This window comes from Sedimentitalea todarodis (assembly GCF_032595355.1).
In the GTDB taxonomy this organism is placed as follows: domain Bacteria; phylum Pseudomonadota; class Alphaproteobacteria; order Rhodobacterales; family Rhodobacteraceae; genus Sedimentitalea; species Sedimentitalea todarodis.
Genome location: NZ_JASMWN010000017.1, coordinates 56,049 through 111,897, shown reverse-complemented (window position 1 = coordinate 111,897; position 55,849 = coordinate 56,049). Strand labels below are relative to the sequence as shown.

At 59.5% G+C, this 55,849-nt stretch carries 62 protein-coding genes (2 of these 62 only partly in view); 19 read left to right on the top strand and 43 right to left on the bottom strand.

Annotated elements, in window-relative coordinates; genetic code table 11:
• The 7 genes from QO231_RS18890 to crcB form a co-directional block, all read right to left on the bottom strand.
• Positions 1 to 1,163: the 5' portion of an amino acid ABC transporter permease gene (locus tag QO231_RS18890; RefSeq protein ID WP_316780016.1), read on the bottom strand. The gene continues 139 nt to the left of window position 1, outside the view; 1,163 of the gene's 1,302 nt are visible here — the first part of the coding sequence; the start codon lies at positions 1,161 to 1,163; its stop codon lies off the left edge, out of view.
• Between the two features lie 3 nt (positions 1,164 to 1,166).
• Entirely contained in the window at positions 1,167 to 2,381 is a 1,215-nt protein-coding gene (locus QO231_RS18885) for an amino acid ABC transporter permease (RefSeq protein ID WP_316780013.1), read from the bottom strand.
• Positions 2,382 to 2,508: 127 nt separating this feature from the next.
• The gene (locus QO231_RS18880) at positions 2,509 to 3,525 is read right to left on the bottom strand and encodes an amino acid ABC transporter substrate-binding protein (RefSeq protein WP_316780011.1); all 1,017 of its coding nucleotides are present in this window, start codon (positions 3,523 to 3,525) and stop codon (positions 2,509 to 2,511) included.
• 197 nt (positions 3,526 to 3,722) lie between these two features.
• Complete coding sequence (locus QO231_RS18875) at positions 3,723 to 4,442, bottom strand: ATP12 family chaperone protein (RefSeq protein ID WP_316780008.1); 720 nt, start codon at positions 4,440 to 4,442, stop codon at positions 3,723 to 3,725.
• Positions 4,439 to 5,122: an HAD-IA family hydrolase gene (locus QO231_RS18870; RefSeq protein ID WP_316780006.1), complete on the bottom strand. Its 684-nt coding sequence runs from the start codon at positions 5,120 to 5,122 to the stop codon at positions 4,439 to 4,441. Before QO231_RS18870 ends, QO231_RS18875 begins: the two co-directional genes overlap by 4 nt.
• Positions 5,119 to 6,162 carry an RluA family pseudouridine synthase gene (locus QO231_RS18865; protein WP_316780003.1) on the bottom strand — a complete coding sequence of 348 codons (1,044 nt, stop codon included), beginning with the start codon at positions 6,160 to 6,162 and terminating at the stop codon, positions 5,119 to 5,121. Before QO231_RS18865 ends, QO231_RS18870 begins: the two co-directional genes overlap by 4 nt.
• A complete protein-coding gene (gene crcB, locus QO231_RS18860; protein WP_316780088.1) occupies positions 6,159 to 6,539 on the bottom strand; it encodes a fluoride efflux transporter CrcB in 381 nt (126 codons plus the stop codon). The genes QO231_RS18865 and crcB overlap by 4 nt, the downstream gene beginning before the upstream one ends.
• Positions 6,540 to 6,716: 177 nt before the next feature.
• On the opposite strand from crcB, the gene QO231_RS18855 reads away from it, so the two are divergent.
• From QO231_RS18855 to QO231_RS18845, 3 genes are all read left to right on the top strand, one after another.
• Positions 6,717 to 7,763, top strand: a complete 1,047-nt coding sequence (locus QO231_RS18855) for a serine hydrolase domain-containing protein (RefSeq protein ID WP_316780000.1) — start codon at positions 6,717 to 6,719, stop codon at positions 7,761 to 7,763.
• Positions 7,764 to 7,930: 167 nt separating this feature from the next.
• Complete coding sequence (locus QO231_RS18850) at positions 7,931 to 9,262, top strand: replication-associated recombination protein A (RefSeq protein WP_316779998.1); 1,332 nt, start codon at positions 7,931 to 7,933, stop codon at positions 9,260 to 9,262.
• Between the two features lie 197 nt (positions 9,263 to 9,459).
• The gene (locus QO231_RS18845) at positions 9,460 to 10,011 is read left to right on the top strand and encodes a GNAT family N-acetyltransferase (protein WP_316779995.1); all 552 of its coding nucleotides are present in this window, start codon (positions 9,460 to 9,462) and stop codon (positions 10,009 to 10,011) included.
• Positions 10,012 to 10,130: 119 nt separating this feature from the next.
• On the opposite strand, the gene QO231_RS18840 is transcribed toward QO231_RS18845, so the two are convergent.
• The 4 genes from QO231_RS18840 to QO231_RS18825 form a co-directional block, all read right to left on the bottom strand.
• Complete coding sequence (locus tag QO231_RS18840; protein WP_316779992.1) at positions 10,131 to 10,547, bottom strand: DUF1284 domain-containing protein; 417 nt, start codon at positions 10,545 to 10,547, stop codon at positions 10,131 to 10,133.
• Positions 10,544 to 10,996: a biotin transporter BioY gene (locus QO231_RS18835; RefSeq protein WP_316779990.1), complete on the bottom strand. Its 453-nt coding sequence runs from the start codon at positions 10,994 to 10,996 to the stop codon at positions 10,544 to 10,546. Before QO231_RS18835 ends, QO231_RS18840 begins: the two co-directional genes overlap by 4 nt.
• Positions 10,997 to 11,221: 225 nt before the next feature.
• The gene (locus QO231_RS18830) at positions 11,222 to 11,824 is read right to left on the bottom strand and encodes a GntR family transcriptional regulator (RefSeq protein ID WP_316779986.1); all 603 of its coding nucleotides are present in this window, start codon (positions 11,822 to 11,824) and stop codon (positions 11,222 to 11,224) included.
• 165 nt (positions 11,825 to 11,989) lie between these two features.
• Positions 11,990 to 13,153: an MFS transporter gene (locus tag QO231_RS18825; protein ID WP_316779982.1), complete on the bottom strand. Its 1,164-nt coding sequence runs from the start codon at positions 13,151 to 13,153 to the stop codon at positions 11,990 to 11,992.
• Between the two features lie 88 nt (positions 13,154 to 13,241).
• Here QO231_RS18825 and QO231_RS18820 point away from each other — a divergent pair, with 88 nt between their 5' ends.
• The gene (locus QO231_RS18820; protein WP_316779979.1) at positions 13,242 to 14,594 is read left to right on the top strand and encodes an aminotransferase-like domain-containing protein; all 1,353 of its coding nucleotides are present in this window, start codon (positions 13,242 to 13,244) and stop codon (positions 14,592 to 14,594) included.
• Positions 14,595 to 14,764: 170 nt separating this feature from the next.
• Here QO231_RS18820 and QO231_RS18815 read toward each other — a convergent pair whose 3' ends face one another.
• From QO231_RS18815 to QO231_RS18765, 11 genes are all read right to left on the bottom strand, one after another.
• Complete coding sequence (locus QO231_RS18815) at positions 14,765 to 16,147, bottom strand: trypsin-like peptidase domain-containing protein (protein ID WP_316779976.1); 1,383 nt, start codon at positions 16,145 to 16,147, stop codon at positions 14,765 to 14,767.
• A gap of 62 nt (positions 16,148 to 16,209) precedes the next feature.
• Positions 16,210 to 16,623, bottom strand: coding sequence for a hypothetical protein (locus QO231_RS18810; RefSeq protein WP_316779974.1), 414 nt, complete (start codon positions 16,621 to 16,623; stop codon positions 16,210 to 16,212).
• A gap of 84 nt (positions 16,624 to 16,707) precedes the next feature.
• Complete coding sequence (rplQ, locus tag QO231_RS18805; RefSeq protein ID WP_316779972.1) at positions 16,708 to 17,127, bottom strand: 50S ribosomal protein L17; 420 nt, start codon at positions 17,125 to 17,127, stop codon at positions 16,708 to 16,710.
• Between the two features lie 118 nt (positions 17,128 to 17,245).
• The gene (locus tag QO231_RS18800) at positions 17,246 to 18,262 is read right to left on the bottom strand and encodes a DNA-directed RNA polymerase subunit alpha (RefSeq protein ID WP_316779969.1); all 1,017 of its coding nucleotides are present in this window, start codon (positions 18,260 to 18,262) and stop codon (positions 17,246 to 17,248) included.
• Positions 18,263 to 18,377: 115 nt separating this feature from the next.
• A complete protein-coding gene (gene rpsK / locus QO231_RS18795) occupies positions 18,378 to 18,767 on the bottom strand; it encodes a 30S ribosomal protein S11 (protein ID WP_316779966.1) in 390 nt (129 codons plus the stop codon).
• A gap of 12 nt (positions 18,768 to 18,779) precedes the next feature.
• Positions 18,780 to 19,148 carry a 30S ribosomal protein S13 gene (gene rpsM, locus QO231_RS18790; protein ID WP_316779963.1) on the bottom strand — a complete coding sequence of 123 codons (369 nt, stop codon included), beginning with the start codon at positions 19,146 to 19,148 and terminating at the stop codon, positions 18,780 to 18,782.
• 292 nt (positions 19,149 to 19,440) lie between these two features.
• Positions 19,441 to 20,094 (bottom strand): adenylate kinase, encoded by a 654-nt coding sequence (locus QO231_RS18785; RefSeq protein WP_316779961.1) that lies wholly within the window; start codon positions 20,092 to 20,094, stop codon positions 19,441 to 19,443.
• On the bottom strand, positions 20,091 to 21,461 hold the full coding sequence (secY, locus tag QO231_RS18780; RefSeq protein ID WP_316779957.1) for a preprotein translocase subunit SecY: 1,371 nt from the start codon (positions 21,459 to 21,461) through the stop codon (positions 20,091 to 20,093). Before secY ends, QO231_RS18785 begins: the two co-directional genes overlap by 4 nt.
• A 108-nt stretch (positions 21,462 to 21,569) precedes the next feature.
• Positions 21,570 to 22,043 (bottom strand): 50S ribosomal protein L15, encoded by a 474-nt coding sequence (rplO, locus tag QO231_RS18775; protein ID WP_316779954.1) that lies wholly within the window; start codon positions 22,041 to 22,043, stop codon positions 21,570 to 21,572.
• A 237-nt stretch (positions 22,044 to 22,280) separates the two neighbouring features.
• Entirely contained in the window at positions 22,281 to 22,505 is a 225-nt protein-coding gene (locus QO231_RS18770) for a DUF1127 domain-containing protein (protein ID WP_316779951.1), read from the bottom strand.
• A gap of 215 nt (positions 22,506 to 22,720) precedes the next feature.
• Positions 22,721 to 23,158, bottom strand: a complete 438-nt coding sequence (locus QO231_RS18765) for a GFA family protein (protein WP_316779948.1) — start codon at positions 23,156 to 23,158, stop codon at positions 22,721 to 22,723.
• Between the two features lie 216 nt (positions 23,159 to 23,374).
• Here QO231_RS18765 and QO231_RS18760 point away from each other — a divergent pair, with 216 nt between their 5' ends.
• The 11 genes from QO231_RS18760 to QO231_RS18710 all read left to right on the top strand — a co-directional run bounded on the left by QO231_RS18760 (position 23,375) and on the right by QO231_RS18710 (position 33,005).
• Positions 23,375 to 24,244, top strand: coding sequence for a branched-chain amino acid aminotransferase (locus tag QO231_RS18760; RefSeq protein WP_316779946.1), 870 nt, complete (start codon positions 23,375 to 23,377; stop codon positions 24,242 to 24,244).
• A gap of 56 nt (positions 24,245 to 24,300) precedes the next feature.
• Complete coding sequence (locus QO231_RS18755; protein WP_316779943.1) at positions 24,301 to 24,756, top strand: universal stress protein; 456 nt, start codon at positions 24,301 to 24,303, stop codon at positions 24,754 to 24,756.
• 115 nt (positions 24,757 to 24,871) lie between these two features.
• Positions 24,872 to 25,435: a NifU family protein gene (locus tag QO231_RS18750; protein ID WP_316779941.1), complete on the top strand. Its 564-nt coding sequence runs from the start codon at positions 24,872 to 24,874 to the stop codon at positions 25,433 to 25,435.
• Positions 25,425 to 26,024: a tRNA (adenosine(37)-N6)-threonylcarbamoyltransferase complex dimerization subunit type 1 TsaB gene (gene tsaB / locus QO231_RS18745; protein ID WP_316779939.1), complete on the top strand. Its 600-nt coding sequence runs from the start codon at positions 25,425 to 25,427 to the stop codon at positions 26,022 to 26,024. The genes QO231_RS18750 and tsaB overlap by 11 nt, the downstream gene beginning before the upstream one ends.
• Complete coding sequence (locus tag QO231_RS18740) at positions 26,021 to 26,443, top strand: GNAT family N-acetyltransferase (protein ID WP_316779936.1); 423 nt, start codon at positions 26,021 to 26,023, stop codon at positions 26,441 to 26,443. The genes tsaB and QO231_RS18740 overlap by 4 nt, the downstream gene beginning before the upstream one ends.
• A 150-nt stretch (positions 26,444 to 26,593) precedes the next feature.
• Positions 26,594 to 27,592, top strand: a complete 999-nt coding sequence (locus QO231_RS18735) for a BMP family lipoprotein (protein WP_316779933.1) — start codon at positions 26,594 to 26,596, stop codon at positions 27,590 to 27,592.
• Between the two features lie 2 nt (positions 27,593 to 27,594).
• Positions 27,595 to 29,163 carry an ABC transporter ATP-binding protein gene (locus tag QO231_RS18730; protein ID WP_316779931.1) on the top strand — a complete coding sequence of 523 codons (1,569 nt, stop codon included), beginning with the start codon at positions 27,595 to 27,597 and terminating at the stop codon, positions 29,161 to 29,163.
• A 1-nt stretch (position 29,164) separates the two neighbouring features.
• Positions 29,165 to 30,259 carry an ABC transporter permease gene (locus QO231_RS18725; protein ID WP_316779927.1) on the top strand — a complete coding sequence of 365 codons (1,095 nt, stop codon included), beginning with the start codon at positions 29,165 to 29,167 and terminating at the stop codon, positions 30,257 to 30,259.
• Positions 30,259 to 31,224 carry an ABC transporter permease gene (locus QO231_RS18720; RefSeq protein WP_316780085.1) on the top strand — a complete coding sequence of 322 codons (966 nt, stop codon included), beginning with the start codon at positions 30,259 to 30,261 and terminating at the stop codon, positions 31,222 to 31,224. Before QO231_RS18725 ends, QO231_RS18720 begins: the two co-directional genes overlap by 1 nt.
• 96 nt (positions 31,225 to 31,320) lie before the next feature.
• Positions 31,321 to 32,244, top strand: a complete 924-nt coding sequence (locus QO231_RS18715) for a sulfite exporter TauE/SafE family protein (protein WP_316779924.1) — start codon at positions 31,321 to 31,323, stop codon at positions 32,242 to 32,244.
• A gap of 2 nt (positions 32,245 to 32,246) precedes the next feature.
• Positions 32,247 to 33,005, top strand: coding sequence for a TIGR02186 family protein (locus QO231_RS18710; protein WP_316779920.1), 759 nt, complete (start codon positions 32,247 to 32,249; stop codon positions 33,003 to 33,005).
• 106 nt (positions 33,006 to 33,111) lie between these two features.
• Here the strand turns inward: QO231_RS18710 and QO231_RS18705 are convergent, their stop codons facing one another.
• The 7 genes from QO231_RS18705 to QO231_RS18675 form a co-directional block, all read right to left on the bottom strand.
• Positions 33,112 to 33,846: an SDR family oxidoreductase gene (locus QO231_RS18705; protein ID WP_316779918.1), complete on the bottom strand. Its 735-nt coding sequence runs from the start codon at positions 33,844 to 33,846 to the stop codon at positions 33,112 to 33,114.
• The gene (locus QO231_RS18700; RefSeq protein ID WP_316779915.1) at positions 33,843 to 35,372 is read right to left on the bottom strand and encodes an ATP-dependent DNA helicase; all 1,530 of its coding nucleotides are present in this window, start codon (positions 35,370 to 35,372) and stop codon (positions 33,843 to 33,845) included. The genes QO231_RS18705 and QO231_RS18700 overlap by 4 nt, the downstream gene beginning before the upstream one ends.
• A gap of 56 nt (positions 35,373 to 35,428) precedes the next feature.
• Positions 35,429 to 36,067, bottom strand: a complete 639-nt coding sequence (locus QO231_RS18695; RefSeq protein ID WP_316779913.1) for an acyl-homoserine-lactone synthase — start codon at positions 36,065 to 36,067, stop codon at positions 35,429 to 35,431.
• An 83-nt stretch (positions 36,068 to 36,150) separates the two neighbouring features.
• Positions 36,151 to 36,870: a helix-turn-helix transcriptional regulator gene (locus QO231_RS18690; RefSeq protein WP_316779912.1), complete on the bottom strand. Its 720-nt coding sequence runs from the start codon at positions 36,868 to 36,870 to the stop codon at positions 36,151 to 36,153.
• Entirely contained in the window at positions 36,809 to 37,027 is a 219-nt protein-coding gene (locus tag QO231_RS18685) for a hypothetical protein (RefSeq protein WP_316779910.1), read from the bottom strand. The genes QO231_RS18690 and QO231_RS18685 overlap by 62 nt, the downstream gene beginning before the upstream one ends.
• 212 nt (positions 37,028 to 37,239) lie before the next feature.
• Positions 37,240 to 38,526: a crotonyl-CoA carboxylase/reductase gene (gene ccrA, locus QO231_RS18680; RefSeq protein WP_316779907.1), complete on the bottom strand. Its 1,287-nt coding sequence runs from the start codon at positions 38,524 to 38,526 to the stop codon at positions 37,240 to 37,242.
• A 108-nt stretch (positions 38,527 to 38,634) separates the two neighbouring features.
• A complete protein-coding gene (locus QO231_RS18675; RefSeq protein ID WP_316779904.1) occupies positions 38,635 to 40,047 on the bottom strand; it encodes a 1-acyl-sn-glycerol-3-phosphate acyltransferase in 1,413 nt (470 codons plus the stop codon).
• Between the two features lie 44 nt (positions 40,048 to 40,091).
• On the opposite strand from QO231_RS18675, the gene QO231_RS18670 reads away from it, so the two are divergent.
• The 4 genes from QO231_RS18670 (at position 40,092) to deoD (ending at position 43,919) form a co-directional block, all read left to right on the top strand.
• Complete coding sequence (locus QO231_RS18670; RefSeq protein WP_316779901.1) at positions 40,092 to 40,703, top strand: GNAT family N-acetyltransferase; 612 nt, start codon at positions 40,092 to 40,094, stop codon at positions 40,701 to 40,703.
• Positions 40,704 to 40,802: 99 nt separating this feature from the next.
• Positions 40,803 to 42,764 carry a protein meaA gene (locus tag QO231_RS18665; protein ID WP_316779897.1) on the top strand — a complete coding sequence of 654 codons (1,962 nt, stop codon included), beginning with the start codon at positions 40,803 to 40,805 and terminating at the stop codon, positions 42,762 to 42,764.
• 109 nt (positions 42,765 to 42,873) lie between these two features.
• Entirely contained in the window at positions 42,874 to 43,197 is a 324-nt protein-coding gene (locus tag QO231_RS18660) for an H-NS histone family protein (protein ID WP_316780082.1), read from the top strand.
• Positions 43,198 to 43,214: 17 nt separating this feature from the next.
• On the top strand, positions 43,215 to 43,919 hold the full coding sequence (gene deoD, locus QO231_RS18655) for a purine-nucleoside phosphorylase (protein ID WP_316779895.1): 705 nt from the start codon (positions 43,215 to 43,217) through the stop codon (positions 43,917 to 43,919).
• A 27-nt stretch (positions 43,920 to 43,946) separates the two neighbouring features.
• Here deoD and QO231_RS18650 read toward each other — a convergent pair whose 3' ends face one another.
• The 14 genes from QO231_RS18650 to QO231_RS18585 form a co-directional block, all read right to left on the bottom strand.
• Positions 43,947 to 44,795: an urea carboxylase-associated family protein gene (locus QO231_RS18650; protein WP_316779894.1), complete on the bottom strand. Its 849-nt coding sequence runs from the start codon at positions 44,793 to 44,795 to the stop codon at positions 43,947 to 43,949.
• Positions 44,796 to 44,882: 87 nt separating this feature from the next.
• Positions 44,883 to 46,067, bottom strand: coding sequence for a type III PLP-dependent enzyme (locus QO231_RS18645; RefSeq protein WP_316779892.1), 1,185 nt, complete (start codon positions 46,065 to 46,067; stop codon positions 44,883 to 44,885).
• A gap of 426 nt (positions 46,068 to 46,493) precedes the next feature.
• Positions 46,494 to 47,651, bottom strand: a complete 1,158-nt coding sequence (locus QO231_RS18640) for a WD40/YVTN/BNR-like repeat-containing protein (protein ID WP_316779890.1) — start codon at positions 47,649 to 47,651, stop codon at positions 46,494 to 46,496.
• A gap of 69 nt (positions 47,652 to 47,720) precedes the next feature.
• Complete coding sequence (locus QO231_RS18635; protein WP_316779888.1) at positions 47,721 to 48,500, bottom strand: succinate dehydrogenase iron-sulfur subunit; 780 nt, start codon at positions 48,498 to 48,500, stop codon at positions 47,721 to 47,723.
• A gap of 73 nt (positions 48,501 to 48,573) precedes the next feature.
• Entirely contained in the window at positions 48,574 to 49,287 is a 714-nt protein-coding gene (locus QO231_RS18630; protein WP_316779886.1) for an FkbM family methyltransferase, read from the bottom strand.
• On the bottom strand, positions 49,284 to 50,102 hold the full coding sequence (locus QO231_RS18625; RefSeq protein ID WP_316779884.1) for a hypothetical protein: 819 nt from the start codon (positions 50,100 to 50,102) through the stop codon (positions 49,284 to 49,286). The genes QO231_RS18630 and QO231_RS18625 overlap by 4 nt, the downstream gene beginning before the upstream one ends.
• 15 nt (positions 50,103 to 50,117) lie before the next feature.
• Positions 50,118 to 51,926 carry a succinate dehydrogenase flavoprotein subunit gene (gene sdhA / locus QO231_RS18620; RefSeq protein ID WP_316779881.1) on the bottom strand — a complete coding sequence of 603 codons (1,809 nt, stop codon included), beginning with the start codon at positions 51,924 to 51,926 and terminating at the stop codon, positions 50,118 to 50,120.
• A gap of 22 nt (positions 51,927 to 51,948) precedes the next feature.
• On the bottom strand, positions 51,949 to 52,320 hold the full coding sequence (gene sdhD / locus QO231_RS18615; RefSeq protein ID WP_316779878.1) for a succinate dehydrogenase, hydrophobic membrane anchor protein: 372 nt from the start codon (positions 52,318 to 52,320) through the stop codon (positions 51,949 to 51,951).
• A gap of 11 nt (positions 52,321 to 52,331) precedes the next feature.
• Positions 52,332 to 52,721, bottom strand: a complete 390-nt coding sequence (gene sdhC / locus QO231_RS18610; RefSeq protein WP_316779877.1) for a succinate dehydrogenase, cytochrome b556 subunit — start codon at positions 52,719 to 52,721, stop codon at positions 52,332 to 52,334.
• A 211-nt stretch (positions 52,722 to 52,932) separates the two neighbouring features.
• Positions 52,933 to 53,610 (bottom strand): DUF1194 domain-containing protein, encoded by a 678-nt coding sequence (locus tag QO231_RS18605; protein ID WP_316779875.1) that lies wholly within the window; start codon positions 53,608 to 53,610, stop codon positions 52,933 to 52,935.
• 86 nt (positions 53,611 to 53,696) lie between these two features.
• Positions 53,697 to 54,143, bottom strand: a complete 447-nt coding sequence (locus QO231_RS18600; protein ID WP_316779872.1) for a DoxX family protein — start codon at positions 54,141 to 54,143, stop codon at positions 53,697 to 53,699.
• A gap of 115 nt (positions 54,144 to 54,258) precedes the next feature.
• Entirely contained in the window at positions 54,259 to 55,293 is a 1,035-nt protein-coding gene (locus tag QO231_RS18595; protein WP_316779870.1) for a MaoC family dehydratase, read from the bottom strand.
• Positions 55,294 to 55,500 carry a DUF1737 domain-containing protein gene (locus QO231_RS18590; protein ID WP_316779867.1) on the bottom strand — a complete coding sequence of 69 codons (207 nt, stop codon included), beginning with the start codon at positions 55,498 to 55,500 and terminating at the stop codon, positions 55,294 to 55,296.
• Positions 55,501 to 55,511: 11 nt separating this feature from the next.
• A protein-coding gene (locus tag QO231_RS18585; protein ID WP_316779863.1) for an NnrU family protein crosses the window boundary here: on the bottom strand, positions 55,512 to 55,849 show its 3' portion. The gene runs 217 nt beyond the window's last position; 338 of the gene's 555 nt are visible here — the last part of the coding sequence; its start codon lies beyond the right edge, outside the window; the stop codon is at positions 55,512 to 55,514.

The following is a 55,849-nucleotide window of genomic DNA, read 5'->3' as shown; positions in this document are numbered from 1 at the left end:
GGGCCCCTGATCATTCCGACGACGTCGAACATCGAGATCACCGAAACCAGAGTCGTGTCCTTGAACAGCCCCACGGCCACGTTGACGATGCCGGGGATCGAAATCTTGAGCGCCTGCGGCAGGATGATCAGCCGGATGGCCTGAGCATAGTCCAGCCCGAGGCTGTCGGCGGCTTCCTTCTGGCCCTTTGGCAACGCGGCAAGCCCACCCCGGATCACTTCCGCGATATAGGCCGCGGAGAACATGGTGATCATGATGACGACGCGCAGGAACAGGTCGACCGTCGCGTCGGGCGGGAACAGGTAGGCCAACATCACGCTCGCAACGAACAGCAGCGTAATCAGCGGTACGCCGCGAATGAACTCGATGAAGATCACGCAGATCCCCTTGACTACTGGCAAGTCCGATTGCCGCCCCAGGGCGAGCGCAATGCCAAGCGGGACAGACAGTGAAACACACGTCACGCCCAGCATCATGTTCAGCATGAAGCCACCCAGATCCCGGCTTGCCACGGCCGGCAGCATCGCGTTTTCCGATGCGTTTTCGGGGATGAGCAATCCGCCGATCCACCAGACCAGAGTCGCCACGGCGATCCCGCCGAAGAACCCGGCTGCGAAGGTTCGGGTGACCAGCTTGCTGTACGCCATATAGCCCAGCAAACAGCCCACCAGCGCCAGAAGCGGCGACAGGATCGTCCCGCCCCAGATCAGCCAGAACGCGATGAATGGAAACAGACCGGTGAAGATCAACATCTTGCGAGGCAGATCAAAGAACAGCACCGGTGCGGCGGCAATCAGCATCAGAAAGAAGGCCAGGGTCGGCCGCCAATAGAACTCGGACGGGTAGATGAAACCGAACATCAATTGGTTCCAACGTTCGGACAGCACCGAAAAACATGCCGCCGAACGGCCATTCAGCACGTCGCGGCACTCCGCGAGTGAGCTGGTGTTCCAAACCCCGCCAAGCATCCATGGCAGAACCGAGCTGAGCACAACATAGACTACATAAAGCGAAACGATCGTCAGAAATGCATTTCCCCAAGACGAGAACAGGTTGTCCTGCACCCATCTGATTGGCCCGGCGGCGTTGCTGGGCGGAGCGGAGGCGGGAATGGGTGTATCCCTGACGAACGCGACGGCGGGTTTATTGTTGTTTTCTGACATCCCTCACCGCTCCTGCAATTTGGTTGCATTGTTGTAGATGTTCATCACAAGCGAGATGCACAGCGAAATGACCAGGTAAAACAGCATCAGCAGCAAAACGCATTCAATGGCGCGCCCGGTCTGGTTCATCGTGATACCACCCAATGTCGCGGTGATATCGGCATAACCGACCAGGATCGCGAGGGACGAGTTCTTGGTGATGTTGAGATACTGAGAGATCAATGGGGGAATAATCACCCGGAGCGCCTGCGGCAGCACCACCAGATTCATGATTCGACCGGGGCGCAATCCAAGAGCTCCGGCAGCTTCGGTCTGGCCCTTGCTGACCGCCTGAATGCCAGCACGCACATTTTCGGCAATAAAGGCACCGGTGTAGACGGAAAGCGCAAACCAGAGCGCGATCAACGGCGCGCCGATCTTCAGTCCGCCCTGAAAGTTGAACCCCTTGAGGGCCGGGTATTCCAACCCGATCGGAGAGCCCATGATAAAGAAGGCAAGCACCGACGGCACAAAGAAAATTGCCACGCTCGGCCAGAGCATCGGCAACAGGCGTCCGGTGTCATACAAGAGCTTGGTCGCGTACCGCCGATAGGCAAACATGCCAAAGACAGACAGCACAAAGACCGCGGCCACCACCATCGAACCTGGACCCCAGACGGGCGCCGGTATATAGACACCGCGATTGGTGAAGGCCACCGCATCCAGAATCATCGACGAGGTCGCGTCATCGCCTCTGAAGGCCCGTGGGCCCGGCATCGAAACAGTCATGATCCCGTAAATGACGAGGATCCAGATCAGCAGCGGGATGTTGCGGAAAATCTCGACATAGACTGCCATCAACTTGCGAACGATCCAGTTTTGGGACAGTCGCAGGACACCTGCGAACACGCCCAGGATCGTTGCCGTGATACAGGCCAGGAATGAAACAAGCAGTGTGTTCAGGATACCGACAAACGCAGCACGCAAGTTGGAATCCTGATTGTTGTAGGAAATCAGGGTCTGGTTGATGTCATATCCGGCCGGTGTACTGAGAAAATTGAAAGAAATGTTCAGTCCGGCTTCTCGCAGGTTCTTGGCAAGGTTCGAGCCAAGATATGCAATGGACGCGACGAGCAAGATCACAGCGATTGCCTGAAATGTTGCCGAGCGGTACCGAGTATCGTTAACCAGCATCGATAGGCGAAACTGCTCTGTCGGTGGATCCGTAATAGTCGTCATGTATTGTATCCCTGTTTCCTCCGATCTCTTCTTTCGGCAGGGTTTGTCCCCGCTCGTCGAAGATCGAACTCTTTAGTCTGGATAAGAAACGGGGCGCAAGATAACTTGCGCCCCTTGGTCTGGCTTCTTACCGGAACGGCGGCGAATACAGAAGACCACCGTCGGTCCACTGCGCGTTCAGACCGCGCGCCAAGCCGATTGGAGTGGTTTCACCGATGTTCTTGGCAAAGATCTCGCCATAGTTGCCACCGGCCAGGATCGCTTTCTGGGCCCAGTCGGCATTCAATCCGAGCATCTCGCCGAGGGTCCCTTCGGTCCCCAGAAGGCGGTTGATTTCGGGATTGTCGGTGCCTGCGTTCAGCTCACCGATATTGGCCGATGTCACGTTCAGTTCTTCGGCCGCGATCAGCGCGTTGAGCGTCCAGCGGACCACGTCACCCCATTCGTTGTCCCCGTGACGGACAAGCGGGCCAAGAGGCTCTTTGGAGATGATTTCCGGCAGGATCACATGTGCGGTCGGATCTTCAAAGGTCGCACGTGTCGAAGCAAGGCCCGAAGCATCGGTCGTATAGGCATCGCATGCCCCTGCAACATATTGCTGCTGGCCTTCGGCGTTGGTTTCCACCGGAACCGGCTCATAGCTGATGTTGTTGGTGCGGAAGAAATCCGCGAGGTTCAGCTCGGTCGTGGTGCCGGTCTGAATGCAGACGGTGGCTCCGTCGAGTTCCTTGGCCGAACTTACGCCCAGTTCCTTGGGAACCAGGAAGCCCTGGCCGTCATAGTAGTTGATGCCGATAAAATCAAACTTGAGATCAACGTCCCGCGAGAATGTCCAGGTTGTATTCCGGGCCAGCATGTCGATTTCACCCGAAGCCAGCGCAGTAAATCTGGTTTTGGCGGTTGTCGGCACAAATTCGACCGCAGTCCCGTCGCCCAAAACCGCCGCAGCGACCGCGCGGCAGATATCGACGTCAAAGCCTTTCCATTCGCCATTTGCATCTGGCGCGCCAAAGCCGGCCAGACCTGTTACGACGCCGCAGTTCAGCTTGCCACGTGCCTTGACGTCATCCAACGTGCCAGCTGCAGCGGCCCCCGCTGCGACGCCGGCGACCGTAAGTGCGCCAAAAAGTACGGATTTTTTCATGATTACCTCTTCCTGATTTTCCGCCCTGGTTCTGGGCGGTTTGCCCGGTACCTGAGATACCGATAGATACACCGAAGAAAGGGCTGCCCCCTTCAGTGGGGCCGAGTTTGGGCGCATTCATCCACAAACGTCAAGCCTTTGAACCAACAAATCAATGTGCAAACGCAGAGTTGCCCCTGGGTCAGCCGCATGCAGGCTCACTGCATCGTTGATTGGCAAAGGTCCATGAACCGCTTTGCGTGTAGGAAGGCGCGGCGTTTGATCTCGACCTGCTGCTGCGCCTCTTCGTCCGCGCCCCACTGGTCTTCCTGCCATATCTCATCCAGCCGGGACAGGTGCCATATGTCGTCGGCATCCCGCCAGTTTCTGGCCGCAGCAAAACCCAGGACCAATGAACCGGACAGGCTGACGAGATCGTGAAACGCGGCCAGTTCGAATTCCGTCATGCGATGGACCGGCGCGGCGAGGTTTGCGAGCGCCGCCTCGGACTGCGGCTGATGGATCACGCCGCAATGCGGGATCAGCCGCGCGCCGAGGGTCTCATGTGCCCAGTCAAGCGCCGGATCCCATTGATCGGATTGGCGCGCAACCAGTTCCGCCGGCGATTCTGCGCGATAGCACAATAGATCGGTGTCGCCATAGGCGGCCAGCATCTCGGCAACCTCGGCATGCTGGTGTCGCACCTTGTCGATTGCCGCGTTGGCCGAACGCGTGACCGGCATGCTCAGGGGGTTGATCTTTTCCTCCTGTGCGTCCCATTCCGCAGCCACGGCCTCGGCCATGACGCGCGTTGGCAGCAGCAACGCCGCCTTTGCGGGCGTCTTGATCCGACGATGGTCCAGCGCCACGGCAAACCCTTCGCCCTCCTCGGCCACTGTCGTGGTTTTCCAGAATCGCTTTTGCTTACGCTCGCTCATGCCGAAACCTTCCAGATACTGTCCAATGCGCCCGGCAGCTCGTCAAATGCGTCTACGACCAGATCGGCAAGCTGCAATTGTGGCACCCCGTGATAGCCCCAGCTGACAGCAATCCCCGGCACTTTTGCCGCACGGGCCATCTCCATATCATAGCTGGTATCGCCGATCATGACCGTCTGCGCAGGGCCGACCCCGGCTTTGGCCATCGCGGTCGTGATCATCGACGGATGCGGTTTGGACGGGTGAAAATCCGCGTTCTGCCTTGTCACGAACACCCGCAACAGATCATGCGCGTCAAGCAAGGCCGTCAGGCCCCGTTGGGATTTTCCGGTTGCGATCCCCAGCAAGAGATCCGGGCGTTTGGACAATTGGGCAATCATCTCCCGTGCTCCCGGGTAGAGCGGCGATTCCTCTGCCGCGCCATTGGCGAGGCGATGCGCGTGATAGGCCTCCTTATAGCCGTTCACGAGGCGGGCCTGCGTCTGGGCCGTCTGCTCCGGTGCCAGCCGCGCAATCGCATGATCCAGCGAGAGACCCACGATCGAGAGGGTTTCGCTTCGCTCCGGCACACCTAGCCCGATGGCCTCAAAGGATGCGGTCATCGCGGCCACGATGGCCCCCTGACTGTCTACCAGCGTTCCATCGACGTCAAAGATCACCAGCCGCATCGGATCGGTCATACCAGGTCCTCGAACGGGTCCTCCGAGGCCATGTCATCGGTCCAGCCGAAGGTGTCCCAGCTGTCCTTCATGTGATCTGGCAACGGCGCGGTAAAGGTCACAGCCTTGCGGCTGACCGGATGCTCGAATGACAGGCGCCGGGCGTGCAGGTGCAGCTTCTTGCTGATGATGCCGCCCAATTGCGCGCCCCATCCATCGCCCATGTTGTCCTGTCCGGAGCCACCATATTTGCCATCCCCGATGATCGGATGGCCGATCTCTGACATATGCGCGCGCAACTGATGGGTGCGGCCGGTGATCGGCTCCATCGCCACCCAGGACGCGCGCCCGGCCACACGATAAAGCGTGGCATAGAGCGTATGCGAGCGTTTGGCGCCGGGCGTCGCGTTGATCTCGTCAGGGTGAACGGCGATCATCTTTTCACCCTCGCCCCCCTGCCCGTGCCCCGGTGCCTTGACCAGACCGGTCTTGATTTCGCCCAGGTAGGGCGTCGGCACGCCAGCCACGAGCGCCCAGTAGATCTTGCGCGTGTTACGATGCCGGAACGCTGCGGTCAGCCCCTTGGCCGCCTGTCGCGTCCGCGCCAACAGAAGAACGCCGGAGGTATCCTTGTCGAGCCGGTGGACGAGACGCGGGTTTTCTTCTGCGTCAAACCGCAACGCGCCCGCCATGCCATCGACATGACGCGCCTGCCCGCTGCCCCCCTGGACCGGAAGACCCGCTGGTTTGTTCAGCGCCAGTACATCGTCATCACGATAGATTACGCAAGATTGGATCATGCGGACATCGGCATCGGAAATCCGCGTTTGCATGGGCGCTGGCCGATGTTGGCTGTCAGCCAGCGGCGGAATGCGCACCTGTTGGCCGGCCATCACGCGGCTCGACGCCTTTACACGGCCTCCATCCACCCGCAGCTCGCCCTTGCGGCACATCTTTTCGATGCGCCCCTGGCTGACATGGGGGAACATCCGGCGCAGCCATCTGTCAATGCGCTGATCGTCGTCGTCTTCCTTGACTATGATCATCTGAACGCCGCTCATGCAAATACCCCGCGCGTGAGTATCAGGCCGAGGGCCAGCGCCCCCACGGAAAGCCCGACAGATAGAAGTACATAGAACGCCGCCTGCCCGTGATCGCCGCGCTCGATCAAGGTCATGGTCTCCAGGGAAAACGCCGAAAACGTGGTGAAGCCGCCCAGAATACCGGTCATCACCAGTGGGCTGAGATGCGTCAGCCCCTTGTGCGCCGCCGCGACTACGAACACTCCCATCAGGAACGAGCCGACGACATTCACGATCAGGATGGCGATCGGAAAATCGTTGTGACCGAACATGCGCAGAATGCCCAACCCCGACAGATAGCGCAGCGACGCGCCGATCGCGCCTCCGAAGGCGACAAGAGAAACGGATGAAATCATGGCCGGGATGTCGCGCGGCGCGCGTCCAGAGTCAAGCAATCCCACACACCATTCATTATCCAGTTTTGGCCAATGGATATGTCTGCGCAGGGTTGGACGCCCGTGCGCCTTGTCTCTTGCCATCTCCGCGACCAGCGACAATCCTCAAAGTCGATGTCCAACACGGAGACACCCTATATGCTGAAATGCCTCGCCTTCATGTCCGCGACCCTCGCAGCCGGCATCGCGCAGGCCGATCCGGCAGCGCTGAGCGGCGAACTTCAGCATGCATTCGATCAGGGCAAGCTCGATGGGTTGCATGCGGTGCTGGTGCGTCAGAATGGCGAAACCCTGGCCGAGGTCTATTTCGAAGGTCGGGATGAAAGATGGGGACAACCGCTTGGCCCCCGCAGCCATGGCCCCGATACGCTGCATGATCTGAGGTCGGTATCAAAATCCGTGACCGGTCTGCTTTATGGAATAGCGCTGGACAAGGGGTTGGTTGCCGGGACGGACAGCGCGTTGCTGGCGCAGTTCCCTGAATATGCCGACCTTGCGACCACCGAGCGCAACAGGATCACCATCGGCGACACGCTCTCCATGCAGATGGGGACGCAATGGGACGAAACCCTGCCCTACACCGATCCGCGCAACAGCGAAATCGCGATGGAACTTGCAGAGGACCGCTATCGCTATGTTCTGGAGCAGCCGGTCGTTGCAGACCCCGGCACGGCATGGACCTATTCCGGAGGCACGACGGCCCTTCTTGGCGCGATCATAGCGCGGGGGGCCGGCATGCCGCTGGACCAGTTCGCCAGACTGCACCTTTTTGATCCTCTCGGCATCGACGAATTTGAGTGGATTGCCGGCGACGATGGCATCCCCTCCGCAGCGTCCGGCCTGCGCCTTTCGGCCCGCGATCTGGCCAGGATCGGAGAAATGGTCGCCGCAAGGGGCATCTATGAGGGTCAGCAAATCGTATCAGCCGACTGGTTGCAGCAATCCGCCACGCCCCGCGCCCAACTCGACCCGCTGCGCTATGGCTATCACTGGTGGCTGTCGCCAATTGGCGATCCGCCCAGTTGGATTGCCGGGTTCGGCAACGGTGGTCAGCGCCTGTCGATCAGCCCGCGCCTCGGCCTTGTCGTGGTGGTCTATGCCGGGCGCTACAACGATAGGCTGGCTTGGGAGCTGCCGCTTGCGGTGGTCAACGACTATGTCGTCCCGGCACTGGGCCTGCGCTAGCCGCAGCACTGTATGCGCGGCTTGGCGAGGTAATCCTGCCGCTGTTCTCATCGGTGTTCGGCACAACCGTCCCTGTTTCATATCAAAGCATTGTGGATGCGCGTTTCCATGGGCAATTCTCATCATCGCAATTTCCAAGGATGGAACTGTAAGCTACACACCTCAGTATGACTGATCTTTTCGGCGACGCGCCAAACACACCCCCACCAGAGACATCCCAATCACGCGATCGACCATTGGCGGATCGCCTGCGACCGACGCGATTGAGTGATGTGATCGGACAGGATCACCTTTTGTCACCAGATGCGCCATTGGGTGCAATGCTGGCGTCACACACACTGTCCTCGCTCATTTTTTGGGGGCCACCCGGTGTCGGCAAGACGACAATAGCGAGATTGCTCGCCGACGCTTCGGATCGGGCTTTCGTGCAAATCAGCGCCATTTTTTCCGGTGTCGCCGAATTGCGAAAGGTGTTTGAGGCTGCAAAAACACGGGCGCGCATCGGACAGGGCACACTGCTGTTCGTAGACGAGATTCATCGCTTCAACAAAGCACAGCAGGACGGCTTTCTGCCGCATATGGAAGATGGGACCATAGTGCTCGTCGGGGCAACAACGGAAAACCCTTCCTTCGAGTTGAATTCCGCTTTGCTTTCCAGATCGCAGGTCCTGGTTCTTCGTCGCCTTGATGCATCCGCGCTCGCGGAACTGATGAAAAGAGCAGAACAAATGCTCGGCAGGGAACTGCCCCTCGCAGCCGACGCCCGCGCAACACTCCTGGACATGGCCGATGGCGACGGGCGCGCACTCCTGAATCTGATAGAGCAAGTCTCAACAATCGCATCTGACACGCCACTTGGCGCAAAAGTCCTGGCGGCAAGGTTACAGCGACGTGCCGCCCAGTATGACAAATCTGGTGATGGCCACTACAATTTGATTTCGGCCTTGCACAAGTCGGTCCGCGGATCCGATCCGGATGCCGCAATGTACTGGCTGGCACGGATGCTCACTGCTGGCGAAGACCCCCGTTTTCTCGCACGCCGGATGACACGCATGGCGACGGAAGACATCGGATTGGCAGATCCGCAGGCGATTCGTCTTTGTCTGGATGCCTGGGAAACATACGAGCGCCTTGGTTCACCGGAAGGCGAGCTGGCCCTTGGGCAGGCCGTTATCTACCTCGCGTTGGCGCCGAAATCCAATGCGGCCTATGTTGCGTTCAAGCAAGCCATGAGTTTGGCGAAACGGACCGGCTCCGAGCCACCGCCAAAACACATCCTGAACGCACCGACGGCGCTCATGAAAGATCAGGGGTACGGCGATGGCTATGCCTACGATCACGACGCCAAGGACAGCTTTTCAGGACAACACTATTTTCCCGATGACATGGAGCGCACCGCCTTTTACGCGCCGCCAGAGCGCGGCTACGAACGCGAGATGAAGAAACGGTTGGAGTATTTTGCGAGGCTGCGGGAGAAGCGGAAAGGAAATTCAGTTTAGAAGAAAATATAATAATTCCAGTATTTTATGTTCCGTTCCTACATATGTTCGGGCGGGGCACAGGAAGCAACATCTGCAATCGGACAGGCAATCAGTGTTTCGTGCTACTGGACAATGCTGCATTGCAGCATTATATACCTTGAGGGAGGCCACACAAGTTGCCAGCATAGCTGGTTCAGCATCGAAGGTCGGCATTCATGAATACTGATACAGACCATACCCAACCCAACATACGGCGATTGTGGCAGTCTGACCAAGCAACATTGGTCGACTTTTTTCAAAGGATGGACCTGCAAACTCGCCGCCTCAGGTTCTTTGCACCGGTGGATGATGACTATCTGAAGAGCTACGCCGAAGGCATTCTGTCCAAGGACACAGTGGCTTATGGCGCGTTCCCCGATCAAACGTTGCGCGGGATCACCGAGCTGCGCGTCCTTCAGGACAAATGGCCCCGAGCGGCGGAAATCGCTCTCTTGGTCGAACCTGAATGGCAGGAGAAGGGACTCGGCGATGCGTTGTTCGACCGTGGCATCACCGCCGCACAAAACCGTAACATCAAGTCGCTTCACATGCTTTGCCTGAAAGAAAACAAGCGCATGCAGTACCTGGCAAAAAAACATGATGCCGTTTTGAAGTTCGAGACGGGCGAAACCGAAGCGGCGCTGACCCCGCCCTGGCCGACTCCGATGTCGCTTTTCTATGAGATGTTCGCCGATACTCGCGGCTATCTGCAATTGATGTGCCACTAAGCTGTGTCCGGATACAGGTGACAAAGCCGGTGTCTGAGGCGGTCTTGCAAAATTGCGGCATCACGCTGCAGGCTTGAGCGCTGGCGGGCGGCCAATCATGCGCCGCAAACGAAATTGCGTCAGACAAATGTCCCGTCATAGTCGTTTTCGGCAATGGCAGTGCACAGTTCGCCCCACTGACAATTGCTGCAGGCCGATCTTACCTGACCTTGCGCGAAGGCCACCCGAAGCCGCCTCAACGAGTGCGTGTCCAGAGAGAGCTTTGCTCCGGGGTGCACGAATGTATGCAGTATCCGGCTCACATCCCGGGCCGCCTGCAGGTCTCGATTGTAAACACCGTTGTCGAAGCAATGCATGTCAGCTTCATCCAGACGCGGGGCGCAGATATCATCGGGGCCCGCTACGATCTCGATACTCTCCCCGGCAGCAATGCGCCCCGCGATCACGTTCATGTTCTCCGTGAACGCGGGGCTGTACCCCCTTCCGACGTAGGTAAGGATACAAAGAAGATGGTGCGCGCGCAGGCGTACCGTCATTCGCCGCTTCGCTTGGTGTGGCGCGTCAACAGTTTGAGAGTCATCGCGCCAAGGCCCGACTTGAGGACCGCGCCGATCAGGAACGGAAGCACACCGGCCACAATCGCCTTTTCAACACCGATCAGGACAGCAAGCCATGTGGCACCCAAGACGAGGCAGAGCGCGTTGCCGACAAGCATAGAAAGAAACGCCATCCAAACGCGGTGGCCATTCCATCCGCGCTCGGCCAACCACCCGACAACCATCCCCGCGACCGGGAACGCAAAGAGATAGCCGCCAGTTGGTCCCATGAAATGGAGCGCCCCAGCCGCGCCCCCCGCCAGGACCGGCAATCCAAGGGCACCCTCCATCAACCAGGCTGCGATTGTGATACCACCCAAACGCCAGCCATAGAGTGCGCCGACGAGCATAACAGCAAATGTTTGCATCGTGACCGGAACAGGTACCATTGGAACTTCAATATAAGACGACACTGCGAGAAAAACCGTGCCGAAAAAGACGGCAGCAACTTTCCACAATACAGGTCGGCTCTGCAAGTTCAACACATTGAGGTTTTGATAGACAGTTGCAGTCGTAGGTGAAGGCATTGGGGACTTCCTTACGTTATCTATTAAATCGGGTTGAAATTCCAATTTGTATGTAAACTATAGATTATCTGCAAGGCCGTCATTGAATCATCTGCGCGAGAGATGCCTCTCTAAGATTCTTGTCGCCATTTTCCCGTCGCGCAGCGCCATAGCGTGCAGGATAGCGACGTGATCCTTGTCCGAAGTGTTCCGCCATGCTTCACGCCATCTGGCATGAAATCGTCGCGCCGAAAGACGTTGAAGTTGTTCGATGCGGTCCAGCAGGAGAGGCCGCGCACAGGGTCGCAGGATTGCCAGGTGAAACTGCCGATTCGCCTTTTCCCAGGAAATCGCGTCACTGGCGTTGTCGCATGCCAGCCGAAAGGCTTCCATTTCCTCCAGGGCCTCTGGCGTGATGTTGGCAATGGCTTTCGCCAAAGCGAGCGGCTCCAGTGCAAGCCTCATTTCCACGATGTCGTCCAGATCTTCGTCACTCAAGGAAAACGCTCTCACACCACGTTTGGGGATAAACGTCGCGAGTTCCATCTGTACCAGACGTTGAAGCGCCTCCCGGGCCGGGACATGACTGCACTTGAAGCGTTCAGCTATGTGATCCTGCGCAAGCCGGGCACCCTCAGCAATATCACCCCTGATGATCTCCTCTGCGAGGAGAGCGGCAATCTCCGCCGGTTTCATAGATAGTTCAGACATGATCTTCATCTACCCTGAAGCCAGTCAATGGAACAGTCCCCTGTTTCCAAAAGTGTCGTTGATGTCTACGGATTTGCGAGACACCTCCAGAAAAACGTCAGATTTGGGGCGGAGGTAGATGCAATGACGCGCCACCAGGTTGAACGCAGCCTGAGTACGCTTTCATCATGCCGAGAAGTTCGTCGAATGGAATGTCGGCCGTCGTTTCCACAGGATGACGATCAATGCCGTGACCGTGATCTGAGCGACCGCGAACACGATCATCGCAGTCAGCAGGCCCAGCATATCGGCCAAAGCGCCGCTCGCGATCACTGGAAGTGAAAAGCCAAAGTACGCATAGACGAACAATCCGGCCGTCGCCCGCGCCCGGTCGTTCGGAGCACGTAGAGAGACCCCTGCCAGCGACGCGAGGTAGCTGAACCCGTAACTCGCCGCACTGGTGATGCAGGTTCCGATCAACACCAGAGCAAGAAGGTGCAGCCAAACGCCGACAACGAGGACGAGAAAGCCGAGCGGGATCAGGACAAAGCCTAGAGTGAGGGATTGGTCGTTGGTCATGCGCCGTGCGATTGGCTGGCAGAGAAAGCCCACAAAGATCGCCAGAAAGACCACCAATCCGATCCAGCCCCCGAGGCCGTTTGCTGCCAACTCCAGCGGCACCACCGCGATTGTCATGCCTGTGGTGGACCATGCCAAGGCCATCGACGCCCCAAACACCCAAGTGCCTTGCGGAAACACCGGCAACCGCAGGGGCGACACGCGCTTGGGGTGATCGACTCGAGGCAACCCCAAGGCAATTAGCGCAAGGAGCGGTGCCGCGACGAACAAGGCAACGTAACTGGCCGGAAGCAGCGTCGGACCTTGAAGGCCAAGGCTGATACCGGTCGCCAATGCGCCTCCCCCGAAGCCAAGCGATGTCGCCGATGTGACGACAAGTGCGGCATTCCGCGTCCGATCTTCGCCAAGAATTTCTGTCATGTAGGCCGTTCCGGCGGTCGTGGCGAGGCCGGTTCCGACCCCAAGCAGCAGCCGCGCGACAACGAGGCTTTTCCAGCTTGGATCCTGCACCAGAAGCGCTGTCGCCCCTGCCCCGAGCAGCAAAGCCAGAGCAATGGGACTACGCCTTCCAATCCGGTCCGACAGCCCACCAAGCAGCAACAATGTCGGCATGAGGCCACCGACATATGCCGCGAATGCGATTGTGACAGCTGTTGCCCCGACATCACTTTCGGCCGTGTACACCTCATAAAGCGGAGCCTGAAGGTTCACCGCCGATGTCACTGTGAAAAGGCAGAAGGCCAGCAAGGAGGCAGGGATGCGCTTTGTCATGGAAACACCTTGGGAATTGACTTGAAATCCAAATGCCGGGAAGACAGAAACATGACAATTTTTTAATTGTACTAAATACAGTGGGGACATGCCGAAAGCCAGATACCTCCAACTTGCCGATGTTCTGGCGCGTGCGATCCAGACGGGAGAAGTTGCTCCGGGAACGAGATTGCCAACGCATCGGGCCTTTGCCGAACAGTTTGATATCGCCCTGGCGACAGCCACCCGTGTCTATCGAGAGCTCGAGCGTCGGGGCATTGTTGTCGGCGAGGCGGGACGTGGCACCTTCGTGCGGGATCTTGGCCTGCCCGTGACGTTGGGCGTTCACCAAACACCAACTGATGGCCTTGTCGATCTTGTGTTCAACATGCCGGGCGACGACGGTGACGCTGACTCTTTGCGTTCCGGGCTTCGCAAAATGGCGACGGCAGGCGATCTGGAAGCGATGCTACGCTACCAGCCGCATGGCGGGCGCATCCATGAACGCCGGATCATCGCTGAAAGCCTTGATCCGACCCTTGGCCCGGTTGATCCAGAGCGCCTCTTGGTGACGTCCGGCGGTCAGCATGGTCTGGCGATCACCGCGTTTGGACTGCTGCGGGCCGGTGATACCGTGGCGGCCGATACCCTGACCTATCCCGGCTTCAAGTCGGTTGCGGCGGTACAGGGCTTGGATCTTGTTCCGGTCAAAGGGCAGCAGGGTATAATGAACCCTGATGATCTGGATCGTCAATGTCGCATCAGGCAGATCAAGGCGGTCTATCTGATGCCAACCGTCCATAATCCACTGGGATCAGTGATGGACGAGCCAACGCGCGTTCGCATGATCAAGGTTGCGCAAGTGCATGATCTGATCATCATAGAAGACGCCGCCTATGCGTTTCTGGAACCCGATCCACCACCCGCCTTTCTGGCGCTTGCCCCTGAACGGACCGTGCATGTCAGCGGGTTTTCCAAGAGCATCGCCACGGGGTTGCGTCTGGGATATGTAATCGCTCCGGCGCCCAGTATCGACCCATTGCTTGAAGCGATAAGGGCAACCACCTGGAACGCCCCGGCGCTGATCTCGGGATTGGTGACAAGCTGGATCGAGGACGGCACGCTGAGGGCATCCGAAGAAATCCGACGGCGCGACGGGGCCGAACGGCAAAGGATTTGCCGGTCCGCCCTGGGAGATTTACCTATCGTATCGCATCGCAATGCCGGCTTCGCCTGGTTGCCCTTGGACAAGACGGTACGTGCTGAGCCGATCGTCAGCCGTTTGAAGGCAGAAGGGATTTCGGTATCGGGCGCTGAACCGTTCGCGACCAGCGGCGCGGTTCCGCAGGCCTTGCGGCTGGCCTTTGGCGGGGTTCCGAAACGTGAACTGGCCGCCGTTTTGGCCGCCGTCCGAAAATCTGTGGAATTGGCGCAGTCAGATCGCGGTTCATCTCGGGCATGACCCCCGGGCCGAAACTGGCGCAAGTCGCGGCAAATGTTGGTTAGGGCTCCGCGCTGACCTGAAGTAACGCTCTGAATTGGCCCCTGATAAAGCGATCACCTCGGCCAATGAGACCGGGTTCTGGCCGCAGGTCGCGCCGGTTCGTCGGGGTCCATCTGATTGGCCCGGGGCTAGAGCCGGAAGCGTAAACTAAGCCTCTGGCCGCGCCGCATCAGGTCGAGCTGCACGCTGCGTCCGGGGCGGGTCAGCGCGTCCTCGACATCAACGCTGCTCTCGATCTCGTCCCGATTGATGGAGCGGATCACATCGCCGGTCTGAAGTCCAACCCGCGCGCCTAGTGGGCCAGGATCGGTCACGATCACCCCTTCGGTGTTCAAGGGAAGGCCAAACCGCGCGATGACCGCTGGATTGGCCAGCGCCACGGTCAGGTCCGGCAACACAGTCGCTTCGCTCAGCTTGCGCTCTTTCGCAGCAGGCTCGTCAGGGGCCTGCGACATTGCCACAACGCTCTGTCGTTCCTCGGCGTCGTGCATCCACGTGATGCGCGCGTCCTGACCGATGCCCGCGACCGTCATCCGGAACAGCATTTCCGCAGGAGAGTTCACCGGTTGATCATCCACATGGGTGATCACATCTCCGACACCCAGTCCCGCCTGTGCAAAGGGGCTGGCCTCGTGCAGTTCGGTGATGACGATGCCATCGGGCACCGACAGACCAAGTGACTCGGCCAGATCGGAATTGACCTGCTGCCCGGACATGCCCGCCCAGGGCCGTTCAAAGCGTTCCGCGCCCAGACGCGCCTGATGCACGAATTCCGCCACCAGGTTGGCAGGAATCGCGAATCCGATCCCGTTGGACCCACCCGAACGGCTGAGGATCGAGGTATTGATGCCAATCAGGTTTGCGTTCACATCGATCAGCGCGCCACCGGAGTTGCCGGGATTGACGGCGGCATCGGTCTGAATGAAGTACCCCCGCGCCTGCCCGGTGGCGGCACCGGAGCGCGCCAGCCCCGAAACAATGCCGCTGGTCACCGTCTGACCGATGCCAAACGGGTTGCCGATGGCCATGGCCAGTTCGCCGACTTCGACATGATCGGAATCGCGCAAGGTGAGGAATGGCAAGTCGTCCGCCTCTTCAAGCTGCAGGATCGCTACATCGGCCTCTTCATCTCCCAACAGAACCCGCGCTTTGTATTCGCGACGGTCCGCCAACACTACGCGGATGTCGGTGGCCATGCCGACCACGTGAAAATTGGACACGACGATCCCGTCCTCTGACAGGATCACGCCCGAACCCAGCGAGTTCTGCACACGCGGCTGTGGATTTCCAAAGCCACGAAAGAAATCCTTGAAAAACGGATCGTTCATGAACGGGGTCGGCTGTGCTGCCACCACGCGACGGGCGTATATATTGACCACGGCCGGTGCGGCCTGCCTGACCAGCGGCGCAAACCCCACGGAAACCTCGGCCTGCGATAGCGGCACACGGGTCTCTGCCTGTACAGGCAGCGAAAAGGTCAATGTCAGAAACAACAGCAGGGTACGGATCATTTGACGCCTCACATTTTCGCCCTGATATGCGAGCCGGACCAAGGAATTGCAAGCGCCGCGGCTCAGCCACGTCTCTTGAGAAATTTCAGACCGGACCAATCCGCATCCACGGCGCAGACCTTTACATCCACCCAACCCAAAGGCAGAACCGCCGCGCGCAGATCGTCTTCGGTCACGCCAGCATGCAGCGTCGAGGATTTCTTGGCCCAGGACAGCCAGATCATACCGCCGGGTTTCAGCAGTGCGATGCCCCGTTCCGTCGCCGTGGCGATCCCGTCAGTATTGCGCAGAAACAGGTGCACCGCGTCGTATACGGCCTGCCCACCTGAATGATCCAGCTTCACGCTGGGGTCGGCCGCCAACAGACCCTCGTATCCCTCTGGCGCGTGTAACACCCGAACGCACCAGCCTGGCTTGAACCCCAGTTTCCTGATCAGGGGTGTTCCGGAATATCCTGCATTGGATGCTGAGTTCATGCCCGTACTTTACGCCAGCCGGCACGACAAAAAAACCCCGCCGGAATCGGCGGGGTTTGAACATCGGCTCAACAGAGGAATGTCTTACTCGTCAGCGGCCTCAGCAGCGGCAATGCGCGCCTTGTCGGCAGCACCCTTGGCGTCGCGGTCGCGATCGACGAATTCGATGATCGCCATCGGGGCCATGTCGCCATAGCGAAAGCCAGCCTTGAGAACCCGAACGTAACCGCCCTGACGGTCCTTGTAACGGGGGCCCAGAACGTCGAACAGCTTTGCGACGTACTGTTCTTCCTTCAGCTTGGACGCGGCCTGGCGACGGGCATGAACGTCGCCGCGTTTGGCCAGCGTGATCATCTTTTCGATGATCGGGCGCAGTTCTTTTGCCTTGGGCAGAGTTGTCTTGATCTGCTCATGTTCGATGAGCGAGCCGGCCATGTTCGAGAACAGAGCCTTGCGGTGCTCATGTGTTCGGTTCAGGCGGCGGTAACCACGTGCGTGACGCATTTTCTAGTTCCTTCTACAGGTTTATACTTTGTACGGCCCCTGATGCGTGTCAGAGGCTCTGTTGGGGCGGTATTGCCCGGCCTTCCCCGCAAGTGCGGGCATTGGGGTGAAGACGCGTTTAGAACGCGTCTTCGAATTTCTTGGCCAGATCCTCGATGTTGTCCGGCGGCCAGTCTTCGACGTCCATGCCCAGGTGCAGGCCCATGCCCGACAGCACTTCCTTGATTTCGTTCAGGGATTTGCGGCCAAAGTTCGGCGTGCGCAGCATCTCGGCCTCGGTCTTCTGGATCAGATCGCCGATGTAAACGATGTTGTCGTTCTTCAGGCAGTTTGCCGAGCGAACCGACAATTCCAGTTCGTCCACCTTCTTGAGCAGAAGCGGGTTGAACTCGAGCCCGTCATCATCGTCCTGACGGCCAGCGGATTCAGGTTCGTCGAAGTTGACGAAGATCGACAACTGGTCCTGAAGAATGCGCGCGGCAAAGGCCACGGCATCATCAGGGGTAAGCGACCCGTCGGTTTCGATCTTCATGGTCAGCTTGTCATAGTCCAGAACCTGGCCCTCGCGGGTCGGCTGCACGTCATAGCTGACCTTCTTGACCGGCGAATAGATCGCATCGATCGGGATCAGGCCGATGGGTGCATCCTCGGGCTTGTTCTTTTCAGCCGAGACATAGCCCTTGCCGGTATTCACGGTCAGTTCCATGAATAGATCCGCGCCATCATCGAGGTGACAGATCACGTGATCACGGTTCAGAACCTCGATCCCGGCGCTTTCGCTGATGTCGGCTGCGGTGACGACTGCAGGGCCCTTGGCCTGGATCGAAAGGCGCTTGGGCCCTTCGACTTCCATGCGCAGGCTGACGCCCTTGAGGTTCAGAACGATGTCGGTCACGTCTTCACGCACACCGGCCACCGACGAGAACTCGTGCAGAACATTGTCGATCTGAACGCTCGAGATGGCCGCGCCCTGCAGACTGCTCATCAGGATACGGCGCAGGGCATTGCCCAGCGTCAAACCAAAGCCGCGTTCCAGCGGCTCGGCAACAACCGTCGCCTGACGTGCGGGATCGTTACCCGGCTTTACTTCCAGCTGGGTCGGCTTGATCAGCTCTGCCCAATTCTTGTGGATCATGTGTCCCTCCATTCCTGCCTGTATCCCATGTCCAGATAGATACGGGCGCCCGAGGTTTCAAAATGAGAAACTGGGGCCGTGCGAAAACGCGCAGCCCCAGCCCTATTGTGGGTATTCAGACGCGGCGGCGCTTTGGCGGGCGGCAGCCGTTATGTGCCATCGGGGTCACGTCGCGGATCGACGTGATATTGAACCCGACAGCCGCCAGCGCACGCAGCGCGCTTTCGCGGCCAGAACCCGGGCCCTGCACTTCGACTTCCAGCGTCTTGACGCCGTGATCCTGGGCTTTCTTGCCTGCATCCTCGGCGGCCATCTGAGCCGCGTAAGGGGTCGATTTACGCGATCCCTTGAACCCCATGGTGCCAGCCGACGACCATGCAATCGCGTTGCCCTGAACGTCGGAAATCAGGATCTTGGTGTTGTTGAAGCTGCTGTTCACATGCGCCACACCGGCGGCGATGTTCTTGCGCTCTTTTTTCTTGGTACGAACCTTTTCGCGTGCCATTGATCAGACCCCCTATTTCTTCTTGCCGGCAATGGCCTTTGCGGGGCCTTTGCGGGTGCGAGCGTTGGTGTGGGTCCGCTGTCCACGGACAGGCAGGTTCCGGCGATGACGCAGACCGCGGTAGCAGCCAAGGTCCATCAGACGCTTGATGTTCATCTGGGTCTCACGGCGCAGGTCGCCTTCGACGCTCAGGTTGGCATCGATGAACTCGCGGATCTGCAGGATCTCACTGTCGGTCAACTCGTTGACACGACGTGCCATGTCGATACCGACGCCTTCGCAAATGGCTTTGGCGGTCGTGTTGCCAATTCCGGTAATATAGGTGAGGGCGATTGGAACCCGCTTGGCAGTCGGGATATTTACGCCGGCAATACGTGCCACGTGTCACTTTCCTTTTCGTTGCGGGTCCGTAACTCCAGACCCTTTTTTCACAACGCTTGGCCTTGGCAGTGTCGCCATCGGGCCCAGCATTCTTTTGAGGTGGTCTGCACAGATCGGACGAATCCGGTCGGCACCATTGATTCCCTTGCGAGATGGGGGTGGGTATGGCGTTTTCGAAGGGGCGTCAAGCGTTGATTGACGGGTTGTGAATTCAGGCTGCAAGCTCTCTGCAGAATGCACGGAAACGATTCTGTCGCACGGCATTGGCTTCCCGTCCCGATGCGGTTCTGGATCAAGGGCGAACCTGATCCAGAGCCTTGGCAATCGCGCCCTGCACGTCTGATATTTCACCCAGCCCATCCACCGTCGCCAGCAGGTCCCTGGCATAGTAGTAGCCAATCAGCGGCGAGGTTTTCTTGTAGTATTCCATCAGCCGGGTGCGCAGCGACTCTTCGTTGTCATCCGCCCGGCGTTGGAAATCGGAGGCGCCGCAGTTGGAGCATTTGCCATCTGCCGGCTGGGGCTTGGTGATGTCATTATAGACTTCGCCGCAGCCACCGCAGGTCGAGCGCGCGGTGATCCGCGCCACCAGCGCGTCGTCGTCAACCTGCATCTCGATCACGGCATCCAGCGTCTGACCGGTGGACTTGAGCAATTCGCCAAGCGCGTCGGCCTGCGCCAGCGTGCGGGGGAAGCCATCAAAAATGAACCCTGTCCCCTCGCCTGCTTCCAGCTTTTCCCGGATCAGGCCGATCACGATCTCGTCCGTGACCAACTCTCCGCGCGCCATCACATCGGCAACGATCTTGCCCATCTCGGTGCCGCTGTCCTTGGCTTCGCGCAACATATCGCCAGTGCTGAGCTGTACCATGCCACGGGTTTCGACCAGTTGGCGGGCCTGGGTACCCTTGCCCGCCCCCGGCGGGCCAAGCAGAATGATGTTCATCTGCGCGCCGGACCCCGCTTGGTCCGTTTCTTGCCGCCGCTGCGGCCACGAAGCTGCGACTTTTCAATCAGACCCTCGTACTGATGCGCCAGAAGGTGGCTCTGGGCCTGCTGGATGGTATCCATGGTCACGCTGACCACGATCAACAGCGAGGTGCCGCCAAAGTAGAACGGGATGGCAAACTGCGCACGCAAGATCTCCGGCAGCAAACAGACCGCAGCGAGATAGGCAGACCCGACGACCAGCACCCGGTTCACCACGTATTCCAGATACTCCGCGGTTTTCTTGCCGGGGCGGATGCCGGGCACAAAGCCATTCTGGTTCTTGAGATTGTCGGCCACATCATCCGGTTTGAACGAGACATTGAAGGTGTAGAAATAGGCAAAGAACACGATCATCGACACGAAGAACAACAAATAGAGCGGTTGACCGGGGCCAAAATTCGCCAGCAGCCAGGACATCACCGGACCACTTGCGGAGCCTTGCGAGAAGGTTGAAATCGTCACCGGCAGCAAGAGCAGCGAACTGGCAAAGATCGCGGGGATCACACCGGCGGGGTTGACCTTGACCGGCAGGTGCGACGAGCCTCCGTCGTAGACCTTCATGCCGACCTGGCGGCGCGGATACTGGATGTGGATTTTGCGCAGGGCGCGCTCCATGAACACCACGAAGGTGATCACCACCATGATCATCACGATCACGCCGACGATCACTGCGGGGCTGACTGCGCCGGAGCGGCCGCTTGCAAGGAATTGTGCGATGGCGGCCGGGATTTCGGCCACAATACCGACAAAGATGATCAAGGAGATACCGTTGCCGATGCCGCGTGCAGTGATCTGTTCACCCAGCCACATCAGGAACATTGTGCCCCCGACCAGCGTGATCATGGTGGACATGCGGAAGAACAGTCCCGGATCATGCGCCAACTCGCCAGATTCCAGCGACACCGCGAGACCATAGGCCTGAACCGTCGCCAGCAGCACCGTGCCGTAGCGGGTATACTGGTTGATCTTCTTGCGGCCCTGTTCGCCCTCTTTCTTAAGCTGTTCGAGCTGCGGCACCATCGCGGTCATCAGCTGTACGATGATCGACGCGCTGATATAGGGCATGATCCCGAGAGCAAAAATTCCCATTCGTCCCAGAGCGCCACCGGTGAACATGGACACCATTCCACCGATCCCCTGCCCGGCCTGTTCCATGAACTCGCGCAGGGCGATGCCGTCGATGCCGGGAACCGGGATGAATGTGCCAAGCCGATAGACGATCAAAAGCCCGAGGGTGAACAGGATGCGGTTCCGAAGATCCGTCGCCTTGCCGAGCGCGGACCAACTGGTGTTTGCCGCCATTTGCTCTGCTGCTGATACCATGAATGGGGTCTCTTTTATGACAACGCCGCCCGTGGCCGTTCTCCGGCTCGGGCGGCGTCTTGGAAAACTGAGGTTTATGTAAGCGGCATATGCGCCGCTCACAACCCGTTATTCTGCTGCGATCGCTTTCGTGACCGTCAGCGAGCCGCCCGCTTTCTCGACCGCTTCGATGGCCGACTTGCTGGCGCCGGTGACTTCGAGCGTCACCTTGGAGGTGATATCGCCCTTGGCCAGAACCCGGATACCGTCAAGTTTGCGGCGCACCAAACCGCTGGCAATCAACGCGTCTTCGGTGATCGCGCTGCCTGCGTGGAGCTTCTTGGCGTCGATGAATTTCTGGATCAGGCCAAGGTTCACCACTGCGAAAGACTTGCGGTTCGGCTTGTTGAATCCGCGCTTTGGCAGGCGCTGGTAGAGCGGCATCTGGCCGCCTTCGTAGCCATTGATCGCCACACCCGAACGGGATTTCTGGCCCTTGATACCACGGCCACCGGTCTTGCCCGTGCCCGAGCCCGGACCACGTCCAACGCGCTTGCGCTTTTTGGTTGCGCCGTCATTGTCGTGCAATTCATGCAATTTCATGTCGCTTCTCCTTTTGCCGGAAATGACCCCCAGCGACGGGAGCGGTCAAACGCGGCGTTTCATGTCTGAGTCGTGCGGACTGCATCAGCCCACCGGGGGCGTATAGGCGAGGAGCGCGAACGGTTCAAGACATGAAGTTGCCCGCATGGCGTGAGCGCCGATGCCCGCTGCCATCACCAGCGCGGCCCGCCCCAACCGTACTGCCCGTCCATGAGGGCAAGGGGATGGGCCGGTTCTTCAGATCGGCACAACCTTGTTGGCTTCTGCCTCGGCGAGATCGACAAAATCCGAACGGCTCAGCCCGAGGTCCATCAGTTCCCGATCGTCCAGTGACCGCAATTCCGTATAGGCGCGGTCGAATGCAGCGCGCCGGGCGCGCGCGGTTTTGAACGCGGTAATCAAACCGCGCATTCGGCGTCTCAGGCCAAAGCCTTCGAGAGGCGAAGTCTGTGCGTAGTTCATCTTGTTTGTCCTTCATGTTGACGGTCATCGTTCGTTGAACAAGCCGTCGTGTCGTTTCATGAAGGGGATCTATGAAGGACTGTTAGCGATATCTACGTCCATCGGGGTCTTGCCGCCATGCAGTCAGCGCATGGCCTCCTGCATGCAGAACAGCTGCCCCGGCGTCAGCCGGTGCAGCTTCTCCGAGGCCGGCTACGGGCCCTTGGGTCGGTATGTCAGGAGCCTTGCGGCCAGACAAATTCCGGTCGCAGACCTTCATGTACAGGCCGCCCGTCGCTGGGACGGGCGACACCGGCCGCCGCGTCATAGAACGCATGATAGGTCGCTGCCGGAAACGCATCGGCATACCCCATCAGGTTCGGGACGATCGCGCGGATGCGGTTCTGTTTGTCGTCCAGCATGATCGGCGTGCCGCAGTCCTTGCAGGTGCAGAGTTCGAGCGGGCCGTCCGGGTTGTTTGCGTTGAAGGGTTGCCGGTTCAACTCTTCCGGATGGTCAACGACCACATCATCGTGATTGAAAAACGCGACGTGGGTGGTCGGCTGACCGGTGACACTCTTGCAGACCGAACAGTGACAGGTGTGGTTGTCGATAGGGTCGTGATCGGCATGTGTGTGAACATGCTCGCATCCCCCCGAATACTTTTGTGACATGAGATCCTCCCGTTTGATGCATGACCCCGGCGGAGCGGGATCATGTCGTAAGCAAAGCGCAAATGCAGGTTTCTGACCAGATAGACTTCCGCATGCATCGCGTTTCGCCCATCGGGCGCTGATCCTGCGGGCCGCCTGCCCGCGCTGCGCCGAGATATGGTCTGGACGCCCGTTCTGAGCGCGCCTAGGGTCCGCGCCAGACAGAGGACAAAGACTATGGCGACCGGCAGCAACATCCGCACTTACTTCAACGGCACCTGGCAGGACCGCGATGTGCCGATCATGCGGGCCGCCGATCATGGCGCCTGGCTGGGTAGCGGCGTGTTCGACGGGGCGCGGATGGTGAAAGGGCTGACACCGGATCTGCGGGCCCATTGCGAACGGGTAAACCGGTCCGCCCATGCGCTGATGCTGACACCAACCGTCAGCACCGACGAGATGATCGCGATCACCCGCGAGGGATTGGCGGCATATGGCAAGGAGGCCGCGGTCTATATTCGCCCCATGTACTGGGGCATCGATGGCGACCTGACCGCGATCGTGCCACAGCCCGAAAAGACCGGGTTCGCCATTTGCCTCGAAGAGATTCCCTTTGCCCCGCCTACCGCGACCGCAACCCTGACCCGCACGCGGTTTCGCCGCCCGGTGCTCGAGGATGCGGTCGTCAATGCCAAGGCCGGCTGTCTCTATCCCAACAACGCCCGCATGCTGGTCGAGGCCCGCAGCAAGGGTTTTGCCAATGCCCTCGTCGCAGACGTTATGGGCAATGTGGCGGAAACGGCGACGGCAAACATCTTCATGGTGCGCGACGGTGAAGTGTTCACCCCCATTCCGAACGGGACGTTCCTCGCCGGTATCACCCGCGCGCGCCATATCACCAACCTCAGGGCCGATGGCGTTCCGATCCATGAAACCATCCTGAGCTTTGATGATTTCCAGCAGGCGGACGAGGTGTTCATGACCGGCAATATGTCCAAGATCACGCCGGTAACCGCCTTTGACGATACGCAATATCAGGCCGGACCGGTGGCACAGCGATTGCGCGACATGTATTGGGACTGGGCCGCTTCGGACGCCGCCACCTAGCGGATTGCCAGCGCGCCGCCGCTGAGTCATGATCGCCATCAAGGGAGAATATCGCGATGCGCAAGTTTCTTGTGGTACTGGACGACAGCCGCGAATGCCTGAATGCGATGCGTTTCGCAGCGATGCGGGCGGCGCATACCGGTGGCGGTGTCGCCATCCTGTCGGTCATTCCCCCGGATGAGTTCAACCACTGGATCGGCGTCAGCGAAGTGATGCGCGAAGAATCGCGCGAGCGCATACATGCGCATTTCGAAGTCTTTGCCAAATGGATGCGTGACCGGCAGGGTGTCGACCCGGAACTGGTGATCCGCGAGGGCGAGGCCGTGTCCGAGATCATTGCACAGGTCAAGGAAGACCCCGAAATCGGCGTTCTTGTCCTCGGCGCGGGCACCGACAAGAAGGGCCCCGGCCCGCTGGTGTCGCAGATGGCGCGGTCCTCCGGCTCCTTACCGATTCCAATCACCATCGTGCCCGGCGATCTGAGCAAGGAACAACTGGAGGCGATTACCTGAGCTTTTTTGTTTCACAGCGCGTCGGTTGTACGGCGCGCGCATTTTAGAACCATTCCAAACCTTGACTTGATCCCGCCCCGGGCGCATATCCAATAGACGCAATCGGAGCTATGCCATGTTCATCCAGACCGAATCCACACCGAACCCCGCAACCTTGAAATTCCTGCCGGGTCAAACCGTACTGGACACCGGAACCGCCGATTTCCCGTCCGCCGAAACGGCCGGAAAATCCCCGCTGGCACAGCGCATTTTTGCGGTGCAGGGTGTCACCGGCGTGTTCTTTGGCAATGACTTCGTTACCGTCACCAAAGAAGATGGTGTCGAATGGGATCACGTGAAACCCGCAATTCTTGGCGCGGTGATGGAGCACTACCAGTCCGGTCAGCCGATCATCGACAGTGGCGAGCAGGCCGCCTCGGGCCATGCGGAACACAGCGGCGAGGATGCCGAGATCGTCAACCAGATCAAGGAATTGCTGGACAGCCGGGTGCGCCCTGCTGTGGCACAGGATGGCGGTGACATCACGTTCCACGGCTTTGAACGCGGTGTCGTCTATCTGCACATGCAGGGCGCCTGCGCGGGCTGCCCGTCATCGACGCTGACGTTGAAGATGGGCATCGAGAACCTGCTGCGCCACTATATCCCCGAGGTGACCGAGGTGCGCCCGGTTGCCGTCTGACCGAACGTTTCTGGCATTCGATACGTCGGCCGCGCATTGCGCGGCCGCATTGCTGTCCGGCGGGCGCGTGACTGTCACCCGGCTCGAAGCAATGCAACGCGGGCAGGCCGAGCGCCTGATGCCCTTGCTCCATGACGTGCTGGATGCAGGCGGCAAAGCCTGGTCAGATCTCACCGCAATCGGCGTCGGGGTCGGCCCCGGCAATTTTACCGGCATCCGCATTGCGGTCTCTGCGGCGCGCGGTTTGGCTCTCGGGCTGAACATCCCGGCAGTCGGGGTAAATGGCTGTCAGGCCCGGGGCTGGCTCGCGCCCAATAGTGTGGTCGCAATCCCCGCCCCGCGTGATCAGGTCTATCTTTGCGATTCCACCGATTCCTGCTCGATGCCGCGCCTGATGCCAATTGCCGAGGCCGAGGACATCGCCGGCCGTCCGTTGCGGGCCGAGAGCAGCCCCAAACGCCTGGCCGAGGCGATTGCGTGGATCACTGCGGCCAACTGGCAAACCACGATCGCACCACCCGCCCCCCAATATGCCCGCGCGGCGGATGCGGCCCCGTCAAGCGATGTGCCGCCGGTGTTGCTGGATTGATCGCGCCGGCCGACATGGCGGAAATCCACAAGGCGGCGTTTGCGCAGGCGCGGCCCTGGAGCGCCGAAGAGTTTGCCAGCCTTCTGGATCAACAATTCTGCCACGTGGCGGGAGACGCGGATTGCTTTGCCCTGTTCCGCGTGATCGCCGACGAAGCCGAGCTGTTGACCATCGCCACGCGCCCCAAATCCCAGCGGCAAGGCCGCGCAAGGGCCTGCATGTTGCTCTGGCACGACAGGGCACGTGCGCTTGGCGCGACCCAGGCGTTTCTGGACGTTGCCGCCGACAACCACCCGGCGCTCGCACTCTATTCTGCTTGCGGCTATGTGCGGAGCGGAACCAGGACGGGATATTACCCGCGCCCGGACGGTACCACCTGCGACGCCATCCTGATGTCGCGAGACCTCTCGCAGGGTTAACCGCCCAAATCCATTTGAGATATCAGGAAAACGGTTGACCCCGTGAACCACCTGCGGCCTTAATCGTGTCACACACTCTACCACATACGAACCGGGTCGGACGTCATGAACCTGACGGCCCCAATGCAAAAAACAACCGGGAGATCCCAAATGACTCTTATGAAATCCCTGATGGGTGCAGCGGCCACCATTGCCCTGACTGCAGGTGCCGCCATGGCAGACCCCGCACTCATCTTTGATCTGGGCGGCAAATTCGACAAGTCGTTCAACGAAGCTGCCTTTGCCGGTGCTACGAAATGGGCCGAGGAAACCGGCGGCTCCTTCCTGGAAATCGAACTCCAGTCCGAGGCCCAGCGCGAACAGGCGCTGCGCCGCTTTGCAGAGGCCGGGGCCAATCCGGTGATCACCATGGGCTTTGCCATGGCCGATCCGCTCAGCACGGTTGCGCCGGACTACCCGGACACCAAGTTCGTCGTGATTGACGTCAGCTGGCTGGACGTTCCCAACCTGCGGCAGGTCGCCTTTGCCGAGCATGAAGGATCGTACCTGGTCGGCATGATGGCGGCACTGGCCAGCAAGTCCGGCACCGTCGGGTTCGTCGGCGGCATGGATGTGCCCCTGATCCGGCATTTCGGCTGCGGATACGCGCAGGGCGCCAAGGCGGTGAACCCGGAGATCAACATCGTCGCCAATATGACGGGAACCACGCCAGCGGCCTGGAACGATCCGGTCAAGGGCAGCGAACTGACCAAGGCACAGATCAGCCAGGGCGCGGACGTGATCTATGCCGCTGCCGGCGGCACAGGCGTGGGCGTGCTGCAAACGGCTGCGGATGAAGGTGTGTTGTCCATCGGCGTGGACAGCAACCAAAACCACCTGCACCCGGGCAAGGTGCTGACCTCGATGATGAAGCGGGTGGATGTGGCCGTCTATGACGCCATGAAAGCCGGCACTGATGTTGAAACCGGCGTGTTCACTCTTGGGCTTGCGGAAAACGGCGTTGGCTATGCCTTGGATGAGAACAACGCCGAACTGGTCACCGACGACATGAAAGCGGCGGTAGACGAGGCTCGCCAGCAGATCATCGACGGCGAGATCAGCGTCGTCAGCTATTACGAAAACGATACCTGCCCTGCCCTGAGCTTCTGAGCATGGCGGCGGACAGGGATACGGGGCGGCAGGAAGCTGTCGCCCCACCCCCGGCAATTGAGCTGCGCGGGATTTCCAAGGCGTTTGGGCCGGTTCAGGCCAACAAGGACATTTCCATCCGCGTCATGCCGGGTACGATCCACGGGATCATCGGCGAAAACGGCGCTGGTAAATCGACGCTGATGAGCATTCTATACGGCTTTTACAAAGCTGACAAAGGCGAGATTTTCATCTCCGGCGAGAAAACCCAGATACCCGATAGCCAGGCGGCGATCGCCGCAGGCATCGGTATGGTCTTTCAGCATTTCAAACTTGTCCAGAACTTCACTGTTCTGGAGAACATCGTCCTGGGCGCCGAAGATGGCCGCTTGCTGAAACCGTCGCTGGCCAAGGCCCGCAATGTTCTGATCGAACTTGAGACGGAATACGGGCTGAACGTCGATCCCGATGCGCGGATCGAAGACATCGGTGTCGGCAAGCAACAGCGGGTCGAAATCCTCAAGGCGCTGTATCGGCAGGCCGAGATCCTCATTCTCGATGAGCCGACTGGCGTGCTGACCCCGGCCGAAGCCGATCAACTGTTTCGCATTCTTCATCGGCTGAAGGACGAGGGCAAGACGATCATCCTGATCACTCACAAGCTGCGCGAAATCATGGAAGCCACCGACACAGTCAGCGTGATGCGGCGCGGCGAGATGACCGCCACCGTCAAGACATCGGAAACCAGCCCCGAGCACCTTGCCGAGTTGATGGTCGGGCGCAAGGTCCTGCTGCAGGTGGACAAGAGGCCTGCGAGCCCCGGCAAACCGATCCTGGAAATCGAGAACCTGAGAGTGGTCGACGACAAGGGCGTGGAACGGGTCAAGGGCATCGACCTGACCGTGCGCGCCGGCGAGATCCTCGGCATTGCCGGGGTTGCGGGGAACGGTCAGTCCGAACTGCTCGAGGTGCTGGGCGGGATGCGCACGGGGGTCGGCACCATCCGGGTCAGCGGGGCACCACTTGCCTTGTCAGGGCAAGGATCGGACGGCCAGGCCCGTCGGGACCAACAGATCGCGCACGTGCCCGAAGATCGTCAGAGCGAAGGGCTGATCATGGAATTCCATGCGTGGGAAAACGTCGCCTTTGGCTATCACCGCGACGACATCTATCGCAGCGGCATGCTGATGAACAATGCCGCCTTGCGCGCCGACACCGAGGCCAAGATGGAGCGGTTCGACGTGCGCCCGCCAGACCCGTGGCTGGCCGCCAAGAATTTCAGCGGCGGCAACCAGCAAAAGATCGTGGTGGCGCGTGAAATCGAACGCAACCCCGAACTGCTGTTGGTCGGACAGCCCACGCGCGGCGTGGATATCGGCGCGATCGAGTTCATTCACAAACAGATCGTCGCGCTGCGCGATCAGGGCAAGGCGATCCTGCTGGTATCAGTGGAACTGGAAGAGATCTTTTCGCTGTCAGACCGCATCGCCGTGATGTTTGACGGTCATATCATGGGCGAACGGCTGCCGGACCAGACTGATGAAAAAGAGCTGGGCCTGCTGATGGCCGGCGTATCCGGGGAGGCCGCGTGACATGGACGTGATGCCGAAATGGGCCGATGTGGTACTGATCCCGCTGATCTCGCTGGTGCTGGCGGCGATCTTGTCGGCACTGGTGATCATCGGTATCGGCGAAGATCCGGTTGCCGCTGTCAGCCTGATGGTCAAGGGGGCGTTGGGGTCGACCTATGGATGGGGCTATACGCTCTATTACGCCACCAACTTCATGTTTACGGGCCTCGCGGTGTCGGTCGCCTTTCATGCAAAGCTTTTCAACATCGGCGGCGAAGGTCAGGCGATGCTGGGCGGGTTGGGCGTGGCGATTGCCTGCCTCTATGTTCCGTGGCCGCATTGGACGCTGGCCCTGATCTTTGCCTCGGTCGCCGCCGCCCTCTTTGGCGCAGCCTGGGCCGCGATCCCCGCCTATCTGCAAGCGCGGCGCGGCAGCCATATTGTGATCACCACGATCATGTTCAATTTCATCGCAGCGGCCGTGCTTAACTATATGCTGGTCAATGTGATGCGCCCGAAAGGCGCGATGGACCCGGCCACCGCGCGCTTCCCCGAAGCGGTTCATCTGCCCTCGTTTCAGGACATGTTTTCAACCGCCGACTCCGCGCTGTTTCGCGGGGCACCGGCAAATATCACGTTCTTTGTCGCACTTGCTGCCTGTGTCGCGGTCTGGTTGCTGATCTGGCGGACGCGTCTGGGGTATGAAATCCGCGCCTATGGGCATTCGGAAACCGGCGCGCTCTATGCCGGGATCTCGCCGTTCCGGATCACCATGATCGCAATGCTGATCTCGGGCGGACTGGCCGGAATGATGGCGATCAACAATGTGATGGGCGAGGCCGAGCGGCTGGTGCTGAACGCCACCGAAGGCGCCGGGTTTATAGGGATTGCAGTGGCCCTGATGGGCCGCAGCCACCCGTTCGGCGTGTTCTTGGCTGCGATCCTGTTCGGCTTTCTCTATCAGGGTGGCGCGGAACTCGCCTTGTGGACATCCATTCCCCGCGAATTGATCGTGGTCATTCAGGCGCTGGTCATCCTGTTCACCGGTGCGCTGGACAACATGGTGCGGATGCCGCTTGAACGGGTCTTCCTGCGGCTGCGCCAGAGGAACGGATGATGGATTTTCTGACGATCATTCAGGTTCTCGACAGCACCGTCCGTCTGGGCACCCCGCTCTTGCTGGCCTGCCTTGCCGGGCTGTTTTCGGAGCGCGCGGGTATTTTTGATATCGGCCTCGAAGGCAAGATGCTCGCCGCGGCGTTCTTTTCCGCCGCGGTCGCAGCAGTCTCCGGGTCGGTCTGGTTGGGACTCCTTGCAGGTATCGCCGCATCGCTGGTGCTGTCGGCCTTGCACGGTCTTGCGTCGATCACCTTTCGCGGCAATCAACTGATTTCCGGCGTTGCGATCAATTTTCTTGCGGCAGGCATGACCGTGCTTATCGCACAGGACTGGTTTGGCCAGGGCGGTCGGACACCATCGCTGATGGGTGGCGGACGGTTCGAGCCACTCACGTTCCCCTTTGCAGATGCCGTTGCCGACGTGCCGTTCATCGGACCGATCTATTCCGAACTGCTGTCGGGACATTCCATCCTCGTCTATGTCGCCTTCCTCGCCGTGCCCGCGACATGGTGGGTCCTCTATCGCACACGGTTTGGCCTGCGCCTGCGGGCCGTGGGCGAAAACCCGGCGGCGGTGGATACGGCCGGTGTATCGGTTGTCGGGTTGCGCTATGCAGCCGTCGCGATCTGCGGCGTCCTCTGCGGCATCGCCGGGGCCTATCTTGCCACCGCCCTGCAAGCGGGGTTCGTCAAGGACATGACGGCCGGGCGCGGGTTCATCGCCCTTGCGGCCCTGATCTTTGCCAAATGGCGGCCCTGGCACGCGATGTGGGCCTGCCTCTTGTTCGGGTTCCTGCAAGCGGTCGCACTGCGCTACCAGAACATTGATCTCGGTGGCTTTGTGATTCCGGTCCAGGTAATGGATGCCCTGCCCTATATCCTGACGGTGGTGATCCTGGCGGGTTTTGTCGGCAAAGCCATCCCACCGCGGGCAGGTGGCGAGCCGTATGTCAAGGAACGCTGAGCCGATAGGTCCAGTTTGCAGCCTGACACCACCCCAGATTGCTGCAGAGCGGCATAGACGGTTGATTTGTCGCCCCGGAGGGGTCTAACAAGGAACATGCAAGTCTACCTTCCCATTGCCGAAGTCTCTGTCAACGCGTTTCTCCTTTTGGGATTGGGTGGAATGGTCGGCGTCTTGTCCGGCATGTTCGGGGTTGGCGGCGGCTTTCTGATGACTCCGCTGCTGTTCTTCATCGGCATCCCGCCTCCCGTCGCGGTCGCAACAGAAGCCAACCAGATCGTGGCCTCGTCGTTCTCGGGCGTCCTTGCTCATTTCAAGCGAAAAACCGTGGACCTCAAGATGGGAGGCGTGCTTCTCGTCGGGGGTTTGATTGGCGCGGCGTTCGGCGTCGTGGTCTTCAATTACCTCAAGAGCATCGGCCAGGTCGACCTGCTGGTTCGGCTCTGTTACGTCGTGTTTCTGGGCGTTGTCGGCGGGTTGATGTTCATCGAAAGCCTGAACGCGATCCGCAAGTCCCGCAAGGCTGGTGGCAGCCCACCGGCGGCGCGGCGACAGCGCACCTGGGTCCACGCGCTTCCGTTCAAAATGCGTTTTCGCACTTCGGGCCTCTATATTTCCGTGATCCCACCGGTGATTGTCGGGGTGGTTGTGGGCATTCTGGCCGCGATCATGGGTGTTGGCGGCGGATTTATCATGGTGCCTGCGATGATCTATGTCCTTGGCATGCCGACCAAGGTGGTTGTCGGAACCTCGCTGTTTCAGATCATTTTTGTGACCGCGTTTACAACCATGTTGCACGCCACCACGAACTACACCGTGGATATTGTTCTTGCTCTGTTGCTGCTGATTGGCGGGGTGATCGGTGCGCAGATCGGCACACGGATCGGCGTCAAGATGAAGGCGGAACAGTTGCGCATCCTGCTGGCGCTGATGGTTCTGGTCGTCTGCGGCAAGCTCGCGCTCGATCTCCTGCTGCAACCGAGCGAGCTCTATTCGCTTGGCGTATCGGGCGGGCATTGATCATGCGCTGGCTGGCATTTCTGTTTCTGACCCTGCTTCCGGTCATCGCAGCCGCGGAAGAAGTCGTTCTGGGCCTCAGCAAGGACAAGGTGGCCATCACCACGAGTTTTGATGGATCCGAGATCCTTATATTTGGTGCCGTGAAACGCGAAAGCCCGATACCTGAGGGGTCTCCTTTGGAAGTGGTGATCACCATCACCGGGCCGTCGCAGCCGGTTACGGTACGGCGCAAATCCAAATGGTTTGGAATCTGGGTCAACACCGCCTCGGTCGACGTCGATCGGGCGCCAAGTTTTTATGCGGTTGCCACAACCGCGCCGCTCTCGGACGTGCTGAGCGAAACCGAGGACCTCCGCCACAAGGTGACAATCGACCGGGCCATCCGGTCAGTCGGGGCGCCGGACAACATCGAGAACGCCGCCTCGTTTACCGACGCCGTGATCCGCATTCGGCGCAACGCCGATCTTTACCAGACGCTCGAAAGCGGTATCGCGCTGGATCAGCAAACTCTGTTTCGGACTGCCATCAAATTGCCCGCCAACCTGACCGAGGGCGATTATGCCACCCGGATCTTTCTGACCCGCGACGGCCAGGTGGTTTCCAGTTATGAAACCTCGATCGCCGTTCAAAAGGTCGGGCTGGAACGTTGGCTGTTTGCGCTCTCGCGGGAGCAGCCGTTCTGGTATGGTCTTTTGTCCCTGGCCATCGCCATCGCCGCTGGCTGGGGCGCCTCTGCCGCCTTCCGCCTGCTCCGCAACTAGAGCGTTTCGCGTCTAACTTGGATCATCTGGTGTCACCTAACGCGTTGAAATCTATGATTTCAGGCAGCGTTAGGTGATTCAGGTTTAACGCGGAACGCTTTAGCGTCTAGCCGCGCCCGATATAGGGCATCTTGGTCGCCATCACCGTCATGAACTGCACGTTCGCATTCAACGGCAGCGCCGCCATATGCAGAACGGATGCAGCGGCATCGCCCACATTCATGGTGTGATCCGGTTCGGCGGTCGGGTCCGCGGCAAGTTTCTTCTCGTTCAGGGCCTCGACCATCGGTGTCAGCGCGTTCCCGATATCGATCTGACCACAGGCAATATCAAACGGGCGCCCGTCCAATGAAAGGCTGCGCGTCAGGCCGGTGATCGCATGTTTCGTCGCTGAATATGCAACCGAATTGGGACGCGGCACATGAGCCGCGATAGAGCCGTTGTTGATGATGCGTCCGCCCTGCGGCGTTTGCCTCCGCATTGCACCAAACGCCGCGCGCGCGCACAGGAACATCCCGTTCAGGTTCACATTGACGGAGCGATACCAATCGTCGAACTCGATCTCGTCAATGGTGCCTCCGGGCGTAAAGATACCGGCATTGTTGAACAGCACATCCAATCGCCCGGCCCGGTCCAGAAACGCCCCAAATGCCGCATCCACGGCATTGGCATCGGTGACATCCGCCACCAGCGGGATCGCGTCGGGATGCTGCTGCGCAATCTCTTCGAGAGGGCCTGCACGTCGTGCGAGGACACCGACCTGCCAGCCTTGTTGGAGGAACACTTCTGCCGTCGCCCTTCCGATCCCGCTACTGGCACCCGTGATCAATATGGTTCTCATGGCTCTTCCATCTCAAGCGTGAGCGGCGCCACCGGCGTGACCCGCAGATCATCCACCTGCAGCGGGTAGGTTGGTTTGGACAACCGATTGCGCACCACCCAGATCAGCCGTTCCTGCGCCCGCGTGATCGCGACATAGGCAAGCCGCTTCCACAATGGTTGTCCGGCCTCGATCCGCCCCATCCGCGCCGCGACAAACAAGTCCGGCGCAAACACTTGAACCGTATCCCATTGCGATCCCTGTGCCTTGTGGATCGTTACCGCCGCACCATGCAGGAACGCCGCTCCCATGCCGGCAGCAAAAGGGATGAAGGGTTCTTCTTCGTCGGGCTTTTCGATCTTGACGATCGAGGCGGCGCTGACCTGCGGATCTTCGGCGCCAATAACGTGCAAACGCGAAAATCCGGGCTTTTTGCCAGGGCCCATATATACAACCTGCGCGCCCTTGATCAGCCCGCGCGCCTCAAGGTCGATCCGCCGCTTTCGGTGCTTTGCCGGCAATTCGATACCATCGCAAATCAGCGGCTCTCCCTCCAAAAGCGCATCTTCGGGTGCGTCATGGACGGAGCGGAAAGCACTGATCAGCCGGATACGGGTTGCATTGCGCCAGACCAGAACAGGGCTGCGCGCCATCAGATCAACTTCGACTCGCTGACCCCAGACCACCCGCTCGTCCCGGCGAGCGGTCTCTTCGACCATCTTCTCGAAATCCTGAAAGCTCAGTTGCGGATCGGCCAGCGCGTGCGCGAGGTCGAGAATCGGATTGTCTGCATCCTGCCGATGGACGCGGTGCAGGGTCAGCTTGCGCGCGTCTGGCAAACCGTCAAATACCATGCTGCCGGATTGATTGACCGGCGCAAGCTGGGCCGGATCACCAAACAGAACCAGCGTCGGAAATATGTCCTTGAGGTCTTCGAATTGCCGATCGTCCAGCATCGAGGATTCATCGACGAATCCGATATCAAGGGGATCTTCGCGCCGTTTCCATCCGGTGATGAAATCCGACCCGCGCAACCCTGCCGCGGCCAAAGCGCCGGGAATTGACTTGTTTCCGGCATAGAACGCCGCAGCACGGTCCAGCGCCAGATCGGTCAGCCCCTCGATTTCGGGACGATCCCCGTCGTTGGCCAGCCATTCGGCAATGCGTTCGTACTCCGGATCATAGACCGGCGTATAGAGAATGCGGTGGATCGTCGTCGCCGGAACGCCCCGCAGGCGCAAGACGCTGGCCGCCTTGTTGGTCGGTGCAAGAATGGCAAGGCTTCGCTTGCTTTTGTTGCGCCGGCTCTCATAGTCGCCGGACACGACATCGACCCCGGCGCGCTCCATCTCATTGTAGAGCTCTGCCAGCAGCAATGTCTTGCCAGATCCCGCCTTGCCGACCAGCGCCATCACCCCGGCGCCATCGTCGCGTGGCGGCATGGTCGTTCCGTCATCGATATCGATCCCCGCCCCGCGCAACATTTCTGCAACTTGGTCGTGGGCCGTCGCCTGATCGTCGGAATAGGTGAGGTGCAGCGCTGTCATGGCGGCGACCCTACAGCCGCGGGAATGGCTTCACCAGATGGATCGTGCGAAATTGCTCAGGCTGAAAGAGCCATCTGGCGGTGCTCGGCTGGCCCAAACGCCCGATCAAACCACAACCGCGACAATTCCTCGGAAATGCCGGATCGCCGGGCGATCTGTGCTTTGGCTTTGTCGGAAAACTCCCAGAGTCCAACGCTGATCTTTTCGAGCCCCTCGCCGGTACTGCCCAGCACTTCGGGCGAAGATCCGATAAGGCGATAGATGCGCACCATGCGGGCGTCGAAGACACCGACGAAGTGGCGAATGCCAAAACCGGTCATGATCTCGCCCCCCGCCAGCATCAGGGCCGCCGCAACATGGCTGCCGGCGGTCCGTGACAGGCAGAAACGGGTGCATTCCCAGATTAGCGGGCTCGAGACCTGTGTGTCGCCCGTCAGGTGGCCAAATACATCGTTGACCATGACCCGCCCGGTCGTCGGAAGAAACCGCATCGAGCCTCCGTGGCTGCCATCCGGTTGCTCCCAAATGACGTAGAGCGGGTTCAGCCTGTCATAGTCATCCATCTCGTACCCGTTGCGGTCAACGTTCACGTCCCATCCCAGCCGGGTCTTGAACTGGTCGGCCCGATCGCGAAACATTGTTCGACGCAATTTGGGAAAGTTATGGAGGTCGGTTGCATAGATATAGCGCAGCATGATCGTGTCCCCTTGTCGTCCTGGCTGATTTCAGGCTTACGACAAGAGTGGTTAACGTCAGGTCATCGCGTCGTTCTTCCGCTTCACACCACAATCAACCCACGGCTCATCGCGCGGGCAACTGCGTGCGTTGTGTTGAGCGCACCGAGCTTGAAGCGGGCACTCTCAATATAGACCCTGAGCGTGTGTTCCGAGATCGACAGCGTCTCGGCAGTCTGCGCCCGACTGTAGCCCATGGCCAGCAATGTCATTGCATCCACTTCGCGCGGGGACAGCGCTCGGGAGCTTTCCGGTTGCCGGCCGGGCTCGAATTCCAATGCCTTTCGATTGAAGAAATGCGCGATCAGGATGAGATCGCGGCTGTTATCCTCTGTGAATTGTGCCCAGGTGGCGTCATCACAACTGTGACTGACCGAAAACAAGGCAAACTGGCCGTTTGGTCCTCGGATCGGGATAGAAAACCCCTGGTTTCCCACCCCGTATTCCTGGGCTTCGATCATGAATTGCCTTGCGGCCTTGCTTGACCAGTCCAGCCGCTTCCAGTCTACTGGGTGAAACCGCTGAAAACACCCGAGGATAACCGGATCGACGCGTTGGTAGTTTTGGGACACCCAACGCTCTCTCCATTCATTCGAATAGGTTCCGCAGCCGTATTGATCTCCGGCGCTATCGACCCAGTGATAGACCATGTGATCGACGAGAAACGCGTCGCGCAAGGCCTCGATGATACCCTGAAGTTCTTCAAGCGCGCTGGTGGCGTCCAATTCCTCCAGCACTTGATCCAGATTGACTCGGTTCACCATTTAGTTGAGAACGCGCCTCTTCTTTTTGGGACGAAATCTCGGCAGCTGCGATAAGCGTGGTGTCATCCAGTTGCTCCGCAAGGGCCCCCAGCCCATTTGCCGAAGCAAATGATTTGAGGTCAGCCAATACGTCCAGTATCCAGTCGTTGTGCGTCATGAGAGTCGCTCCGCAGTGGTTAACGAACAATTAACGTAAGACTACCATTCGTGCGTTTGTTAGGAAATTCGCAGCTTTCGACCCCCCCAAAATAGCGAGGGCGCATTTTCTAAGTCTCTGATTTCTAATTTCTGCTCTTCGAACGCAAAACACCCGCGTCACCAAAGAGCGATTCGCGGGTGTTACTGTTTTCTATTTGGATACGCTGTAGACTACTTGCCTGCGTCCAGTACCTCTTCAAGCGTCCGCAGGCCGGTCACCGGCGACTGGACCAGAACAGACATGTTGCCGGGCTTGTGCTCATTGCGCATCATTTTCATGTGCGCTTCGGGCAGGTCTCCCCAGTTGAACACTTCGGACATGCAGGGGTCCAACCGCCGCTCCAGCATCAGATTGTTTGCGGCGCTCGCCTGCTTGAGGTGTGCAAAGTGGCTGCCCTGGAGGCGCTTCTGGTGCATCCAGACATATCGCACGTCAAACGTCAGGTTAAAGCCGGTCGTCCCCGCACAGATCACAACCATGCCGCCCTTCTTGCAGACAAATGTTGAAACCGGGAAAGTCGCCTCGCCGGGATGCTCAAACACGATATCCACGTTGTTGCCCTTGCCGGTAATGGCCCAGATCGCTGCGCCGAACTTGCGCGCTTCCTTGAACCATTCACCATACTCGGGGGTGTTCACGGTGGGCATCTGGCCCCAGCAATTGAAGTCCTTGCGGTTGATGACGCCCTTTGCCCCAAGGTCCATCACGAATTCGCGCTTGTCCTCATCCGAAATCACGCCGATCGCGTTGGCCCCTGCCGTGTTGATCAACTGGATCGCGTAGGAGCCCAATCCGCCGGAGGCGCCCCAGACCAGCACGTTCTGTCCCGGCTTCAGCTCATGCGGGTGATGTCCGAACAGCATCCGGTAGGCCGTTGCGAGCGTGAGAGTGTAGCAGGCGCTTTCTTCCCATGTCAGGTGCTTGGGTCGGGGCATCAACTGCTGCGACTGCACGCGGGTGAACTGGCTGAACGATCCGTCAGGTGTCTCGTATCCCCAGATGCGCTGGCTCGTCGAGAACATCGGATCGCCACCGTTGCATTCCTCGTCGTCGCCATCATCCTGGTTACAGTGAATCACGACCTCGTCGCCGATCTTCCAGCGGGTCACCTTGTCACCCACCGCCCAGACGATGCCCGACGCATCCGACCCTGCAATATGATAGGGCTGCTTGTGCCCATCAAACGGGCTGATCGGTTTGCCCAGAGCGGCCCAGACGCCGTTGTAATTCACGCCAGCCGCCATCACCAGAACCAGGACATCGTGGCTGTCCAGCGCAGGCACGTCCAGCACCTCTTGCAGCATCGCAGTGTCCGGTTCGCCGTGACGTTCCTTGCGGATCGCCCAAGCATACATCTGTTTTGGCACGTAGCCCAAGGGTGGGATCTCGCCGACCTCATAGAGATCTTTCTCTGGTGCCTCGTAGGGGGCAATGTCGCTGTTGGTGTCCAGAGCCATGAAGGCCTCCTGTCTTCTGTTGTTTGCCGCAATGCAGAATCGCGTATGGAAAAGGGAATAGGAAGCGTCGCGTAATATTGCAACACCAATTGCGTTGATTTTGTAATTTTATGACCCTGCAGTTGCAGCATCTTCCTTTGCTTGCGCAGAATCGAGGGGCGCCCGCTCGACCATGAGATGGCGAATGGAGTTGGCATAGTACTTCACGATCTCGACCTGATCAGGCACCACATGGTACGCGTCGCCTTCGAGTTTCAGGATCTTGCGCTCCAGCAAATTGCGCAAACCAACCTCCGCACCATAATCGCGGTTGTCTCTCGGCAGATGCACATGCGCTTCGGGGTATTTCCTCAGAATGGCTCCGAAAGCAATTTCGACGTCTGCACGGGTCATTGGCCCCCGTTCGATCAGCAGCCATGAAACGATTGGCACGGGCAACATGGGAACGATCGCCCCGATCTCTGCGATCAGCATGCGGGCCAGCGGAACAGTCGCATCCCCCGTGACCTGGCCATGCAGCGTGCGCAGCGACAAGGGCTCGCCAAAACTGACGGCCGCATAGCCGAACCGATGATAGCGCCCGATCAGGCGCAGCCACAATTGTTTGACGGACTTCGCCGCAACCACCCCGATCCGCGCATTGAAACGCCCTTTTGGATCATGCGCCGCGGCAACCAGGATGCGGTCCTCCAGGACCCGATCATAATTCAGCGCAACCGGAACAAAGACCACATCCCGCCCCTCTGGGTCGAAATCATCAACAATATACTTCAGCAGACCCAGCTTTGGCGGCATCAACGCGCCGGACTGGCTCAGCCCGCCTTCCGGAAACATGGCCTGTGTAACCCCAGCATCAGTCGCGAGCCTGACGTAACGTGCCAGGACCTTGCGATACAGCTCATTGCGGGATTTCCGTCGAATGAAATAGGCCCCCATGGCCCGGATCAGACCACTCAGCGGCCAGACCTGCGCCCATTCCCCAACCGCATAGGACAGCGCCGATCTTTCCGCCGCCAGATAGGTGACGAGCACGTAGTCCATGTTGCTTCGATGGTTCATCACGAAAACGACCGTCGCCTCTGGATCAATCTCGCTGAGCGCGGCTTCGTCATGGTGCCCGAGCCTGACACGATAGAGCGCATTCGACAGGATTCGGGCAGCACGAATTGCGAAGCCAAAATAGGCCGAGGCCGAAAACGAGGGGACGATCTCCCGAGCGTATCGGCTGGCCTCTTCAAAGGCGACACTCTCTGGCACCCCTTTCGCACGTGCGTGATCGACAACAGCCTGACTGACCTGCGGATCATAGATCAGCCGCTGGATCATGTCGCGCCGCCGCGCCAGTTTGAACGGTTGAATCGGGCGCTCCAGCCGCGTATTCAGCCGCGCGACCGCACGCTCCAGCCTGCGACGGAAAAACCAGCGCACGGACGGGATCATTACCTTGTCCAGCGCCGCGATCGCGGCAAATCCAAGGATCAGCAGCAGCAACCAGAGCGGTAGTTCGATACTTGTAGTCATGGCTGATCCTTGCAAGTCGCACCCGCAAGGTAAATATCTCTTTCATGACGACGGACCATCACATCACCCATATCGAAGTCGCACCCGGGTTCCACCCCCACGAACGCGAACTGGCGGCGCTGCTATTTTGGCAGGCCTTTCGCGGCAAACTCGGGCGCATCATGTGGCCAGAGGCGCGGGCGCTCGAGTTCATCACATCCAACCTTGATCCGGAATTTGCGCTGGCTGCACGTGATCGCAACGGAAATCTGCTCGGCATGGCCGGGTTCAAGACAGCGGAAGGATCCCTGCTCGGCGGTGGCTTCTCCGATCTGGCCGCCAGCTATGGCTGGGTTGGCGCGCTGTGGCGCGGCCCAATTCTTGAACTGCTCGAACGTGACATAGAAGACGGTGTGCTCTTGATGGACGGGATATTCGTTTCCAAAGAAGCGCGCGGACGCGGAGTAGGAACCGCCCTGCTGAGCGCGATCGTGGATACGGCGCGACATCTGCGAATGTCCAAAGTCCGGCTTGACGTCATCGACAGCAATCCGCGCGCACGCGCACTTTATGAACGGCAAGGGTTTGTGGAAATCAGCAAGGAAGACGTTGGGCTATTGCGGTATCTGTTGCATTTTCGGACCAGCACCCGGATGCAGCGCGCCCTTGCAAGCTAAGCATCTTTGCCGCAATGCAGCGAATTGACAACGGTCGAAAATTTCTGTTTAGAAAGCCGATACGCAATAAAATTTCTTCGAGCAACATCGAGGCCCGACATGACGCAAAAAGACCGCCCCTGGCTGATCCGGACATATGCCGGCCACTCGACGGCACATGCAAGCAACGCGCTGTATCGCAGCAACCTTGCGAAAGGACAGACCGGGCTCTCTGTCGCGTTCGACCTGCCAACGCAAACAGGATACGACAGCGACGATACGCTGGCACGCGGCGAAGTCGGCAAAGTTGGCGTTCCCGTCTGCCATCTGGGCGACATGCGCACGCTGTTCGACCAGATCCCTCTGGAACAGATGAACACCTCTATGACGATCAACGCCACGGCCCCCTGGCTCCTGGCGCTCTACATCGCCGCCGCAGAAGAACAAGGCGCGGATATCAGCAAGCTGCAAGGCACCGTGCAGAATGATCTCATCAAGGAGTATCTCAGCCGGGGAACCTATGTCTGCCCGCCCAAGCCATCGCTCAAGATGATCGCGGATGTGGCCGAATATTGCTATGCCAACGTGCCCAAATGGAACCCGATGAACGTGTGTTCCTATCACCTGCAAGAGGCCGGTGCGACGCCAGAACAGGAATTGGCCTTTGCGTTGGCCACCGCGATTGCCGTGCTGGATGAATTGCAGCCCCGTGTACCTGCCGAGGATTTTCCTGCGCTTGTCGGACGAATCTCGTTCTTTGTGAACGCGGGAATTCGATTCGTTACTGAAATGTGCAAAATGCGGGCATTTGTCGATCTTTGGGATGAAATTTGCGAACATCGCTATGGAGTTGCCGACGCCAAGATGCGCAGATTTCGGTATGGCGTTCAGGTCAATTCGCTCGGCCTAACCGAACAGCAACCGGAAAACAACGTCTATCGTATCCTGATCGAGATGCTGGCCGTGACCCTGTCCAAGAATGCGCGGGCCCGCGCTGTGCAACTGCCGGCGTGGAACGAAGCGCTTGGCCTGCCCCGCCCCTGGGATCAGCAATGGTCAATGCGGATGCAGCAAATTCTCGCATTTGAGACCGACCTGTTGGAATATGGCGATCTGTTCGACAAGAACCCGGTCGTCGATGCCAAGGTCGAAGAACTCAAAGACGGAGCCCGCGCGGAACTTGCCAATCTCGATAGCATGGGCGGTGCTATTTCCTCCATCGAATACATGAAATCCCGGCTCGTGGAATCCAATGCCGAGCGTCTGAACCGGATCGAAGCCGGTGAAACCACGGTTGTCGGCGTGAACAAGTTCACCACGACCGAACCTTCCCCTTTGATGAGTGAAGACGGCGGCATCATGGTCGTCGACCCAGCCGTCGAACAGGATCAGATCAACCGGCTGAATGCGTGGCGGGCCGAACGTGATGAAAATGCCGTCAAAGCAGCACTGACAGCCCTGCGTGAGGCCGCCTCGAACGGTGCAAATGTCATGGAACCGTCGATTGCGGCCGCCAAGGCCGGCGCCACCACGGGTGAATGGGCAAAGCAGATGCGTCAGGTCTTTGGCACCTATCGCGGCCCCACGGGGGTTTCAGGCTCGCCTTCGAACAAGACCGAAGGGCTGGACGATATTCGCGAGGCTGTGAATGCCGTCAGTGACCGGTTGGGGCGGCGCCTGAAATTTCTGGTCGGCAAGCCCGGTTTGGATGGACACTCCAACGGTGCCGAACAAATCGCGTTCCGCGCTCGGGATTGCGGCATGGATATCTCATATGACGGAATTCGTCTCACACCAGAGGAAATCGTTGCTTCGGTTCAGGCAACTGACGCACATGTTGTCGGTCTCTCGATTCTCTCAGGCAGCCATATTCCATTGGTCGAAGACGTCATCACCAAGATGCAGGCGGCTGGACTCGCACACATTCCCGTGATCGTAGGCGGAATCATACCTGACGAAGATTCTCTAAGGTTGCAAAAGATGGGCGTTTCAAAGGTATATACTCCCAAGGATTTCGAGCTAAATGCAATCATGACGGACATCGTGGCGCTCGTGGATCCCGCAGCAATTGCTGCGCAATAGAAAATAATCGATCCAATATCGATTTTGGCGCTGAAGCGCGTCGCAATGACCGCTAATGTGTCAATATATGACGCCAATCCGCGTCATATACGTTCACAGGGAGAAACGTATGACGATAGATCTTGAATTGATGTCGCGAAAAGAGCTGAGGCAGCTCGGCAAGGATGTCGAGAAAGCAATAAAGAACGCCGAAAAGCGCGAGCGCAAAGATGCATTGGAAGCAGCAGAACGGGCCGCGGCTGAATACGGCTTCGAACTAAGCGAATTGTCGGACGATGTCGTCAAACGCAAATCAGCCAAAGTCCCAAAGACCAAGGCGAAATACCGCAATCCCGACGATCCGAAACAAACCTGGTCCGGTCGCGGGCGCAAACCTCAATGGATTCACGATGCCCTCGCAAAGGGCACGGATATCACTGATTTGGAAATCTGAGTCAGGCAAGCCCCAGCATGACAATTCATATCGGCGCAAAGCCCGGAACGATTGCGGAAACCGTATTGTTACCGGGAGACCCCTATCGCGCAAGATGGGCTGCGGAAACGTTTTTGCGCGACGTCGAATTGGTCAACGATGTGCGTGGCATGCTGGGGTTTACCGGGCTCTGGAACGGGCACCGGGTTACTATTCAGGGCAGCGGTATGGGTATGCCATCGCTGTCCATTTACGTGAACGAGCTGATTCGCGACTATGACGCCAAAACATTGATACGGATCGGCTCCTGCGGGGGCATGCAGGATCATGTGGCGGTACGGGATGTGATCCTTGCGATGACCGCAAGCACCCTGACCACCCCCTCTCGTGGCATCTTCAAGGAACTGTCCTTTGCACCCTGTGCGGATTGGTCCCTGTTGCGGGCGGCATCAGACGCTGCGGCGAACAAGGCAACACAGACGCATATCGGCGGAATCTATTCCTCGGATGTATTTTACGACGAACGCCCTGATCTGAATGAACAGATGGTGCGCCACGGCATTCTCGGCGTCGAGATGGAGGCCGCCGAACTCTATACCTTGGCCGCTCGCTACAATCGGCGCGCGCTGGCGGTTTTGACCGTTTCTGATCACCTCATCACCGGCGAGGCACTTCCCTCGGATCAGCGCGAAACCAGCTTTGGCGACATGGTCGAAATCGCCCTCACCGCGGCCTTTGCCTGACCAAACCAGCGCCAGATCTCTATCAAATCAGCGCCCGTGGCTGCCGTCATATCTGTTGAGTGCGGGGCTTTGCCACCCGTTCAACTCGGTGGCATCAGGCGCGAATGTCTCGATCAGCAGCGGATAGCACGGCGCGGCATCGCTCGAATGCTCGGTGCTGCAATCTCCGCCCGGACAGGCGCTGAGGGCCCCCAACAGGTCGATCTCGGCAAAGAACTCGAGATAATCACCCGGTCGCACGGGGCTTGCCTTCATGAAGTATTGCCCGGTGTCACGGGTAAATCCGGTGCACATGAACACGTTCAGCACGTCATGCACATAGGGTTCTGCTTCGGCCAGCGACATCCCGGTCTGATCCGCGAGCGCGCGGGTGAGGTTGGAGTGACAGCAATGATGATACTGGCCACCAGCCAGCAGGTTGCCGGTATAGGGATCACAGCGCGTTCCGATCACGTCATGCACCGATCCGCCAAAGCGGTCCTTGCCATACCAGTCCAGCGTATCGGCCACGATTGTCGCCATCGGACGCAAATGCGGAAAGCTGCTCCACATTCTCTGGCCCGTGGTCAGATGCGTACCGTGCAGCGCGCGGGTCTTGCCAGAATAGAACCGCTCGTCAAGCGTGGACGCATGCCACAGGTTCAGGTCCCCGACCTGCGGGCCCTCAACCGAACTGATGCGAAAGAAATGCCCGGCTGGAACGCTGAAACAGGCCGCTTCACGCGGCGGCACCAGAATCTCGGCCGCCTTGATAGCCCTGGCCCGCGTGGCCAGGTATAGCGCCAGATCGGGTGCCGGCAGTGTGTCAGGCGGATAGCAGATCACCGGTGCCACGGCGCGGCGGGCCTCGGCATCGGCGGGGGGGTCAAACGGCATCTGGCGCACTCCGGTTGTCGAACACCCAGAGAGTGCGCCAGAAGTCGGGGCAGGGAAAGCGCCCGCCCTGCTCCTCCCCCTCGGAGTTCAGATCACCACAACGTCGAGTGGCGGAAAGCCGTTAAAACCGATCGACGCGTATGTCGATGTATAGGCACCACAGTTGCGAATGATGAACCGGTCGCCTGAACGCAGCCCGACCGGCAGCGACACGGGACGCTTTTCATAGAGCACATCGGCGCTGTCGCAGGACGGGCCGGCAAGAATACAAGGGCCTGTCTCCTCGTGGTCACGGTCGGTCACGAACTGGTATCGGATGGCTTCGTCCATGGTCTCGGCCAGGCCCGAGAACTTGCCGATGTCCAGATACACCCAGCGGAACATGTCGCTGTCCGATTTCTTCGAGACCAGCAGGACTTCAGCGGCAATCATGCCAGCCTCGGCCACCATCCCGCGGCCAGGTTCCGCCATGATCTGCGGCACGTCGCCAAAGCGGGCGGCGATCAGGTCGATCACCTTTGCCGCATATGGCGTCGGTGCTTCGATCTCTTCGCCGTAGAAGGCCGGGAAACCACCGCCGATGTTCAACAGGCTCAGGTCGTGACCTGCCGCCTTTGCGTCGCGCCAGATTTGCGCAACCTGATCCAACGTCGCGGTCCACATATCGGCGCGCCGGGTCTGGCTGCCAACATGGAACGAAAAGCCCACCGGAGACAGGCCGAGGTCAACCGCCATGTCCAGCAGCTTGATCGCCTTCTCACGGGCACAGCCGAATTTGCGCGACAGCGGCCAGTCGGCTTCGGACGCATCGACAATCAGGCGGATGTAAACCCGGCTGTTTGGAGCGAACTCCGCGATTTTCTCCAGTTCTTCCTCGGCATCGGCAGCAAACAGCGACACACCGGCGTGGTGGGCAAAGACAATGTCGGAAGCGCGCTTGACGGTATTGCCAAACGAGATGTGATCGGGGTCGGCGCCCTGGCTGAGGCACAGTTCGATTTCCGCACGGCTGGCCGCATCAAAGCCCGAACCCAGGTTCACCAGAGCCTCAATGATCTCGCGCTGCGGGTTGGCTTTGACCGCATAGTGGATGTGTGCACGGCCCAAGCCGGCCTTGAGTGCGCGGTACTGACGGGCAACGGCCTCGATATCCAGGACAAGGGTGGGCCGATCAAACCGGGTGGTTTTCAGGAACGACTCGATGCGAGTTGCGGGATAGGCAGCAGGCGCAATACGGGCGACGGCCGACAAGTCGGTTACGATAGCGTTCATGGTCATCTCCAATAGACCCGGCCATATATGACCGCTCACTTCCATTCAGAGACGTTACCGTCGCTACGTAACCATGGGGGGTTGGCCCTTGGGACAGAGGCGCGTGCGTTGGCGTCTTGAAGCCGCATATCGGACCAAATGTGATTCCTGGCAAGAGGGAAAATGCAGCAACATGAAATTTCTTTTGCAGCGCTTGATCAGGAAGAGTCTCGTGGCATACGGGCCACACATGCACGTGGCGCATGATCATCGCCTGTCCTGATCTGACCGCCGCAGGCGAGACAATGATAGTAGTCCTCGGCCACCGTCCGGTCGGCGCGCCACCGGCATTGCCGCGTCAACGTCGATGTCTGCGAACGCCAGAAAAAATAGGCGGCAACCCCGATCAGGAGGAGGAGCAGGACAACCATGTTTACAGGTCTGCGATCAACTTGAGCGCTCAAGCGTTTCAACCGACAGGACCGTCGGCAGATGTCGCGCGATCTCTGTCCAGCTTTCGCCCTCATCGGCGCTGGCAAACACCGAGCCTGTATTCGTACCGAAATAGACACCAGTCGGGTCGCCTCGATCCGTCGCCATCGCTTGCCGGAGTACCGTAAAATAGCAGTTTTCGATCGGCAGACCATCTTGTTGTGCAGCCCAGCTTTCTCCGCCGTCCTCCGATTTCCACACGGCTGCCGAGGCGTTGGGAGGATAGCGCCCTCCGGCATCACTGTTGAGCGGCAGAACCCAGATCGTGTTCTGATCTCGCGGATGGACAGCGATGGGAAAGCCGAACGTCGATGGCAAGCCAGCCGTGATGTCCGCCCATGTGCGCCCACCATCTCCGGACTTCCACACACCATGGTGGTTCTGCTGGTACAGCAGGTCTGCGCCCGGCGCGCGCACCATATTGTGCACACAATGGCCGATCTCACCGTCGCGCGGGGCAGCCGGGTGATGATGGTCCGCACAGGCTTCGGCGTTCGAAAGCCGGTTGCGTCGATCCCAGCTGACACCCCCATCCTCTGTGGCAAAGACGCCGGCGGCGCTGATGCCGGTCCAGAGTTTCTCAGGGCTATCGGGATCACTGACGATGGTGTGCATGACAAGTCCGGCCGCACCGGGATTCCATGTCTCTCGCGACGGATGTTCGGACAGCGCGTCAACACTTGCCCAAGTGATGCCGCTGTCACCGCTTGCCAGCAAGCTCGCGGGATTTGTGCCCGCATAGAGCGTGCCATGCGCGTGGTGCAGCGCCCAGACCGCCTTCATGTCGGCGTCAAACGGCGACTCCACCGGTTCCCAGTTGAGAAATGCTGCCGTATCGGGGTCGTTCGCGGCCCATTCGTCGATCTGGCCGGGCGAAAGTTTCGAAAGCACCCAGTCGGCACCGCCATTGTCCGAGCGCCACACCCCTGCGCCGGTCCAATCACCACCGCCACCGGCCCAGATCGTACCCGTCGCCGGATCGCCAATCACATGATTGATCGACCAGCCGTCGCAATGAGGGCCTGAAACGGACCATTCCAAGCCACCGGGCATGCCCGTCAACAGGAACGCCCCCTTTGTGGTGCCGACAAGAATGGTGACGCAAGAAGCCATGCTGGACCCTCCCGGATTAGGGCAGCCTAGCATTGTTTGAGTGTCGTGGTAAACGCCGGGCGATCGCCGCTAGACCGAGCGTTCCACCATCATGTGCTTGATCTCGGCAATCGCCTTGGCCGGGTTCAGCCCCTTTGGACAGGTCTTGGCACAGTTCATGATCGTGTGGCACCGATACAGCTTGTAAGGGTCTTCCAACTCGTCCAGCCGCTCGCCTGTCGCCTCGTCACGACTGTCGATGATCCAGCGATAGGCGTGCAGAAGCGCTGCGGGCCCGAGATAGCGGTCGCCATTCCACCAGTAGGACGGGCAGGATGTCGAGCACGATGCGCACATCACGCATTCATAGAGGCCGTCCAGCTTCTTGCGGTCCTCAATCGACTGTTTCCACTCTTTCGCCGGGCGGTTGGTCTTGGTTTCGAGCCACGGCATGATGCTTGCATGCTGGGCATAAAAATGCGTCAGATCGGGGATCAGGTCCCTGACCACCGGCATATGCGGCAGCGGATAGATTTTGACATCGCCCTTGACCTCGTCCAGTCCGTAGATGCAAGCCAGAGTATTGATCCCGTCGATGTTCATCGCGCAAGACCCGCATATCCCTTCGCGACAGGACCGCCGGAATGTCAGCGTCGGATCGATCTCGTTCTTGATCTTGATCAGCGCATCGAGAATCATCGGGCCGCATTTGTCCATATCAAGAAAATACGTGTCCACGCGCGGGTTCTGACCATCATCCGGGGTCCAGCGATAGATCTGGAACTTGCGGACGTTGGTCGCACCCTCCGGCTTCGGCCAGGTCTTTCCGGTGGTGATACGGCTGTTCTTGGGGAGCGTCAGTTGGACCATTGCAAATACCTCACTGGGCGGAAAATTGGGTGTGGCGGTTTGGACCACGTTTGTGTCGGACCGGGACGGCACATCAGTTTCTGGCCTCCCATCTCGTGAAAAGAGCATCAAACAGGCGCGGTTGTACGCCGCCTTGGCCATCGCCGGTGGTGCGCAGGATATCACGCAATTCAAGCCCGGCACGGGCCAGTTCGGCGACAATCCGGCTGGGCGGTGCGATATCGTCAAACCTATGGGTTATCGACAGTTCGACAATTACGAAGTCGCAGCGCAGCAGGGTCCGTGCCGCGCCCTGCAACACTTCAAGCTCATAACCTTCGGTGTCGATCTTGAGACCCACGCGGCCGGGATATCGTTGCATGATCTGGTCAAGCGGCACCACAGGCACCTTGCGCAGATCATAACCGTTCACTGCTCTGGCCATCGGCCCCGCAATGGATTTGAACCCCGCCATCGCCGGGTTTTTCCCGCGCCGCATCGTCGGGATGCGCAGATCCATTTCGCCTTCGACGGCACCGACCGCACAGCCGTGAAAATCGAAATCGTCCGGCGCGCCATGTGCGAGCGTCTCGGCCTCGGCCTCCGAACGCGGATCGATCAAGACAAACTTTCGATCGGGAAAGGCCCGGTACAATTGCGGCGTGCCCCTGTGCACGCCCACATCCACGATCACGTCGGTCTCCGCCCCAAAGCTGCGCAGATAGTCGTGATGACCCTTGTTGGGAACCGCCACCAACCCGCGCTGGCGCAACGCGCGCCGGAACATATGATCGCTGATCGGGGTCACGACGCGAACAACCTTTGGTTCCCGGCGATCAATTCAGCAATCGCACGGCGCGCATGTCTATCTAGTCCAAGCTGGTTGACCAGGCGCTGAAACTCGAGTCCGCCCGCAGTCATGCGCACATTTCTGCGCCCGCGCACCGGACGTAGCGCGGCAATTTCCGCCGCGCTCACCCCGGCATGGCGCAAAAGTTGTTGGCCCGGCCGCGCCTCGTCCGGTTCATCCTCGACCCGGAACACGGTTGAGCGGGCGGCTCCGACCGCCGTGGCCAGGCGTTGCCGCACCGCCGCCCAGCTTGCGCAGGCTTCGGTCGCGGCGAGGAAATCAACAAATGTCTCGGTGTAGCCGTCGGATCGTATCGCCTGACCGTGCACACTGCGTTTCCAGTCCGACATCTCGCGGGTATAGACCACAAATTCCGGAACCAGCGGGTCAAAGGCCGCATCGAGCACCCCGACAATGTTCTCCAGCGCAGGATAGAGCGTCGCCGTACCGCCATTCCCCGGCATCGCCCCAAGCAGGTTCTCGTGGCTGATCAGCACCGTTCCTACGCTCTCATCCAGTATGTCGTTGCGCAAGCGGCGCGCACAGTCGCGCAAGCGCGATAGACGTATTTCCGACGGGCGCAGGCTGAAGCGCATTGCCGCATTGCCCAGATCACGGGTCGCAGACCCCTTGGCGGGAGTCAGCACCCGAACCCGGCCCAGCAGCCCGTCCTGGTTGCGACCGAGAAAATGGTGCAACGAGGTCGAGCCGGTCTTCTGAACACCGCAATGGATGATCAGACGTCTGGCTCTGCTATCTGGTCCTGTGCCCAATGTCCCTCGCCCGCCCTAGAACGTCCGGGCCTTGGGTGCGATCTTCTTGAGGCTGATACCGCCTTCGGCTTCGGTCGAAAGCGGATCGACAACGACCGGTCGATAAGACAGTTCCACATCGCGCTCGTTCACCCGGCTGATCGTATGGACCCGCCAGTCGTCGTCATTGCGATCCGGGAAATCTTCGTGTGCATGGGCACCCCGGCTCTCGTGACGCGCCTCGGCTCCGGTGATCGTGGCTAAGGCGTTTGGCATCAGATTGGTCAGTTCCAGCGTCTCCATCAGGTCGCTGTTCCAGACGAGGCTGCGGTCTGTCACCTTGATGTCGGACATCTTGGCGGCAATCTCGTCCATCTTCTTGACGCCTTCCGCCAGCGTCTTTGAGGTCCGGAAGACCGCCGCATCGGCCTGCATGCATTTCTGCATCTCAAGGCGCAGATCGGCGGTCGGCACCGCACCCTGCGCGTTGCGCAGGGTATCGAACCGGTCGAATGCCGCATCGACAGACGCCTGATTTGGCTTGGCATTGGCCTTGGACGGATCCACCACCTTGCCGGCTCGGATCGCGGCGGCGCGACCAAACACCACGAGGTCGATTAGCGAGTTCGACCCCAACCGGTTGGCGCCATGGACCGAGGCACAGCCCGCTTCGCCCACGGCCATCAGCCCGGGAACGATCGCGTGCTGATCTTCCGCCGTCGGGTTCAGCACCTCGCCCCAATAGTTCGTCGGGATACCACCCATATTGTAGTGCACGGTCGGGATCACGGGAATCGGCTCCTTGGTCACATCGACGCCTGCAAAAATCTTGGCGCTTTCCGAAATACCCGGGAGACGTTCGTGCAGCGCCTCTGGCGGCAGATGCGACAGGTTCAGGTGAATATGGTCGCCCTCTTCGCCGACACCCCGACCCTCGCGGATTTCCATCGTCATCGATCGGCTGACATAGTCACGCGGTGCGAGATCCTTGTACTGTGGCGCATAGCGCTCCATGAACCGCTCACCTTCCGAGTTGGTCAGGTATCCGCCTTCGCCCCGCGCCCCTTCGGTAATCAGACAGCCGGAGCCATAGATGCCGGTCGGGTGGAACTGGACAAATTCCATGTCCTGCATTGGCAATCCGGCGCGCGCCACCATGCCGCCACCGTCGCCGGTGCAAGTATGAGCGGATGTCGCCGAGAAATAAGCACGCCCGTAGCCACCGGTTGCCAGCACCACTGTCTTGGCGCTGAACACATGCATGGTGCCGTCATCCAGTTTCCAGCAAACCACACCCTGACACACGCCATCCTCGGACATGATCAGGTCGATTGCGAAATATTCGACGTAGAACTCGGCATTGTTCTTCAGGCTCTGACCATAGAGCGTGTGCAGGATCGCGTGCCCGGTCCGGTCGGCCGCAGCACAGGTACGCTGCACCGCCGGACCTTCTCCGAACTCGGTGGTGTGACCGCCAAAGGGGCGTTGATAGATCTTGCCCTCTTCGGTCCGGCTGAACGGAACGCCGTAGTGCTCCAGTTCATAAACCGCCTTTGGGGCTTCGCGCGCGAGGTACTCCATCGCGTCTGTGTCGCCCAGCCAGTCAGAGCCCTTGACCGTGTCATACATATGCCACTGCCAGTTGTCGGGGCCCATGTTGGACAGCGACGCGGCAATGCCACCCTGAGCGGCAACCGTGTGCGAGCGGGTCGGAAAGACCTTGGTCACACAGGCGGTGCGCAGTCCCTGCTCTGCCATGCCCAGAGTCGCGCGAAGGCCCGCGCCCCCTGCTCCGACGACCACGACGTCATATTCATGCGTCTCGTATTCGTATGTTGCAGTCATTTTCGTTTTTCCTTGGCGCGCCTTAGAGAGCGATTTTGACGAGAGCGAAGAGACCCGCTGCGATCAGTGTGTATGAGAATGCACCCACAGCGACATAGGCCAGTTTGCTTGAAGTACCGCCCATGTAGTCCTCGATCGCTTCCTGGGTCTCGCACTTGATGTGGTTGATGCCGACGATCAGCGTCAGCGCGGTCAGGATGGCCGGGAAAGGCCGGCCGAAATAGGCGATCACTTCTTCATAGGTGCCGCCCAGACCGATGCCGAACGTAAAAACGAAGAGCGGAACAAGAACACATAGCAGGATGGAACTGACCAACATCTGCCAGTGATGGTCTGTCCCATGCCTGGAGGAACCAAGACCCTGGGCACGCTTGCGGTCGGTTAGATATCTCATAGCCATCCTCCTTACACCAAGATTGCCGTAACAAGTGTCAGCACGGTTGCCCCGATGAACATGCCAAGCCCCATTCGTTCCGAGACGCTGACCTCAAGCAGATATCCAAAATCCCAGATGACATGACGCAGTCGCCCAAGCACATGATACCATATTGCCCAGGTCGCGAGCAGCATGAGAACATCGCCGACAAAGCTTCGCAACAGGCCATCGACGACGGCGAACGCGCTCTCCGATGACGCGGCGGATAAGAGCCAGAGCACGATGAGAAACGCGGTACCAAGTGAGGCGATCCCGGTGATACGCACCAAGATGGATGAAATCGAAGTCATCTGAGGGCGATAATACTGCCCGATCATGAACGGTGAGAGCGGGCGATTGCCCCGATTGACGTCAGCCATGGCGGGTCCTTTGCAGATGCTTTTGCCTGTTTTTAAACTTTTTTCGCCCGCTGTCACCCGTGCGTCGCAAATTTAGGCGCGGTGTATTGGCGCGGTTTTCCGGTTTAACGCTAACTTGTGATCACAGTCGATCAAGCTGTGATCACAATACAACCGTCATTTGCAGGTCATTGATTGTTGCCACACAAATGAATCGCCCCTGCCGGCTGAGCTATCGAACGGCGGGGTTCAGCCCGCTCCGAGCCGACTGTCTGGTGACTTCGCGCAACAGCTTCTTGCGGATTCGGTCAGGATAGTCGTCAAAGCTGGACGCCGTGATCACAAATGCGCCTTCCCCGACGATGACATTTTCGTAGAAATATGCTGTCAGGTCCGGCTCCGACGCCTCGATCGCGATGGCATTGACGGTAATCCCGGCCCGCCTCAGCCTTTCATGCATGTCAGTGGGTGGCCTGCCCTCGTTTGACTGCCCGTCACCGGAGACGTCGATCAGGTGCCGCTTGCAATGTTGAACCTGAGCGAAAGCGGGAAGCACGAATTCCAGCGCGTCACCGATCGCAGTCGAGTAATTGCGCCAGATGCGTGGATCGCCTGCAACCCGATCCGCCAGTGAATCCAGTGCGTCAAAACTGCTCACCCCTGTCCAGGGTATGGTGATCTGTTGCCGGCTCGATCCTGTCCATTGTACAAGCATCACCTGCGCCTGCCCACGAACGAGAGCTTCGGAGATGACGCCATCGCGGAGCGCATGGGCAAGCCCATCCATCTGAAGGCGATACTCCTCATCATCGACGGATCCGGACACGTCTACGGCCAGGACCAACGCCAGATCGCAGGAGAGTGCCCGCCCGGCGGCAAGCACGACGATAATCAGAGATAAATGGAACATGCGCCACATCGGGCAGATCGTACGACATTTTGATGGGCGCGCATATCCGGCAAAGGCCCGCCTGCCGCTCCGGCGCATACGGTTCGCTATGCGCTGTTCCCGCGCAGCATGAAGAACAGGCTGATCGCGACCAGCGTTACCTGAAACTCCATTCCACCCAACGGGTGCGATTCAGTTGGCGCAAAGCTCCACTGCCCCCAATGGGCAACCGAGATTGCCCCGATCAGCACGACAATAGCAAAGAGGCCCCCCAGTCGGGTCAGTATGTCTCCCCATTGGTTTGACATGCTGCCGCCCACGATCAGCGCAGCGGGTGCGGCAAGCTCGACGAGTGTCGCAGCAGCCAGGACAGAAGTGGACAGGCCGAAACTCTCCGCCGATGCGGAGATATCGCCCAGTTTGCCCAGCCCGTGAAACAAGAACGTCGCCGACAGGGCAAATCGCAACAGCCAATGAGCCATCGGCGCGCCGGACGAGGCTATGACTTCGGAATTGTCAGGCAGATAATCGAGTTCCTTGTGTCGTTCCGCCACGGGCAAATCCCTTCGATCCTGAATCTGTCAGCCAATGTTCCCAGCATAACAGATTTCCGCCCGCTTGCGCCGACCCTACGCCAAAGTGAGGGGATGTGTGCGACCTGCGTACCGATCAGACCGGGATCAGCGCCCAGTAATCAAGATCAAGCAGCACCTCGGAGCGGTACCTGCCGTCCTCGTCGCGCAGATCGGACGGCGTGTGACCCTTTGTGGCGACAAGACGCAGGCGGAGTGCACCGACACCGGGCGCCGCCGTCTCGGCCTTGTCGAGAACTTCGGACCAGGCATAGACCGTATCACCGGACAGGCACGGGTTGGCGTGGGCCCCCGCATTCAGCCCGACGATCATTTGGGCGTTGGCCAGCCCATTGAACGAAAGGGCACGCGCCATCGAGATCACGTGGCCACCATAGATCAGCCGGCTGCCATCGGGACGGGCGTTGATGTCAAAATGTACCTTGGCGGTATTCTGCCAAAGCCGCGTTGCCATCATGTGTTCGGCCTCTTCGATGGTCACACCATCGACGTGGTCGATCTGTTCGCCGATCTCGTAATCGCCCCAGCGGTGCGGCTCTCCGGCGAGCGCAAAATCGTAATTGGTGAAATCCAGACCGTCCGGAACGACCAGATCCGTCGGCGCGACCACCTTGGCCAGGTCCGGCACCACCGGATCAGGTGCGGGCGCGTCGGCATCGCGTTTGCGCACCATCACCCAGCGGACATATTCCAGCACATTCTCGTCGTGCTGGTTCATACCCGTGGTGCGCACATAGACCACCCCGGTCTTGCCATTGCTGTTTTGCTTGACCCCGATGACCTCTGAGACGGATCGCAGGGTGTCACCCGGCCAGACCGAGCGCAGCCACCGGCCCTCGGCGTAACCAAGGTTGGCCACCGCGTTCAGCGACACATCCGGCACGGTCTTGCCAAACACCACGTGAAACGCCACCAGATCGTCCAGCGGGCTGAACGGCAGACCGCAGCTCTGTGCGAACTGGTCCGACGAATGCAGCGCATGGCGCGCCGGATACAGCATGTGGTACAGTGCCCGCTCGCCCATCTTGACCGTGCGCGGCACGGGATGGTTCAGCACATCGCCAACGGCGTAATCCTCAAAGAACCTGCCCGAATTGGTCTTGGTCGCCATTTACTGTTCTCCCAGTTTCATGTCGGGGGAATAGTCCGCGCCGATCTCTTTGATCACCGCCTGACCACAACGCATGGTGCCGCTTGCGGCATCAAACGTCTGCGTGGGTGATCCATATAGCGACCAACCCTTTGCCAGCGCCGCGCTGACCTTGTGACAAAAGGCGGATGTGTCCTCTTCCGAGAGGAACCGGTAAATCGTGCTCATGCCCTGAGACCTTATTGAGGGAACGGCCAGTAGCCGAGCCAGCCGTGAATCATGCCAATGACACCAAGCAACACGACCGATGCCGCAAGGAACATCGCATCCTTGGCCAGTGTTCCCGGCGCACCCGGCGTCCAGTCGGGCTCTGCCTTGTTGATCACAATGACTTCGCAGACCGCCCAGGCCAGAAGACCGCCGAACATGACAATTGACGCCAGGTCCCCATTGACCAGAAGATGCGCAAAGGTCCAGGCCTTGAACCCGCCCAGCATCGGGTGCCGGACCTTGTTCAGAACAACACCCTTCCGGCCCGCGGGGCTCATCATCCAGATCGCAATCAGCACCAGCAGGT

Coding starts and splice junctions, on each gene's coding strand:
- QO231_RS18885 (WP_316780013.1), bottom strand. CDS start 2,381: ATGACGACTATTACGGATCCACCGACAGAGCAGTTTCGCCTATCGATG.
- QO231_RS18880 (WP_316780011.1), bottom strand. CDS start 3,525: ATGAAAAAATCCGTACTTTTTGGCGCACTTACGGTCGCCGGCGTCGCA.
- QO231_RS18875 (WP_316780008.1), bottom strand. CDS start 4,442: ATGAGCGAGCGTAAGCAAAAGCGATTCTGGAAAACCACGACAGTGGCC.
- QO231_RS18870 (WP_316780006.1), bottom strand. CDS start 5,122: ATGACCGATCCGATGCGGCTGGTGATCTTTGACGTCGATGGAACGCTG.
- QO231_RS18865 (WP_316780003.1), bottom strand. CDS start 6,162: ATGAGCGGCGTTCAGATGATCATAGTCAAGGAAGACGACGACGATCAG.
- crcB (WP_316780088.1), bottom strand. CDS start 6,539: ATGATTTCATCCGTTTCTCTTGTCGCCTTCGGAGGCGCGATCGGCGCG.
- QO231_RS18855 (WP_316780000.1), top strand. CDS start 6,717: ATGCTGAAATGCCTCGCCTTCATGTCCGCGACCCTCGCAGCCGGCATC.
- QO231_RS18850 (WP_316779998.1), top strand. CDS start 7,931: ATGACTGATCTTTTCGGCGACGCGCCAAACACACCCCCACCAGAGACA.
- QO231_RS18845 (WP_316779995.1), top strand. CDS start 9,460: ATGAATACTGATACAGACCATACCCAACCCAACATACGGCGATTGTGG.
- QO231_RS18840 (WP_316779992.1), bottom strand. CDS start 10,547: ATGACGGTACGCCTGCGCGCGCACCATCTTCTTTGTATCCTTACCTAC.
- QO231_RS18835 (WP_316779990.1), bottom strand. CDS start 10,996: ATGGTACCTGTTCCGGTCACGATGCAAACATTTGCTGTTATGCTCGTC.
- QO231_RS18830 (WP_316779986.1), bottom strand. CDS start 11,824: ATGTCTGAACTATCTATGAAACCGGCGGAGATTGCCGCTCTCCTCGCA.
- QO231_RS18825 (WP_316779982.1), bottom strand. CDS start 13,153: ATGACAAAGCGCATCCCTGCCTCCTTGCTGGCCTTCTGCCTTTTCACA.
- QO231_RS18820 (WP_316779979.1), top strand. CDS start 13,242: ATGCCGAAAGCCAGATACCTCCAACTTGCCGATGTTCTGGCGCGTGCG.
- QO231_RS18815 (WP_316779976.1), bottom strand. CDS start 16,147: ATGATCCGTACCCTGCTGTTGTTTCTGACATTGACCTTTTCGCTGCCT.
- QO231_RS18810 (WP_316779974.1), bottom strand. CDS start 16,623: ATGAACTCAGCATCCAATGCAGGATATTCCGGAACACCCCTGATCAGG.
- rplQ (WP_316779972.1), bottom strand. CDS start 17,127: ATGCGTCACGCACGTGGTTACCGCCGCCTGAACCGAACACATGAGCAC.
- QO231_RS18800 (WP_316779969.1), bottom strand. CDS start 18,262: ATGATCCACAAGAATTGGGCAGAGCTGATCAAGCCGACCCAGCTGGAA.
- rpsK (WP_316779966.1), bottom strand. CDS start 18,767: ATGGCACGCGAAAAGGTTCGTACCAAGAAAAAAGAGCGCAAGAACATC.
- QO231_RS18785 (WP_316779961.1), bottom strand. CDS start 20,094: ATGAACATCATTCTGCTTGGCCCGCCGGGGGCGGGCAAGGGTACCCAG.
- secY (WP_316779957.1), bottom strand. CDS start 21,461: ATGGTATCAGCAGCAGAGCAAATGGCGGCAAACACCAGTTGGTCCGCG.
- rplO (WP_316779954.1), bottom strand. CDS start 22,043: ATGAAATTGCATGAATTGCACGACAATGACGGCGCAACCAAAAAGCGC.
- QO231_RS18770 (WP_316779951.1), bottom strand. CDS start 22,505: ATGAACTACGCACAGACTTCGCCTCTCGAAGGCTTTGGCCTGAGACGC.
- QO231_RS18765 (WP_316779948.1), bottom strand. CDS start 23,158: ATGTCACAAAAGTATTCGGGGGGATGCGAGCATGTTCACACACATGCC.
- QO231_RS18760 (WP_316779946.1), top strand. CDS start 23,375: ATGGCGACCGGCAGCAACATCCGCACTTACTTCAACGGCACCTGGCAG.
- QO231_RS18755 (WP_316779943.1), top strand. CDS start 24,301: ATGCGCAAGTTTCTTGTGGTACTGGACGACAGCCGCGAATGCCTGAAT.
- QO231_RS18750 (WP_316779941.1), top strand. CDS start 24,872: ATGTTCATCCAGACCGAATCCACACCGAACCCCGCAACCTTGAAATTC.
- QO231_RS18735 (WP_316779933.1), top strand. CDS start 26,594: ATGACTCTTATGAAATCCCTGATGGGTGCAGCGGCCACCATTGCCCTG.
- QO231_RS18730 (WP_316779931.1), top strand. CDS start 27,595: ATGGCGGCGGACAGGGATACGGGGCGGCAGGAAGCTGTCGCCCCACCC.
- QO231_RS18725 (WP_316779927.1), top strand. CDS start 29,165: ATGGACGTGATGCCGAAATGGGCCGATGTGGTACTGATCCCGCTGATC.
- QO231_RS18720 (WP_316780085.1), top strand. CDS start 30,259: ATGGATTTTCTGACGATCATTCAGGTTCTCGACAGCACCGTCCGTCTG.
- QO231_RS18715 (WP_316779924.1), top strand. CDS start 31,321: ATGCAAGTCTACCTTCCCATTGCCGAAGTCTCTGTCAACGCGTTTCTC.
- QO231_RS18710 (WP_316779920.1), top strand. CDS start 32,247: ATGCGCTGGCTGGCATTTCTGTTTCTGACCCTGCTTCCGGTCATCGCA.
- QO231_RS18705 (WP_316779918.1), bottom strand. CDS start 33,846: ATGAGAACCATATTGATCACGGGTGCCAGTAGCGGGATCGGAAGGGCG.
- QO231_RS18700 (WP_316779915.1), bottom strand. CDS start 35,372: ATGACAGCGCTGCACCTCACCTATTCCGACGATCAGGCGACGGCCCAC.
- QO231_RS18695 (WP_316779913.1), bottom strand. CDS start 36,067: ATGCTGCGCTATATCTATGCAACCGACCTCCATAACTTTCCCAAATTG.
- QO231_RS18690 (WP_316779912.1), bottom strand. CDS start 36,870: ATGGTGAACCGAGTCAATCTGGATCAAGTGCTGGAGGAATTGGACGCC.
- QO231_RS18685 (WP_316779910.1), bottom strand. CDS start 37,027: ATGACGCACAACGACTGGATACTGGACGTATTGGCTGACCTCAAATCA.
- ccrA (WP_316779907.1), bottom strand. CDS start 38,526: ATGGCTCTGGACACCAACAGCGACATTGCCCCCTACGAGGCACCAGAG.
- QO231_RS18675 (WP_316779904.1), bottom strand. CDS start 40,047: ATGACTACAAGTATCGAACTACCGCTCTGGTTGCTGCTGCTGATCCTT.
- QO231_RS18670 (WP_316779901.1), top strand. CDS start 40,092: ATGACGACGGACCATCACATCACCCATATCGAAGTCGCACCCGGGTTC.
- QO231_RS18665 (WP_316779897.1), top strand. CDS start 40,803: ATGACGCAAAAAGACCGCCCCTGGCTGATCCGGACATATGCCGGCCAC.
- QO231_RS18660 (WP_316780082.1), top strand. CDS start 42,874: ATGACGATAGATCTTGAATTGATGTCGCGAAAAGAGCTGAGGCAGCTC.
- deoD (WP_316779895.1), top strand. CDS start 43,215: ATGACAATTCATATCGGCGCAAAGCCCGGAACGATTGCGGAAACCGTA.
- QO231_RS18650 (WP_316779894.1), bottom strand. CDS start 44,795: ATGCCGTTTGACCCCCCCGCCGATGCCGAGGCCCGCCGCGCCGTGGCA.
- QO231_RS18645 (WP_316779892.1), bottom strand. CDS start 46,067: ATGAACGCTATCGTAACCGACTTGTCGGCCGTCGCCCGTATTGCGCCT.
- QO231_RS18640 (WP_316779890.1), bottom strand. CDS start 47,651: ATGGCTTCTTGCGTCACCATTCTTGTCGGCACCACAAAGGGGGCGTTC.
- QO231_RS18635 (WP_316779888.1), bottom strand. CDS start 48,500: ATGGTCCAACTGACGCTCCCCAAGAACAGCCGTATCACCACCGGAAAG.
- sdhA (WP_316779881.1), bottom strand. CDS start 51,926: ATGACTGCAACATACGAATACGAGACGCATGAATATGACGTCGTGGTC.
- sdhD (WP_316779878.1), bottom strand. CDS start 52,320: ATGAGATATCTAACCGACCGCAAGCGTGCCCAGGGTCTTGGTTCCTCC.
- sdhC (WP_316779877.1), bottom strand. CDS start 52,721: ATGGCTGACGTCAATCGGGGCAATCGCCCGCTCTCACCGTTCATGATC.
- QO231_RS18605 (WP_316779875.1), bottom strand. CDS start 53,610: ATGTTCCATTTATCTCTGATTATCGTCGTGCTTGCCGCCGGGCGGGCA.
- QO231_RS18595 (WP_316779870.1), bottom strand. CDS start 55,293: ATGGCGACCAAGACCAATTCGGGCAGGTTCTTTGAGGATTACGCCGTT.
- QO231_RS18590 (WP_316779867.1), bottom strand. CDS start 55,500: ATGAGCACGATTTACCGGTTCCTCTCGGAAGAGGACACATCCGCCTTT.